The 57,296-nt window shown below is 63.9% G+C and carries 53 protein-coding genes, 1 tRNA gene and 1 pseudogene (2 of these 55 cut by a window edge); 19 read left to right on the forward strand and 36 right to left on the reverse strand.

Annotated features, from left to right (window positions below; translation table 11 throughout):
- Positions 1-773, reverse strand: the 5' end (the start) of a protein-coding gene (locus tag WBF69_RS10230) for a tetratricopeptide repeat protein (protein ID WP_424263780.1). Its footprint begins 1,003 nt before the window's first position; the window shows 773 of its 1,776 coding nt (coding positions 1-773); its start codon is at positions 771-773; its stop codon lies off the left edge, out of view.
- Positions 774-858: 85 nt separating this feature from the next.
- On the opposite strand from WBF69_RS10230, the gene mutM reads away from it, so the two are divergent.
- Positions 859-1,686, forward strand: coding sequence for a bifunctional DNA-formamidopyrimidine glycosylase/DNA-(apurinic or apyrimidinic site) lyase (gene mutM / locus WBF69_RS10235; RefSeq protein ID WP_424263782.1), 828 nt, complete (start codon positions 859-861; stop codon positions 1,684-1,686).
- 27 nt (positions 1,687-1,713) lie between these two features.
- Here the strand turns inward: mutM and WBF69_RS10240 are convergent, their stop codons facing one another.
- Both WBF69_RS10240 and WBF69_RS10245 read right to left on the reverse strand, forming a co-directional pair.
- A complete protein-coding gene (locus WBF69_RS10240; protein WP_424263784.1) occupies positions 1,714-2,058 on the reverse strand; it encodes a RidA family protein in 345 nt (114 codons plus the stop codon).
- A 100-nt stretch (positions 2,059-2,158) separates the two neighbouring features.
- Positions 2,159-3,571 carry an FAD-binding oxidoreductase gene (locus WBF69_RS10245; protein ID WP_424263786.1) on the reverse strand — a complete coding sequence of 471 codons (1,413 nt, stop codon included), beginning with the start codon at positions 3,569-3,571 and terminating at the stop codon, positions 2,159-2,161.
- Between the two features lie 137 nt (positions 3,572-3,708).
- Here WBF69_RS10245 and WBF69_RS10250 point away from each other — a divergent pair, with 137 nt between their 5' ends.
- On the forward strand, positions 3,709-5,094 hold the full coding sequence (locus tag WBF69_RS10250; RefSeq protein ID WP_424263787.1) for a phosphomannomutase/phosphoglucomutase: 1,386 nt from the start codon (positions 3,709-3,711) through the stop codon (positions 5,092-5,094).
- Positions 5,095-5,101: 7 nt separating this feature from the next.
- On the opposite strand, the gene WBF69_RS10255 is transcribed toward WBF69_RS10250, so the two are convergent.
- The 9 genes and pseudogenes from WBF69_RS10255 to gabD all read right to left on the reverse strand — a co-directional run bounded on the left by WBF69_RS10255 (position 5,102) and on the right by gabD (position 16,315).
- Positions 5,102-6,265, reverse strand: a complete 1,164-nt coding sequence (locus WBF69_RS10255) for a glycosyltransferase family 4 protein (RefSeq protein WP_424263947.1) — start codon at positions 6,263-6,265, stop codon at positions 5,102-5,104.
- Positions 6,266-6,499: 234 nt separating this feature from the next.
- Positions 6,500-7,558 (reverse strand): annotated as a pseudogene (locus tag WBF69_RS10260) (glycosyltransferase); the annotation flags it as partial.
- On the reverse strand, positions 7,555-8,727 hold the full coding sequence (locus WBF69_RS10265) for a glycosyltransferase family 4 protein (protein WP_424263789.1): 1,173 nt from the start codon (positions 8,725-8,727) through the stop codon (positions 7,555-7,557). The gene WBF69_RS10265 and the pseudogene WBF69_RS10260, both read right to left, overlap by 4 nt.
- The gene (locus tag WBF69_RS10270; protein ID WP_424263791.1) at positions 8,728-9,855 is read right to left on the reverse strand and encodes a glycosyltransferase family 4 protein; all 1,128 of its coding nucleotides are present in this window, start codon (positions 9,853-9,855) and stop codon (positions 8,728-8,730) included. It lies immediately after the preceding gene.
- Positions 9,852-11,213: a murein biosynthesis integral membrane protein MurJ gene (murJ, locus tag WBF69_RS10275; protein ID WP_424263949.1), complete on the reverse strand. Its 1,362-nt coding sequence runs from the start codon at positions 11,211-11,213 to the stop codon at positions 9,852-9,854. The genes WBF69_RS10270 and murJ overlap by 4 nt, the downstream gene beginning before the upstream one ends.
- Positions 11,213-12,238 carry an NAD-dependent epimerase/dehydratase family protein gene (locus WBF69_RS10280; protein ID WP_424263793.1) on the reverse strand — a complete coding sequence of 342 codons (1,026 nt, stop codon included), beginning with the start codon at positions 12,236-12,238 and terminating at the stop codon, positions 11,213-11,215. Before WBF69_RS10280 ends, murJ begins: the two co-directional genes overlap by 1 nt.
- Before the next feature lie 11 nt (positions 12,239-12,249).
- Positions 12,250-13,524: a Vi polysaccharide biosynthesis UDP-N-acetylglucosamine C-6 dehydrogenase TviB gene (tviB, locus tag WBF69_RS10285; RefSeq protein WP_424263795.1), complete on the reverse strand. Its 1,275-nt coding sequence runs from the start codon at positions 13,522-13,524 to the stop codon at positions 12,250-12,252.
- Positions 13,525-13,581: 57 nt separating this feature from the next.
- Positions 13,582-14,724, reverse strand: coding sequence for an MraY family glycosyltransferase (locus WBF69_RS10290; RefSeq protein WP_424263797.1), 1,143 nt, complete (start codon positions 14,722-14,724; stop codon positions 13,582-13,584).
- A 136-nt stretch (positions 14,725-14,860) separates the two neighbouring features.
- Entirely contained in the window at positions 14,861-16,315 is a 1,455-nt protein-coding gene (gabD, locus tag WBF69_RS10295) for an NADP-dependent succinate-semialdehyde dehydrogenase (protein WP_424263799.1), read from the reverse strand.
- 144 nt (positions 16,316-16,459) lie between these two features.
- Between gabD and WBF69_RS10300 the strand changes: the two genes are divergently transcribed.
- Positions 16,460-17,245 (forward strand): IclR family transcriptional regulator, encoded by a 786-nt coding sequence (locus WBF69_RS10300; RefSeq protein WP_424263801.1) that lies wholly within the window; start codon positions 16,460-16,462, stop codon positions 17,243-17,245.
- Between the two features lie 86 nt (positions 17,246-17,331).
- Positions 17,332-18,600: a sodium/glutamate symporter gene (gltS, locus tag WBF69_RS10305; RefSeq protein ID WP_424263803.1), complete on the forward strand. Its 1,269-nt coding sequence runs from the start codon at positions 17,332-17,334 to the stop codon at positions 18,598-18,600.
- A 301-nt stretch (positions 18,601-18,901) separates the two neighbouring features.
- Here the strand turns inward: gltS and coq7 are convergent, their stop codons facing one another.
- The 6 genes from coq7 to WBF69_RS10335 are packed head-to-tail and all read right to left on the reverse strand — an operon-like array spanning position 18,902 to position 23,775.
- Positions 18,902-19,579 carry a 2-polyprenyl-3-methyl-6-methoxy-1,4-benzoquinone monooxygenase gene (coq7, locus tag WBF69_RS10310; protein ID WP_424263805.1) on the reverse strand — a complete coding sequence of 226 codons (678 nt, stop codon included), beginning with the start codon at positions 19,577-19,579 and terminating at the stop codon, positions 18,902-18,904.
- Positions 19,580-19,588: 9 nt separating this feature from the next.
- Positions 19,589-20,239 (reverse strand): hypothetical protein, encoded by a 651-nt coding sequence (locus WBF69_RS10315; protein WP_424263807.1) that lies wholly within the window; start codon positions 20,237-20,239, stop codon positions 19,589-19,591.
- Positions 20,236-20,877 carry an SCO family protein gene (locus WBF69_RS10320; protein WP_424263809.1) on the reverse strand — a complete coding sequence of 214 codons (642 nt, stop codon included), beginning with the start codon at positions 20,875-20,877 and terminating at the stop codon, positions 20,236-20,238. The genes WBF69_RS10315 and WBF69_RS10320 overlap by 4 nt, the downstream gene beginning before the upstream one ends.
- Positions 20,878-20,888: 11 nt before the next feature.
- Complete coding sequence (locus WBF69_RS10325) at positions 20,889-21,473, reverse strand: c-type cytochrome (protein ID WP_424263811.1); 585 nt, start codon at positions 21,471-21,473, stop codon at positions 20,889-20,891.
- Positions 21,470-22,099, reverse strand: a complete 630-nt coding sequence (locus WBF69_RS10330; protein WP_424263813.1) for a cbb3-type cytochrome c oxidase subunit II — start codon at positions 22,097-22,099, stop codon at positions 21,470-21,472. Before WBF69_RS10330 ends, WBF69_RS10325 begins: the two co-directional genes overlap by 4 nt.
- Positions 22,100-22,101: 2 nt before the next feature.
- Positions 22,102-23,775, reverse strand: a complete 1,674-nt coding sequence (locus WBF69_RS10335) for a cbb3-type cytochrome c oxidase subunit I (RefSeq protein ID WP_424263815.1) — start codon at positions 23,773-23,775, stop codon at positions 22,102-22,104.
- Between the two features lie 205 nt (positions 23,776-23,980).
- Here WBF69_RS10335 and WBF69_RS10340 point away from each other — a divergent pair, with 205 nt between their 5' ends.
- Positions 23,981-24,403, forward strand: a complete 423-nt coding sequence (locus WBF69_RS10340; protein ID WP_424263817.1) for an OsmC family protein — start codon at positions 23,981-23,983, stop codon at positions 24,401-24,403.
- A gap of 73 nt (positions 24,404-24,476) precedes the next feature.
- Here the strand turns inward: WBF69_RS10340 and WBF69_RS10345 are convergent, their stop codons facing one another.
- The 4 genes from WBF69_RS10345 to WBF69_RS10360 are packed head-to-tail and all read right to left on the reverse strand — an operon-like array spanning position 24,477 to position 28,626.
- Positions 24,477-25,460: a thymidylate synthase gene (locus WBF69_RS10345; RefSeq protein ID WP_424263819.1), complete on the reverse strand. Its 984-nt coding sequence runs from the start codon at positions 25,458-25,460 to the stop codon at positions 24,477-24,479.
- Complete coding sequence (locus WBF69_RS10350; protein ID WP_424263821.1) at positions 25,457-26,296, reverse strand: HpcH/HpaI aldolase/citrate lyase family protein; 840 nt, start codon at positions 26,294-26,296, stop codon at positions 25,457-25,459. Before WBF69_RS10350 ends, WBF69_RS10345 begins: the two co-directional genes overlap by 4 nt.
- A gap of 39 nt (positions 26,297-26,335) precedes the next feature.
- On the reverse strand, positions 26,336-27,859 hold the full coding sequence (locus WBF69_RS10355; RefSeq protein WP_424263823.1) for a fumarate hydratase: 1,524 nt from the start codon (positions 27,857-27,859) through the stop codon (positions 26,336-26,338).
- The gene (locus WBF69_RS10360; protein ID WP_424263825.1) at positions 27,859-28,626 is read right to left on the reverse strand and encodes a crotonase/enoyl-CoA hydratase family protein; all 768 of its coding nucleotides are present in this window, start codon (positions 28,624-28,626) and stop codon (positions 27,859-27,861) included. The genes WBF69_RS10355 and WBF69_RS10360 overlap by 1 nt, the downstream gene beginning before the upstream one ends.
- Before the next feature lie 96 nt (positions 28,627-28,722).
- Between WBF69_RS10360 and glyQ the strand changes: the two genes are divergently transcribed.
- From glyQ to gloA, 6 genes are all read left to right on the forward strand, one after another.
- Entirely contained in the window at positions 28,723-29,616 is an 894-nt protein-coding gene (glyQ, locus tag WBF69_RS10365; RefSeq protein WP_424263827.1) for a glycine--tRNA ligase subunit alpha, read from the forward strand.
- A complete protein-coding gene (glyS, locus tag WBF69_RS10370) occupies positions 29,613-31,748 on the forward strand; it encodes a glycine--tRNA ligase subunit beta (protein ID WP_424263829.1) in 2,136 nt (711 codons plus the stop codon). Before glyQ ends, glyS begins: the two co-directional genes overlap by 4 nt.
- On the forward strand, positions 31,745-32,299 hold the full coding sequence (gene gmhB / locus WBF69_RS10375; RefSeq protein ID WP_424263830.1) for a D-glycero-beta-D-manno-heptose 1,7-bisphosphate 7-phosphatase: 555 nt from the start codon (positions 31,745-31,747) through the stop codon (positions 32,297-32,299). The genes glyS and gmhB overlap by 4 nt, the downstream gene beginning before the upstream one ends.
- On the forward strand, positions 32,296-33,024 hold the full coding sequence (locus WBF69_RS10380; RefSeq protein ID WP_424263832.1) for a lysophospholipid acyltransferase family protein: 729 nt from the start codon (positions 32,296-32,298) through the stop codon (positions 33,022-33,024). Before gmhB ends, WBF69_RS10380 begins: the two co-directional genes overlap by 4 nt.
- A complete protein-coding gene (locus tag WBF69_RS10385) occupies positions 33,011-33,907 on the forward strand; it encodes a M48 family metallopeptidase (RefSeq protein ID WP_424263834.1) in 897 nt (298 codons plus the stop codon). Before WBF69_RS10380 ends, WBF69_RS10385 begins: the two co-directional genes overlap by 14 nt.
- Before the next feature lie 115 nt (positions 33,908-34,022).
- Positions 34,023-34,418 carry a lactoylglutathione lyase gene (gene gloA, locus WBF69_RS10390; RefSeq protein ID WP_424263836.1) on the forward strand — a complete coding sequence of 132 codons (396 nt, stop codon included), beginning with the start codon at positions 34,023-34,025 and terminating at the stop codon, positions 34,416-34,418.
- Positions 34,419-34,422: 4 nt separating this feature from the next.
- On the opposite strand, the gene rsmA is transcribed toward gloA, so the two are convergent.
- The 3 genes from rsmA to WBF69_RS10405 are packed head-to-tail and all read right to left on the reverse strand — an operon-like array spanning position 34,423 to position 39,103.
- Positions 34,423-35,235 carry a 16S rRNA (adenine(1518)-N(6)/adenine(1519)-N(6))-dimethyltransferase RsmA gene (gene rsmA / locus WBF69_RS10395; RefSeq protein ID WP_424263838.1) on the reverse strand — a complete coding sequence of 271 codons (813 nt, stop codon included), beginning with the start codon at positions 35,233-35,235 and terminating at the stop codon, positions 34,423-34,425.
- A 5-nt stretch (positions 35,236-35,240) separates the two neighbouring features.
- Entirely contained in the window at positions 35,241-36,734 is a 1,494-nt protein-coding gene (locus WBF69_RS10400) for a peptidylprolyl isomerase (protein ID WP_424263951.1), read from the reverse strand.
- A complete protein-coding gene (locus WBF69_RS10405) occupies positions 36,734-39,103 on the reverse strand; it encodes an LPS-assembly protein LptD (RefSeq protein ID WP_424263840.1) in 2,370 nt (789 codons plus the stop codon). Before WBF69_RS10405 ends, WBF69_RS10400 begins: the two co-directional genes overlap by 1 nt.
- 132 nt (positions 39,104-39,235) lie before the next feature.
- On the opposite strand from WBF69_RS10405, the gene WBF69_RS10410 reads away from it, so the two are divergent.
- The 3 genes from WBF69_RS10410 to WBF69_RS10420 all read left to right on the forward strand — a co-directional run bounded on the left by WBF69_RS10410 (position 39,236) and on the right by WBF69_RS10420 (position 41,908).
- Positions 39,236-40,285, forward strand: coding sequence for an aminoglycoside phosphotransferase family protein (locus WBF69_RS10410; protein ID WP_424263842.1), 1,050 nt, complete (start codon positions 39,236-39,238; stop codon positions 40,283-40,285).
- A complete protein-coding gene (gene murU, locus WBF69_RS10415; protein ID WP_424263844.1) occupies positions 40,285-40,989 on the forward strand; it encodes an N-acetylmuramate alpha-1-phosphate uridylyltransferase MurU in 705 nt (234 codons plus the stop codon). Before WBF69_RS10410 ends, murU begins: the two co-directional genes overlap by 1 nt.
- 193 nt (positions 40,990-41,182) lie before the next feature.
- On the forward strand, positions 41,183-41,908 hold the full coding sequence (locus WBF69_RS10420) for a hypothetical protein (protein ID WP_424263846.1): 726 nt from the start codon (positions 41,183-41,185) through the stop codon (positions 41,906-41,908).
- A 64-nt stretch (positions 41,909-41,972) separates the two neighbouring features.
- Here WBF69_RS10420 and glnQ read toward each other — a convergent pair whose 3' ends face one another.
- From glnQ to WBF69_RS10465, 9 genes are all read right to left on the reverse strand, one after another.
- Positions 41,973-42,701 carry a glutamine ABC transporter ATP-binding protein GlnQ gene (glnQ, locus tag WBF69_RS10425; protein WP_424263847.1) on the reverse strand — a complete coding sequence of 243 codons (729 nt, stop codon included), beginning with the start codon at positions 42,699-42,701 and terminating at the stop codon, positions 41,973-41,975.
- Entirely contained in the window at positions 42,698-43,537 is an 840-nt protein-coding gene (locus WBF69_RS10430) for an ABC transporter permease subunit (RefSeq protein ID WP_424263849.1), read from the reverse strand. Before WBF69_RS10430 ends, glnQ begins: the two co-directional genes overlap by 4 nt.
- A 12-nt stretch (positions 43,538-43,549) precedes the next feature.
- Positions 43,550-44,296 carry a glutamine ABC transporter substrate-binding protein GlnH gene (gene glnH / locus WBF69_RS10435; protein ID WP_424263953.1) on the reverse strand — a complete coding sequence of 249 codons (747 nt, stop codon included), beginning with the start codon at positions 44,294-44,296 and terminating at the stop codon, positions 43,550-43,552.
- Positions 44,297-44,470: 174 nt separating this feature from the next.
- Positions 44,471-45,256 carry a MetQ/NlpA family ABC transporter substrate-binding protein gene (locus tag WBF69_RS10440; RefSeq protein ID WP_424263851.1) on the reverse strand — a complete coding sequence of 262 codons (786 nt, stop codon included), beginning with the start codon at positions 45,254-45,256 and terminating at the stop codon, positions 44,471-44,473.
- A gap of 18 nt (positions 45,257-45,274) precedes the next feature.
- Positions 45,275-45,931 (reverse strand): methionine ABC transporter permease, encoded by a 657-nt coding sequence (locus WBF69_RS10445; protein ID WP_424263853.1) that lies wholly within the window; start codon positions 45,929-45,931, stop codon positions 45,275-45,277.
- Positions 45,928-46,941 (reverse strand): methionine ABC transporter ATP-binding protein, encoded by a 1,014-nt coding sequence (locus tag WBF69_RS10450; RefSeq protein ID WP_424263855.1) that lies wholly within the window; start codon positions 46,939-46,941, stop codon positions 45,928-45,930. Before WBF69_RS10450 ends, WBF69_RS10445 begins: the two co-directional genes overlap by 4 nt.
- Positions 46,942-47,271: 330 nt before the next feature.
- Positions 47,272-48,810 carry a TerC family protein gene (locus WBF69_RS10455; protein WP_424263857.1) on the reverse strand — a complete coding sequence of 513 codons (1,539 nt, stop codon included), beginning with the start codon at positions 48,808-48,810 and terminating at the stop codon, positions 47,272-47,274.
- 100 nt (positions 48,811-48,910) lie between these two features.
- Positions 48,911-49,162: a hypothetical protein gene (locus WBF69_RS10460; RefSeq protein ID WP_424263859.1), complete on the reverse strand. Its 252-nt coding sequence runs from the start codon at positions 49,160-49,162 to the stop codon at positions 48,911-48,913.
- Positions 49,163-49,481: 319 nt separating this feature from the next.
- Positions 49,482-49,557, reverse strand: a tRNA-Lys gene (locus WBF69_RS10465).
- Between the two features lie 27 nt (positions 49,558-49,584).
- Between WBF69_RS10465 and WBF69_RS10470 the strand changes: the two genes are divergently transcribed.
- A complete protein-coding gene (locus WBF69_RS10470; protein ID WP_424263861.1) occupies positions 49,585-50,424 on the forward strand; it encodes a metallophosphoesterase in 840 nt (279 codons plus the stop codon).
- Here the strand turns inward: WBF69_RS10470 and WBF69_RS10475 are convergent.
- A complete protein-coding gene (locus WBF69_RS10475; RefSeq protein ID WP_424263863.1) occupies positions 50,410-52,668 on the reverse strand; it encodes a glycoside hydrolase family 31 protein in 2,259 nt (752 codons plus the stop codon). The two genes, WBF69_RS10470 and WBF69_RS10475, sit on opposite strands and share 15 nt — an antisense overlap.
- 91 nt (positions 52,669-52,759) lie before the next feature.
- The gene (gene mnmC / locus WBF69_RS10480) at positions 52,760-54,625 is read right to left on the reverse strand and encodes an FAD-dependent 5-carboxymethylaminomethyl-2-thiouridine(34) oxidoreductase MnmC (RefSeq protein WP_424263865.1); all 1,866 of its coding nucleotides are present in this window, start codon (positions 54,623-54,625) and stop codon (positions 52,760-52,762) included.
- 92 nt (positions 54,626-54,717) lie between these two features.
- On the opposite strand from mnmC, the gene WBF69_RS10485 reads away from it, so the two are divergent.
- The 4 genes from WBF69_RS10485 to mgtE all read left to right on the forward strand — a co-directional run.
- Positions 54,718-55,557, forward strand: coding sequence for an inositol monophosphatase family protein (locus WBF69_RS10485; protein ID WP_424263867.1), 840 nt, complete (start codon positions 54,718-54,720; stop codon positions 55,555-55,557).
- Positions 55,554-56,750: a M20 aminoacylase family protein gene (locus WBF69_RS10490; RefSeq protein WP_424263869.1), complete on the forward strand. Its 1,197-nt coding sequence runs from the start codon at positions 55,554-55,556 to the stop codon at positions 56,748-56,750. The genes WBF69_RS10485 and WBF69_RS10490 overlap by 4 nt, the downstream gene beginning before the upstream one ends.
- Before the next feature lie 132 nt (positions 56,751-56,882).
- The gene (locus WBF69_RS10495; protein WP_424263871.1) at positions 56,883-57,275 is read left to right on the forward strand and encodes an acyl-CoA thioesterase; all 393 of its coding nucleotides are present in this window, start codon (positions 56,883-56,885) and stop codon (positions 57,273-57,275) included.
- A gap of 12 nt (positions 57,276-57,287) precedes the next feature.
- A protein-coding gene (gene mgtE / locus WBF69_RS10500) for a magnesium transporter (protein WP_424263873.1) crosses the window boundary here: on the forward strand, positions 57,288-57,296 show its 5' end (the start). Its footprint extends 1,476 nt past the window's final position; only the first 9 of its 1,485 coding nucleotides appear in the window; its start codon is at positions 57,288-57,290; the stop codon falls past the right edge of the window.

A 57,296-nucleotide genomic window follows, 5' to 3' on the forward strand; every position in this document is an offset into this window, starting at 1 on the left:
AGCGCCCGCTGATCAGGATGCTTGTCCAGATAGGCATAGGTATCCCCGATGGCCTGGCGGGGGTCGACCCGCAGGCCATATTCCAGCACCCGCTGGGCGGCATCCGGGGAATCCGGGTCCAATATCTGGGCTTGATGCGCCTCATCCACCGCTCGTCGGGGTTCGCCGGCCTCCCATGCCGCATCGGCCAGCGCCAGATGAGCCAGGGCCGAGGTCTTGACGACTCCCGCCAGGGCCTTGTCCAGCACGTCCAGCGCCAGGCGTTTGTCGGTCATTTTGGACACGATGCCGACCGCCTGGACGATGGCCTGATCCTTGTCGTCGGCAGCGTCGATCCGGCGCGCCAGCGTACGGGCCAACCCATCGGTCTGACCGCTGGACGCAGACAGGGCCAGCGACGCTGCGACGGCTTCCGGGTTGCCCGGATCCAGCTGCGCCCATTCACGGGCTGACTGCAAGGCCAGCGCCAGATTGCGGCCCGTCATGGCCATCTGAAAAGCCCGCTGCCCCAGCCGGGGATCCAGCGTGTCGCGCGCCAGGCCAAGCAAGTCCTGAGCCGCATCGCCGTACTGCCCCTGCTGGGCGGACAACTCCGCAACCAGAATGCGATACAGTAGCTCGGGCGTCAGGGTGACCGCCGGCGGCTCGCCGGGGCGCAACCGGATGGTCTCAACGGAATCCGCCGGCGCCGGAGCCGGCGGCGCAGCCCAGGCAGTCTCGTGCGCGGCGACCAGCGTCAGCACCACGGGCAATACGAAGGCGGAGATTCTCATCGGCGGTAACCAAGGCCGCAACGCGAGAAACGCCCGCGTCTGGTGGCAAAATTGCTTCATCGAAAGAGGATGTTATCACCCTGCCATGCCTGAACTGCCAGAAGTCGAAACAACCCGTCGTGGAATTGCCACGATCATGCCAGGCCGCATCCTGCGGCAGCTTGTCGTGCACGAATCCCGCATGCGCTGGCCAATTCCCCCCGGCCTGCCGGCCCTGCTACGGGACGCGCCGGTGCTGGCCTGCGAGCGGCGCGGCAAATATCTGCTGATCCGTTTCGCACACGGCACCCAGATCGTGCACCTGGGCATGTCCGGGTCTCTGCGCCGGGTGGCCATGGACGAACCCTTGCGCAAGCATGATCATGTGGAATGGATATTCGACGACGCCCGCTTCCTGCTGCACGACCCGCGCCGCTTCGGCGCCGTGCTGTGGCATCCCGCAGACGCCGGGCCGCCAGAGGAACACCCGCTGCTGGCCAGTTTAGGCAGCGAGCCCTTCGGCCCTGACTTTTCCCCCGACAGCCTGTATGACGGCGTCCACGGGCGGCGCCAGGCCATCAAGCAACTGCTGCTGGGCGGGCGGATCGTGGTGGGGGTCGGCAATATCTATGCCTCGGAATCCCTGTACCTGGCGGGCATCGATCCACGCACGCCGGGCAGCCGCCTGTCGCGGCCACGTTGCGCCCGGCTGCACGCCGCCATTTTGCAGACGCTCAGCCAGGCGCTGGAATCGGGCGGCAGCACCCTGCGCGACTACGTCAACGCGCAAGGCACGCCCGGCGCTTATTTCACGCTGCACGCCGCCGTCTATGAACGCGACGGCCAGCCCTGCTCGCGCTGCGCCAGCCCTATCCGCCGCATCGTTCAGGGACAGCGGGCCACGTATTTCTGCCCGCAGTGCCAGAAACGCTGATTCCGTCGCGGCCAGACAGGCCGGACATCAATCCCGCGCAGCGACGATGATGACTTCGAATTTCAGGCCAGGGGCGGCCAGGCGGGCTTCGCCCGTGGCGCGGGCTGGCGGGTTGGCCGGATCGATCCAGGCTTCCCAGACCGGGTTCATGGCATCGAAATCGGCGATGTCGCGCAGCCAGATCGTCGCCTGCAGAATCTTGGACTTATGGCTGCCGGCCTTGGCCAGCAGTTCGTCGACTTTCGCCAGGGCCGAGCGCGCCTGGGACTGAACGTCGTCGCCCGTGCCGGTCTGGCCGGCCAGGTACACGGTATTGCCATGGACGACGGCGCCGCTCATGCGCTTGCCGGGTTCGATACGTTGAATCGTCATGAAAAACTCCAAGAGGATGAAAAACGGCGCCATGATACCCGACGCCCGCCATCGGGCCCGGGTATCCGGGGAACAGTTCCGATCCCCGGCGCCGCGTCGTTCAGATCAGAACTTTGCCGGGATTCATGATGCCCAGCGGGTCCAGCGCGGACTTGATGCGGTGCATCAGCGCCATCTCGACCGGGTCCTTGAACTGCGGCAGCGCGTCGCGCTTCAGCTGTCCCACGCCATGTTCTGCGCTGATGGAACCGCCCACGGCATGCACCCGCTGGTGCACCAGGGCATAGACGTCGTCCTGACGCGCCAGCAACTGGCCTTCGGCCCAGTCGGCGCCGCGCGCCACGTTGTAGTGCAGGTTGCCGTCGCCCAGATGGCCGAAAATCACGTTGCGGATGCCGGGAAAGGCCGCCTGCAGGGCGGCATTGGTGCCCTGCACGAATTCCGCCATGCGCGACACCGGGATCGACACGTCGTGCTTGATGCTCTTGCCGGATTCCTTTTCGGCCAACGGAATGCTTTCCCGCAGGTGCCACAGCGCATGGCTTTGCGCCATGGATTCCGCGATCACGGCATCCAGCACAATGCCGGCCTCGAGCGCTTCGCCGATCACGACCTCAAAGCGTTCACGGGCATGGGCTTCGGATTCGCTGTCGGACAGTTCCAGCAGCGCATACCAGGGCAATGCCGCCGACGGCCCCTCGAACGGCAGGCGCTGTTGCGGAAAGCAGCGCACGACGTCCTGCAGGCAATCGCCAGCCATCAATTCGAAACCCGTCAGGGAAGGACCCAATCCGTGGCGCGCCCGCCCCAGCATGGCGATAGCGGATTCTATCGAGTCCAGAGCCAGCAAAGCCGTGCAACGCGCCACCGGCAGCGGATGCAGCTTCAGCGTGGCCGCAGTGATCACTCCCAGCGTGCCCTCGCTGCCGATATAGAGGTCGCGCAGATCGTAGCCGGTGTTGTCCTTGCGCAGGCCGCGCAGGCCATGCCAGATGTCTCCCTGGGCGGTGACGACTTCCAGGCCCAGCGTCAGTTCGCGCATATTGCCGTAACGCAGGACCTGTGTGCCCCCGGCATTGGTCGCCAGATTGCCACCGATGGTGCAGCTGCCCTCGGCAGCCAGACTGAGCGGAAACAACCGGCCCGCCTCGCGAGCAACCTGCTGCACCGTCTGCAAGATGCAGCCAGCCTCGACGTCCATCGTATCGTTGTCCGTGTCGATGGCGCGCACCCGATTCAGGCGCTGCAGGGACAGCACCACGGCGCTGCCCGCATCATCCGGCGTGGCTCCGCCGCATAGCCCGGTATTGCCGCCCTGGGGAATCACCGGAATCCCGGCCTGCGCGCAATAGCGCACCACGGCGGCGACCTCGTCCGTGCTGCCGGGCCGCACCACGGCCAGGGCGCGCCCGCGATAACGCTCGCGCCAATCGACCTCGTAAGACCGGGCATCCTCACCGGTCAAGACATGCGGCTCGCCCACCACCGCCCGCAAAGCACCCAGATGATCCATGAACTGACAATCCCGTCTGCGCCAAGAGGCGTTCATTGTAATCGGCGATAATGGATGACGTCGGCATCCGGACGCACTCGGCCTGACCATTGCGATCCCCAGCCGCCCTCTTCCCTCATTACCATTCGAGAATCGCCGTGTCCGACGCTCTGCCCGCTTCCGTCTTCAAGGCCTATGACATCCGGGGCACGGTCCCGGATCAGCTGAACGACGTGTTCGCCTATACCCTAGGGCTGGCGCTGGCGGCGCAGGCCCGCCAGGAAGAAGTCCGCAGCCTGGTGGTCGGCCACGATGGCCGGATCAGCAGCCCCGGTCTGTCGTCGGCCCTGCAAGCCGGCCTGCATGCGGGCGGCATCGACACCGTGGATCTGGGCCTGGTGCATACGCCGCTGGTCTATTTCGCCGCGCACCTGACCGGCTGCGGATCAGGCGTGGCCATCACGGGCAGCCACAACCCGCCCGATTACAACGGCTTCAAACTGATGATGGGCGGTCGCACCCTGCACGGCGACGACATTCAGGCGCTGCATACCCGCATGACCGGCATCCAGCCGCCGCCCGATGCGACGCCGGGGCGGTCCACGCCGCAAAACCTGATCGACACCTATATACAGCGCATCACCGACCACGTGCGCCTGGCGCGGCCTTTGCACATCGCTATCGACTGCGGCAACGGCGTAGGCGCGGTGGCCGCCACCCGCCTGTTCCGCGCCCTGGGATGCACGGTGGACGAATTGTTCTGCACGGTGGACGGCCATTTCCCCAATCACCACCCGGACCCCGCCGACCCCAAAAATCTGCAGGATCTGATCGATCATCTGCAGCGCACCGGCTGCGACATCGGCCTGGCCTTCGACGGCGATGCCGACCGGCTGGGTGTCGTCACCCGATCGGGCCAGATCATCTGGCCCGACCGCCAGCTGATCCTGTTCGCCCGCGACATCTTGCAGCGCGTGCCCGGCGCCGACATCATCTTCGACGTGAAATGCAGCCGCCACTTGGGGCAAGCCATCCGCGACGCGGGCGGCGTCCCGCTGATGTCCCAGACCGGCCATTCCCTGATCAAGGCGCGCCTGGCGGCAACCGGCGCGCCGCTGGCCGGCGAAATGAGCGGCCACCTGTTCTTCAAGGAACGCTGGTACGGTTTTGACGATGGGCTGTACGCGGGCGCTCGCCTGCTGGAAATCCTGTCGCGCAGTGACGACCCCAGCCAGTTGCTGGAATCCCTGCCGCAGGGACTGTCCACCCCCGAACTGAAGCTGCCCATGGCCGAAGGCGAACCGCATGCCTTCGTGCAACGCCTGCAAACTGAAGGCCACTTCCCGACCGCCCTGGATCGCATCACCATCGACGGCATTCGCGCCGAATACGCCGACGGCTTTGGTCTGGCCAGGGCATCGAACACCACCCCGGTGGTGGTGCTGCGTTTCGAAGGCGATACGCCTGAAGCCCTGTCACGGATCCAGGCAGAATTCCGCACAGCGATCCATGCCCTGCTGCCGGAACGGGAATTGCCGTTCTAGGCCTGCATCAGGCGCTTCGCGCCGAACCACCCTGTCCCGACGGTAACAAGTCGGCGTACACCGCCAGATGCGCCTGCACAATGCCGGGCAGGCCGAAATCGCGCTCAGCCAGGGCGCGACCCGCCGCGCCCATGCGTTCCCGTAGATCCGCATCCGCCGCCAAGCGACCAACGGCATCGGCCAGCGCCGGCGCGTCCTTGACGGGAACCAGCAGGCCACTGACGTCTGGTTCGACGACGTCCCGGCATCCCGGAACGTCCGTCGTGACGACCGGGCGACCGCAGGCCGCCGCCTCGATCAGGGATTTGGGCAGGCCCTCGCGGTACGACGGCAGCGCTACCAGATGCGCCCGGGCATAGAAATCCGCCACATCGGCGCATTCCCCCACATAATCGACCACGCCTTCAGTCTGCCAGGCTTGCAATTCGGCGGCCTGGACCGATGCGGGATTTTCCAGATCCAGACTGCCCGCCAGGCGCCAGCGTACGGCCTCGCCGCGCGCCGCCGACAGGCGAGCGGCTTCGACGAACTCGAACACCCCCTTGTCGCGCAGCAGACGGCTGGCCATGGCGACCGTCACCGGACCATCAGGCCAGGGGGCCGGCGCGTAACGATCCAGATCCACCCCTGAGCCGCGCACCATCACAACCTGCTCGGGCCGCACCGCGCCGGCCTGCACCAGCACGTCACGGTCCGAGGGATTCTGGAAGAGCACCCGGCTATTGGCATGACCCAGCGCCAGACGGTACAGAATCAGGGCCAAGCGCTTCAGCATGCCACGCGCGCCCGCGCCCTGGATAAAGACATAGCCCAGGCCGGAAATGGCCGCCACATACGCAGGCACGCCGGCCAGACGACTGGCGATTCCCCCGTACAGCACGGATTTCAGCGTCACGGCATGCACCAGATCGGGCCGCACCCGGCGGAACAATCGCCAGATGGCCCAAAGGCTGCGCGCCTCGGTCCAGGGCCGCATGCTGGTGCGTGACAAGGGCAGACAGTGATGGATGAATCCCAGCGCTTCCAGTTCTGCGACCGCAGGCCCCCCCATGGAGGCCACATGCACCTCGTAGCCGGCATCCCGCGCCGCCACCGCGACCGGCAGGCGATGGGACACCAGAAAGGCCGGATTGGTGATGAAGAACAACAGGCGCGGACGCGCCGGCGGCACACGACCGGCGACGACCGCCGCCTCTACCGCACCACCTGCCTCGTGCAGCGCAGAGGCGGAATGTCCGGCCCCCGGCCCGCGCCCAAGCGGAGTCGGGAAGTCCGCCGCCAATCGGCGCCAGACCGTTTCATAGCGATCCGCCATCGTCTGCAAGCTGTAGCGGCGGGCCACGGATTCCCGGGCCTGCTCGCGGCGCTGCGGCCAGGATGGGCTGCCGACGGCGGCGATGGCCTGGTCGATGGCTCCTGCCAAGGCGGCTGCGTCCTGAGGCGCCGCCACCCAGCCATATTCGCCGACGATCTCGGCGGCATCGCCCACATCCGTGACGGCACAGGCCACGCCTGCCGCCATGGCTTCGGACACCACATTGGGAAAGCCCTCGGCCTTGCTGGACAGCACATGGATATCCAAGGCCGGCATCAGGGCGGGCACATCATCCCGTCGCCCCAGGAAGATCAGATGATCCAGCAGCCCATAGTGACGCGCCTGATCGATCAAGGCGGCATTGTCCCGCGACATGCCCAGACCGATCAGAACGCAGCGCAAGGCGGGGTGTTCCCGCACGCACAAGGCCAGGGCGGCCAATAGATTGGCATGGTCCTTCAGCGGATTCCAACGGGCGACGCAGCCCAGCAGGACCGCGTCTTGCGGCACCTGCCACTGCGCGCGCCAGGCCTGGCGCGCCGTTTCGTCGGGATGCCAGACGGACAGGTCATAGCCATTGGGAATCACCAGCACGCGATCGGCGCGATAGCCCCAGTCGCGATGTACCTGGGCGGCGCGCTGCGCGCACGCCACGATGACGCCCGGCACCCAGCCAGAGACCCTGGCGCAAAACCAGGCGGTCAGACGCGACGAGCGGCTGCTTTCAGCCAGGCTGACCCCCGAATTGCGCACCCCCCAGGACACCGCGCGGATCCCGGCCAGACGGGCCAGCACCCCGCCGATCAGATCGGCGTGATACATCCAGGTCTGGACGACGTCGGGCCGCCGGTCGCGCAGCAAACGATACAAGCGCCACAAACCGCGCAGCGAGCCTTTGGCCCCCTGCATGTCCAGGGAAATGACTTCGACCCCTGCTTCCCGCAGCGAGGCCCCCAACACGCCCTCGCCGCGCATGGACACCACGGTGTGGCGCACCTGCATGCCAGGGGTCGTCGCCAGACGCAACAGCACGGTTTCCGCGCCGCCATGCAGCAGGCCGGAAATAATGTGCATCACCCTCAGGGGCTCTTGCGCCGACGGTGCGGACGCCGGGCTGGTCTTCATTGCAGTGTCTTCCATGTTCCTCATCTTCCGGTGTCCTGCTCGCCCGCCTCACCGCTTGCAAGCGGTTCGGATTCGTCAGGCACACTGCAGTCCGCAGGGACTGCGCCGTATCCGGACTCATGCCAGGCCTGCACGACAGCATCCAGGCCATACCGGGCGCGCACCGAGGCAGCCGCTGTCCGTCCCCAGGTTTCCCGATCCGAGGGGGATGCCTGCATCAATCGCTGCAAAGCCTGAGCCAGCGCCGCCTCATCGCCCAAAGGCACCAGTGTCGCCACCTGTCCTGCCTGCGTCAATTCGGACGGCCCAGACGGGCAGTCCACCGCGACGCAAGGCAGGCCCAGGGCCATCGCTTCCAGCAAGGCGTTGGGAAAACCCTCGACCCGCGAATTCAGGACGAAGCCGTGGCCCGTCGCCAGATCCGTCCACGGCGTCTGACTGAAACCCGGCAGATGGATCCGGTCCGTCAGCCCCAGCGCCGCGACGCGCTGCAAACAGGCCGCTCGCTGGGCGCCATCGCCCCAGATCCACAGGTCCCAATCCGGGCAGCTATCGGCCAGGCCGGCGAAGACCTCGATCAAGCGGTCGAACTGCTTGACCGGATTAAAGCGCCCCAGCGCCATCAGGCGTCGCCGCCCCTCGGCTGGTTCCGCCAGGCGCGGCTCAGGCAGCCCATCGGGCAAGGGATTTGGAATCGCAACGATCCGGCTGACGCCGGGCGCCACCTGCTGCAAATGCGGGATGCTCTGCTGCGTCTGCACCACGACCCGATGCGCCCAGGGATAGGTCCAGCGGCGCAGCCAACGCAAGACCGGTTCCAGGTTCACGCTGTGCGCGGGGTCGGTGCGTTCGCTGACCACCACCGGCAGACCCAGCCCCCTGGTGGCCAGCAAGGCGGTGACATTCACGTTCGTCAAAAAGGACAGCACGCGATCCGGCTGCAGCTCGCGCGCCAGTTTCCGCAAGGCCAGGATCTTGGCAAGAGGTCGCAGCCAGGCGGGTCCACACAGCCGGTCCGCCAACCACAGCAGTTTCACGCCCGGATCCAGGTGCTGCAGGCAGCTTCCCCTGCCCGAATAGCAGCACACCAGCGTGACCTCGTCACCGCGCCGCGACCAGGCATTGGCCAGGGTCGCCGCGACCCGTTCCGCGCCGCCGCCATGCATCGAACTGACCAGGAACAGGATGCGCATTCAGCCGCCCTCCCGCCCTTGAAAGACCTGTTCCCACAGGGCCATGATGCGCGCCGTGCTGAAGCGGTCCCGCACATCCGTCGCCCGACCGGCATACTGCGCGCGCAGATCCGCATCCCGCATCAGCGCGCATAACTGCGCGGCCAGCGCCTGCGGATCCTGCACCGGGCGCACCAGCACGCCGTCGATGCCCTCGCGAATGATTTCACGCGGGCCGTTCTCGCAATCGAAGGCCACGCAAGGCAGGCCGCTGGCCATGGCTTCCAGCAGGGTGTTGGACAGGCCTTCGGCCTGGGAACTGAGCACGTACAGATCCGATGCCTGGTACCAGGCGGCCATATTGCCGACCCGGCCCGGCAAACTGACCCGATCCTGCAGGCCCAATTCGTCGCGCAAGGATTCCAGAGCAGCCCGTTCGGGGCCTTCGCCCAGAATGGTCAAATCCCAGTCATCGCACATCAGGGTCAAATCCGCAAAAGCCCGCAGCAGACAATCAAAACCTTTGACTGGATGCAGGCGGCCCACGGCCAGCAGCCGCCGCCGGCCCGGCACGCCGGGGGGCGGCAGTCTGGGCTCTTCATCGGCCAGCGGCCAGTGCACGGCGTTGGGAATCACCTGGGCGCGCACGCCGGGGATTTCTTCGTCCAGCCATTGCGCCGTCCCCCGCGTCAGGGCGATGACGGCGTCGGCGCGCGCATACGTCCAGCGGCGCAGGCGCTGCCAGGTGACCGGCAGGGGCAAGGTGGGCGGATGCGTGTGTTCCGTCGCGATCACCCGGCTGCCGACGCCCCAGGCCGCCAACACCCCCAGGACGGAGCCGCGCGTCATCATGCCCAGGACAACCTTGGGACGCTGTCGGCGCACCAGCCGTCGCAACGCCCAGAACCGCCGGACATTGCCCCAAAGCGCGCCCAGCGGGCCGGCGCTGTCGGCGGCCAGACCCAGCGCATGACGCTCGACCCCCGGCGGCATGGGATAGGCGTCCTGATCCGCTGCGGTCTGCGTCACAAGATCCACCCGGCAGCCACGCGACTGCCAGTAGGCCGCCATATCGACCGCCACCCGTTCTGCGCCTCCGCCGCGCAGGGAATGAATCACAATCATCAGATCCGTAGGGGTTTCCATCATCCGTTCACTTCCTGGCCAGGCCGCTGGTCCGGCGGCCTGCGCAAGGCCAGGACAAGATACGCCGCATACGACAGGGCATACATCAGACTGGTCGCCAACATGATGCCCTCGACCCCCATGCGGGGGGCCAGCACGGCATTCATGCCTGCCTTGATCAAAAAATTCAGCACGGCAATCGCCGCCATCCAACCATAGCGATTCTGACTGGCCAACAGCTGCACCAGAATCAGCACACCGAAAAAGAAGGGCAACTGCAGCAGGCCCCAGCGCAGCACCTGCGCCACCGCCACCGTATTCTGCGCGGTGAAAGCGCCGCGTTCGAACAGCAGCGACACAATCCAAGGCGCCAGCCACCAGCCCAACAACACCGCGACGGCCCCCAGCCCCAGCATGGCGCCCGACCATTTCAACGCCATCGCCCGCGCATGGGCGGCATCGCCCCGGCTCTGGACGTCGGCCAATACCGGCAAAGCCGCCCGACCGACCGATGCCGCGCCCAGACCGATCATCAGGGATAACAAACGAGCCGCATAGCCCAGGGTAGCATTGGCATTCTGGCCCAGCTGCGCCGCCGTGTACTGATCAATGGGGCCAACGAAACTCATGGCCAGCTGCCCCACCAGCATGATGCCGGCAGCCGCCGCCAGACTGGACCATTGCGGCGCCCGGCGGCTCAGCCGCAGTTGGGCCGGCACGCCATCGGCCCGCCGCGCCAGCCGCGCCTGCCAGAACGACTGCAGGGCATACCCCAGCACCGTCCCCCACAGCAGCGGCATCACCCCGGCGCCGGCAGGGGCGGCCAGCACCCAGATCAGAATCATCAGCGCCGGCACACTGTCCAACAGGGTATTGATGTGCCGCTCGTGCGCCCGCAGCCGCGCCGCGCTCAACCCCGTCCAGACGGTGAACAGCGCCGCGGGCGCGAATCCCAGAATCAGCAGGCGGCTCATGTCCTGCACCGTCGCAGACAGGCCCTGACCGGCCACTTGCAACACCACAGGCCAGACAAACACCAGCAACAAGGCGATCGCGACGCCCAGACCCAGCGTCCAGGCCAGCAATTCGCCCAGAAAACGACCATGCAAACGCGCCTCGCCCTGGCGGCTGCGCACCAGCGCCGGAATCAGCACGACCGAACAGGCCCCCACCAGGGTGACGGGCAGCCAATTCGCCAGGGTCAAGGTGAACTGATACGCGTCCACCACATCGCTGATGCCATAGCGGTAGGCGACGGCCATTTCCTTGAATGCCCCGACCGCCTTGCCCATCAGCAAGAAAAAAGCCACCCGGGAGGCCCCCAGGGCGATCCGTCGATGATCGGCGTGCAGGGTCGCCAGACGGCGCCTCAGGAAGGCAATCAACGCAAGAACTGGATGTACCAGGGCATTGCGATCTCCAGGCCACCCAGGATGTCGAACTGCGGTTCGTAACCCAGCAGAGTGCGCGCCTTGGCGACATCCGCCTGGGAATGACGCACGTCGCCGGCGCGGAAATCGCCATAACGCGGATCGCGCCCGTAGGTCACGCCGTTGCGCCCCAGAATATCGCGCAAGTAGGCGAACAGCTGGTTCAGGCTGGTGCGGGCATTGAAGGCCACGTTATAGACCTGGTTGACGCCCTCGCCCTGCGCTACCGACGCCAGCAGATTGGCCTGCACGACATTGTCGATGTAGCAGAAATCGCGGCTGGTCTCGCCGTCACCGTTGATGACGACATCCTGATCGCGGATCATGGCGGACACCCATTTCGGGATCACGGCGGCATAGGCGCCATCCGGGTCCTGACGTCGGCCGAAAACATTGAAATACCGCAGACCTACCGTCTGGAACTCGTAGGCACGGGCAAAGACGTCGGCATACAGTTCATTGACGAACTTCGTCACCGCGTAGGGGGACAGCGGCTTGCCGATACGGTCTTCGACCTTGGGCAGGCCGGGATGATCGCCATAGGTGGAGCTGGACGCCGCATAGACGAAGGACTGCACCTGCGCGTCGCGGGCCGCGACCAGCATATTGAGCTGGCCGCCGACGTTGACTGCATTGGTGGTCAGCGGGTCTTTCAGCGACCGGGGGACCGAACCCAGCGCGGCCTGGTGCAGCACGTGCTGCACACCGTCCACCGCCTTGCGGCAGGTGTCCAGGTCGCGGATGTCGCCTTCGATGAAGCGAAAGCGCGCCCACTGCCCTGCCGACACCTGGGACTGCACTTCGTCCAGATTGTGTTGATAGCCGGTAGAAAAGTTGTCCAGCCCGACCACGGTCTGATCCAGCTTCAGCAAGGCCTCCAGCAGGTTCGAACCGATGAAGCCGGCGCAGCCCGTGACCAGCCAGGTACGGGGATGCGCCTGAAGATCCGCCTGCAGAGTCTGGAAATGAGTACTCATCACATCACACCTTATAGACGCAGATCGGATTCGTCGGCGTTCAGCACGTATTTCAGGTCATACAGCACGTGTTCCGGTTTCCCCAGCGCCCGCAGCGCGGCAGCGCCCATGGCCGCGAACTGGTCATGGGCCACCGCCAGGATAATGCCGTCATAGGCGGCGGGCGTGGGTTTGGACACTGGCGTGATGCCATATTCATACTGTGCGGCGGCAGGGTCCACCCAGGGATCGTACACGTCCACATCGATGTTGTATTCGCCCAGTTCGCGCACGATGTCCACCACACGGGTGTTGCGCAGGTCCGGGCAGTTTTCCTTGAAGGTCAGCCCCATGACCAGCACGTGCGAACCCTGCACCTGAATGCGGCTCTTCGTCATGGCCTTGATCAGTTGCGACACCACATAGCCGCCCATGGAATCGTTCAGGCGGCGGCCCGCCAGGATGATTTCCGGGTGGTAGCCGATGGACTGCGCCTTATGCGTCAGGTAGTACGGATCCACGCCGATGCAGTGGCCGCCCACCAGGCCCGGGCGAAAGGGCAGGAAATTCCATTTGGTGCCCGCCGCCTGCAAGACATCCAGCGTATCGATACCCAGGCGATTGAAGATCAGGGCCAGTTCGTTGATCAGGGCGATGTTCACGTCGCGCTGGGTGTTCTCGATGACTTTGGCGGCTTCCGCGACCTTGATGGACGCGGCCTTGTGGGTGCCCGCCGTGATGATCTGGCGATAGATGGCGTCGACCAGCTCGGCGATCTCCGGCGTCGACCCCGAGGTCACCTTGCGGATGGTGGACACGCGATGCTGCTTGTCGCCCGGGTTGATGCGTTCCGGGCTGTAGCCAGCGTAAAAATCGACGTTGAACTTCAAGCCGGATGTCTGTTCCAGCACCGGCACGCAGACCTCTTCGGTCGCCCCCGGATACACGGTCGATTCGTAGATCACGATATCGCCGCGCTTCAGGATGCGGCCAATGGTTTCGCTGGCGCGTTCCAGCGGGGTCAGGTCAGGTTGTTTGTACTGGTCGATCGGCGTAGGCACCGTGACGATGTACACATTGGCCGAGGCCAGTTCCGCCGGGTCGCTGGAATAGCGCAGATGCCGGGCTTCGGCCAATTCCGGCCCCGAGACTTCCAGGGTGTGATCACGCCCGGCGCGCAGTTCATCGATGCGCTTGGCATTGATGTCAAACCCCAGCACGTCACGTTGCTTGCCGAATTCGACCGCCAACGGCAGACCCACATAACCCAGGCCAACAACGGCCAGACGGACGTCCTGAATGTTCATGAAATTCTCCCCGGCTTCTTTGCCGTATTGATCGAAACTAGTAATAAAAGAAGGGATTTAATCACGCCGTTCGCGCCGCCCTAAGGACGGCAGCAGCAGCCAGCGCGGGCGTCGCCAGGTCGCCAAGCGAATGTACAGCCAGATGTAAACACCGGCGAACACACCCATGCTGAAGCACAGGATCCAGGCGTTGTCCCACCACAGGGTGGCAGGCACCAGCCCGATCAAGGCCAACACCCATAGATAGGGCGATGTCATGGCGTTGCACAGGGCCGGCAGGGTATGACGGCGATCACGGCTGAAGGTCACCCGGACCAGGCGTCGGAACACTAATTGATGCAGATGCAGTGCGTCGGGCTGGTCCACCGGCACACCACGTTTGAACTTGCGCCGCCAGATGGAAAACAGCGTTTCGAAGACAGGATAGAACAGCACGGCCAGCGCATAGAAGGGCGACACCCCAGGATTACGCACCACCAGCTGCACCGCCAGTTCGGCCAGCATGAAGCCCAGGAAATACGCCCCGCCGTCACCCAGGAATACCCGCCCGAATGGAAAATTCCAGACCAGGAAACCCAGGGTGGCTGCGGCCAGCGCCGTGGCAATCAGGAAAATGGGGATGTCCTGCACCTGCAGGGCGACCAGCGCCAGCGACACCGCCATCAGGGTGGCGATCATGCCCGCCAGCCCGTTCATGCCGTCCACAATGTTCAAGGCATGGGTGCAGCCGCCGACCGCCACCATCGTGAACAGCAAGGAAACGATCGGCCAGTTGGACAGGATCGTGTCCGCCCAGGACAGGCCCACGCGCGACACACCGCCCAGCAGCCACCAGGCGATGCCCGCTGAAATGAAGGCCGCCAGCAAGCGTTTTCCGGAGCCGATTTCCTTGGTGATGTCTTCCAGCAAGCCCGCCACGAACACCGGCATCGCCGCGACGAACAGCGCCGGCCACAACCAGGTCAGGGTCATATTGCGCGGCCCCAGCACCAGGAGGCCGGCCAGACTGCCCGCCACCACGGCCAAACCGCCCACCCGAGGGGCGGCGCGCTTGTGCATGGCTTGGGGTTTGTGCAGATCGGTATCCCCGGTGTAGCGGCCATGCCAGCGTTCAGAGACGACGATCAACCCACCCACCAAGAAAGCCACGATCCCGATCAAAGGCCAGCTGAGCGAAGCGGACAAACTGGAGGCGTTCAAGGCAATCCCGAATAGACAAAACGAGATTATCGGCGATATTTGTAACCTGTGCGGTTGTGACAACGATACACATGCAACAAAAGCATCGGACGGGCCCGCCGCCGCCCGATGCTGCCCCGCCCTGGGTCATTTCGCGTCAGGCAATCGCCATGCACAGATACTTGACGACCAAATAATCATCCAGCCCGTAGTGCGAGCCTTCGCGGCCCAGACCGGACTGTTTGACGCCGCCGAACGGCACTGCCTCGTTGGAGATCAGACCACTGTTGACGCCCACCATGCCGTATTCCAGAGCCTCGGCGACACGCCACACCCGACCGATATCACGGCTGTAGAAATAGGCAGCCAGGCCGTATTCCGTATCGTTCGCCATGCGAATGACGTCCGCCTCGTCGGTGAAGCGGAATAGCGGCGCCAACGGGCCGAAGGTCTCTTCCCGGGCAAGTCTCATGGTAGGCAGCGCATCGGCCAGCACCGTAGGCTGAAAAAACGTCTGCCCCAGTTCGTGAGGCTGCCCGCCCGTCAGGATGCGCCCCCCGTGGGCCACGGCATCCGCGATGTGTTCCTTGACCTTGGCGACGGCATCGGCATCGATCAGCGGCCCTTGGGTGACGCCTTCTTCCGCCCCATTGCCCACCCGCAGCTTGCCGACCGCCTGCACCAGTTTCTGGCTGAATGCGTCATAAACGGAATCTTGTATATAGAAGCGGTTGGTGCATACGCAGGTCTGCCCGGCATTGCGGTATTTGCTGGCGACGGCGCCCTCGACCGCGGCATCCAGGTCAGCGTCGTCGAACACGATGAAAGGCGCATTGCCGCCCAGCTCCAGGGACAGTTTCTTGATCGAGGGGGCGCACTGTTTCATCAGCAGGCGACCGACTTCGGTCGAACCGGTAAAGGACACCTTGCGTACCAGATCGCTGGATGTCATCTCGCCACCGATGGCCACGGCATCGCCCGTCACAATGGAAAACACGCCCGCCGGCACCCCGGCCTCTTCGGCCAGCACGGCCAGCGCCAGTGCCGAAAAAGGCGTCTGCTCTGCCGGTTTGACGACCAGCGGGCAACCGGCGGCCAGCGCGGCGCCGGCCTTGCGGGTGATCATGGACGAGGGGAAATTCCAAGGCGTGATGGCGGCGCACACCCCGATCGGTTCCTTGGTGACGAGCACGCGGCGGTCTTTGGCGAATGTCGGAATCACATCCCCATAAGCGCGCTTGCCTTCTTCGGCGAACCATTCCAGAAAGGCGGCCCCATAGGCGATTTCGCCTTTGGCTTCCGCCAGGGGCTTGCCCTGTTCGGCGGTCATGATCAAAGCCAGATCCTGGGCATGGACGATCATCAGATCGAACCAGCGCCGCAAGATGAGCGCGCGTTCTTTGGCCGTCATGGCACGCCACTGCCCCCAAGCCGCCTGGGCGCCTTCGATGGCCCGGCGGGTTTCGGCCACGCCCATACAAGGCACCGACCCCAGGATCTCGCCCGTAGCGGGATTGCTGACGGAAATGGTCTCGGCGGAATCCGCATCGCACCAGCGACCATTGATATAGGCCTGCTGACGCAGCAGGTCAGGTTTTTGCAATGCCAACATGCTTGTACTCCGATTAAACGTTCTGTATACTGAACGATGTTTGTAATAATGAACGATTAGATCATAGCGGCCCGCCCCGCTGGACGTCAATCCGTCATGGCCTCTGCTTCGGCCACGACGCCCGCCTCAGCTCCTCGTATTTTCATGATCAGTGACAAAATCCCGGCGCCCGCTGTCGCCCGCGCCTCCGCCATTCTGGATCTGCTGGCTCGCACGGGCAGTCCCGTCACCCTGGCTCAGCTCGCCAAGACGCTGCAGCTGCCCAAAAGCAGCCTGCATGGCTTGTGCGCCACGCTGGAACAACTGAATCTGATCACCCGCCTGGATAGCGGCCAGATGACGTTGGGACCGCATGTGATGATGTGGGCCAATGCCTTCATGGCGCGACTGGACATTACCCAGGAATTCTTCGCATCCTGGGATGACATGCGGGTGCTGCCGGAAGAAACCATCACCCTGTCGGTGCGTGATGGCGCCGAAGTCGTCTATATCGCCTGCCGCAACGGCAAACACCCCCTGGGACTGAGCTTTCATGCGGGCATGCGCATGCCCGCGGTCTACACGGCCACGGGGCTGGCCATGCTCAGCACCCTGCCCGACTCCGGCATCCGCAAACTGTTCGACAGACCCGACTACGCCTGGCCCACGCCCTTTACCGCCAAAGGCGTGCGCGACACCAATGAGCTGATCGCCGAATTGCAAACCACCCGGCAACGCGGCTACTCGATGGACCACGAAGGAGTCCGCGAAGGCATGTACTGCTATGGCGCCCCTGTCTTTGACTCGCACCACCCCGAAGCGGTGGCGGGCGTGGCCGTCAGCATCCGCTCCCTGGAAGCCAATCCGGCGCTCGAAGAACACGCGGGGCAGGCCATCTGCAAGCTGGCCGGCCGGCTGTCCGAGCGCTTGGGGTCCTGGCGCGCCCGCTAGGGCGCAGCACAGCCCCAAGACCCCGTTAAAATCGACTCTGGCCTTGCTTTCCCATGAAAGCAGGCGCTGCTGTATTCGGAGTCTCCATGGAAATTACTCTCAATAGCCACTACACGCTGATCATCGCGGCTGTCGTGATGCTGGTCGGGCACTGGCTGATCTTTCGCATCAAATTCCTGGCCACCTTCAATATCCCCGAACCCGTGGCGGGCGGCCTGCTGGCTGCGCTCATCATTACCCTGCTCAATGCCACCATCGGCCTGAAGCTGACGCTCGACACCGATCTGCAAAATACCTTCATGCTGATGTTTTTCGCCTCCATCGGCCTGAGCGCGGACTTCACTCGCCTGAAAGAAGGCGGCAAACCGCTCGTCATCCTGCTCGTGCTGGTGTCCGTCTTTATCGTCATACAAGACATCATCGGTGTCGGTCTGGCCGCGCTGCTGGGCCTCAAACCGCTGATCGGCCTGATGGTCGGCTCGGTCACCCTCACCGGCGGCCACGGGACGGCAGGCGCCTGGGGGCCGGTGCTGGAAGCCAAATACGGCATCGCCGGCGCCACGACACTGGGTATCGCCACCGCGACCTTCGGCCTGGTGTTCGGCGGCCTGATCGGCGGCCCGGTCGCCCACCGCCTGATCCGCAGGCAGCGCCGCCAGCCGCTGCCCCCGGTTCAGGCGCGCAGCAACATCGACGCGATCTCGGGGCAGCCGCGCCACGCCCAGGCTGATCAGAACGCAGAAAAACAGCGCCTGACATTCGAGCTGCTCGACCAACCGCGCCTGATCACGTCTTACGCCGTGATCGAGACCCTGGCCATGTTTGCCGCCTGCCTGATCAGCGCCGATCTGCTCAGCGACTGGACGCGCGGTACGGCCATCGAGCTGCCGACCTTCATCTGGGCACTGGGCAGCGGCGTGGTGATCCGCAATGTGCTCACGCACGTTTTTCACTTTGAGATGTTCGACCGCGCCATCGACGTCTTCGGGAATACGTCGCTGTCGCTGTTTCTGGCGATTGCGCTGGTCAGCCTGCGCCTCTGGGAACTGTCCGACCTTGCCGGTCCGGTTGCCATCATCCTGACGGCGCAGATCGCCGTCATGATGGTCTATGCCGCTTACATCACGTACCGCTTCATGGGGTCGGATTACGACGCCGCCGTCATCGCCGCGGGCCACTGCGGCTTTGGTCTGGGCGCCACCCCCACGGCCATTGCCAATATGCAGGCCATCACCGACCGTTTTGGCCCTTCGTACAAGGCCTACCTGATCGTGCCGCTGGTCGGCGCCTTCTTCGTCGATCTGATCAACGCTACCGTCCTGCAGGTGTTCACGCAGATACCGTTTTTGCAATAAAAAAAAGCCCAAGATCCGAAGATCCTGGGCTAAATCCACCAAAGGAGGAGGGTGGAGGAGACAACCTGGGCATGTCGGGCTGCTAAGGTCATGAACCTGAGCCATCCATGATTAGGGGTTTTCCCGCCGCAATCACATCTCGACATCCGATAAGCAAAGTATATAGCCATCCCTTGTTGCGGTGCAAGATTAATTTTATGTCAATAGATAACGGCCATAGGTTTGTTGTTTTTTAATAACAACCAAGGGTAATCCTAGGTGCCGAACGCGCCAATATGCCACACGCATCGGCGCACCCACGCTAGATCCGGTACGCCGTCGTGGTCATGATGCGCGACATCACCCGCATCGCCCCCCGAATCGGGGCCGGCAAGGGGGCGGCGCCATGATTTTCCGCGGTGGTGCGGTGACCGATCTCGTCGTCCCGCATCTGCGTGACCACCTGACGCGAGCGATCATCTTGCACCGGCAAGGTGTCCAGATGCCCGTTCAGATGTTCTTCGACTTGGCGTTCGGTTTCGGCCATGAAGCCCAGGTTGTAAGGCACCCCGGCCCGGCTGGCCGCCAACCCCAGGCCAAACGCCCCGACATACCACAAGGGATTGAGCAGACTGGGACGGCTTTTCAATTCATCCAGGCGCCGGCGGCACCACGCCAGATGGTCGGTTTCCTCGGCGGCGGCTTGCAACAACACGGTGCGCACCGAGCCATCTCGGCACCCCAGCGCCTGGCCCCGGTACAGGGCCTGCGCGCAGATCTCGCCCACATGATTCACCCGCATCAGGCCCGCCGCGTGACGGGCCTCGTCGTCGGACAGCACGGGATCATCCGCCTTGGCCGGCCCTGCCGGATAGGCGCGATCATGGGCCACCGTGCCGTCCAGCACTTGCAAAGCCTGACCGATTTCCGACAACACGGCGTCCAGCGGACCGGCGCGCCGACGCCAGCGGGTGGATTCCAGGGAATGTGTCAGGGTCATGAGAGTCCTCTATCGATTCAAGAAGCGCCAGATCGGCTTCACCGCTACCAGCAACCAGCACGAGGGTAGCACGATCGCCAGAGCGATCAGTCCCCGGCCCGCCCAGTCCTGGTCGTCCTGCAGATAGGCATTGCACAAGCGGATGGGCATATCCAGATAGGCCATGCCGACAATGGCGCTCATCCAGCAGAAATTGCCCAGGAAGAAAAGCTTGATCACCACATTGGCCCGCCGCACGGATGCGCTCAACAGCCAGCCGCACAGAGGCAGCCCCAGATATTTGAAGACCGCCACCCGCCAATCCACCAGCGCATCGTCCAGCGCCTTGGGGATCATCCACCCCGCCCCCACCAGACTGACCAGCAACAATCCCGGGATGCCGTAAGCGTTATAGGTCCAGCGGATACTGCGCCCGGAGGTCGGTCGCCAGACCGGCGCGGCTTGCCCGGATGCCACGGACGTATCCTGAGGATGCGGCGCGGATGTCCGCCACGCGTGCCAGGCCCGCTCGGCAAACACCCCGCTCGCGACCAGCAAGGGAATCTGCACCACCATGTGCAGGCTCATCAGCGCGGTCAGGGCATCATGCCAGACCAGCGCCACCCCCAAGCAGATCATCGCCGCCGCCAGGCAGGCCGGAGCAATCCGCAGGCGGTTCATGGCGTTTCCTTAAGCGGCGCTGTATGTCCCGGCATCAGGGCCTTGGCTGCCTGCAGCGCCCAACCGGGATCATCCAGGTCCACAATGCGCACCAGACGCCCGTCCGGCGTCACGATGTGAAACGCCGCGTTATGCTCGAATTCTCCCAGCGGCGCCGGCACGACCAGGATGCCGAAGAGATCCAGCATGGCGGCACGCTGCGGCGCATCCGCCAGGGTCATGAATTGCCAGACGCTGGGATCGGCCCCCATGCGGACGGCATAGCGGGACAAATCCCCTGCCCGATCCCTGGGATCGAAACTGAGGCTGATCAGGCGTATCTGCTGCTGCAAACCCTCGGCCTTGATCGCCTGTTGCAGGCGCTCGGTCAACGACCCTTGGGCCAGGCACAGCGCGATGCAGCGCGTGTAAAAAAAATTGACGATGGCCACCCGGCCATCGTCTTGCAGGTTGTGTGTCAAGACTTCCAGACGACCGGCGCCGTCCAGCACCTGCGCCATCGGTATGTCGCGCGGCTGCGCGGCAATCGCCTGACGGCGGGCGGCTTCGGCCGTCAGGACCGTAAAGCCATCCGTCAGACTGTAGAGAACCCCGATACCCGCCGCCAGAGCAAGCGCCAGGGACAACACCCACCGCATGCGCTACCTACTTATTTCTTTCCCAACAGCAGACCCAGGTCTTCGTCGCCCTTCCAGGGCGTGGTCTGGTCCTTGGTGTCGGCGCGCACCTTGGCGACGAACTGGGCGTCCGTGGTGGATGCCGAATTGCCGAAGCTGGTGCGCACGTGATTGACGATGGCGGCGACTTCTTCGTCGGAGAACTTATCCTGGAAGTGCGGCATTTCGCCGTTGTATTTGACGCCCTCGACCGTCAACGGGCCATGAATGCCATGCAGCACGATGCGGACCATAATGCCAGGATCCGCATCGTCCACCCATTCGGATTTCGACAGAGGCGGGAACACGCCCGGCACCCCGGCGCCGCTGGCCTGGTGACAGGCCACGCAGTTGGCGGTATACAACTGCCCGCCATCGGCCTTGAGCGGCACGGCGAAATCCGCCGCTACCCGATCATCGCCCACGGAAGGCGGCATGGGCGAGTACGACTCGTACAGATGCCAGATAGCCCAGATAAACAGGACGCCGATGATGCCCAGAACGATCTTCGGAATCGGGCGGCTGCCCTCGCTGGGTTCCGGCTGCTCGCGGCGCTGTTGTGTGTATTTATTGCTCATTTCGCGGCTCCTTCAGCTGGCGGCTCCGGTAGCGTCGGCAACTGAGCATCGGGATTGATCGGATAGGTATGATTCAGACCGATCAGATAATCCACCAGATCCAGGGCATCGGGACCGGCCACGACCACCCGGCCATCCGAGGGCGCGTAGCTGGCCGGCAGATTGACGACCTTGTCGCCAGGTTCGGCCTTGTCCTTGAGTTTGAACAGGAAGGGGAAGGCCGGCATGGTGCTGCCCGGCACATAGGCCCTGGGTTCATACAGATGTCCCAGGTTCCAGTCTACGCTGGGCTGACGGGCGCCGATATTGAACAGGTCCGGGCCGGTACGCATGGTGCCCAGCAAATGCGGGGTGTCATAGTAATAATCGTTGGCCACGGAAGCACGTCCCCAGCCACGCTGGAAATCAGGCGCCATGGACTGGCTGCGCGGTTGCTGCGAATGGCAATACACGCAACCCATCGCGATATAGACCTGACGACCGCGCAACTGCTGCTCGGTGTAGGGCTTCAGGTCCGGAGGCGGCTGCAGATCCGACAGTTGGAGATAAGGCATCACAACCAGCGTTGCGGTCGCCAGGGCGAGCGTCACCATCGCCCCGCTGAGAAGTTTGTATTCGCTTTCCATGATCAGGCACCTGCAATCGCCTGAACTTCAGGCTGAGACTTACGTTTATGCAACAAGGCGGGACCCACGCGGCTCGTGCCATAGCGCAGCGCCATCAGCACGAAGTGCACGGCAAAGACCAAGTGGCCTAGCGTCATCAGCGTGCCGCCCAGCGAACGCCCTTCCAGGTAGGGAATCGTGACCAGCACGGAATCCATGAAGGGGCGCGCCGCATCCAACATGGCCAGGCCTTGCAGCCAGCCACCGATGGACAGCGTGATGAAATACACCGCAAAACCGACGACCACCAGCCAGAAGTGCACGATGATCAGTTTGGGATGCGGCCATTCCCAGGACATGACGCGCGGCATCACGAAATAGATGGCGCCGAACATGACGATGGAGAAAAAGGCATACAGACCCAGGTGAGCGTGCGCCACGGTGAAGTGCGTGAAGTGCGCCACACGGCTGATGCTGCGCAGGGCCTCGAAGGAACCCTGGAAGGAACTGAGCGTGTACATGACGGCGCCCAGCACGATGAAGCGCAGGGTGGGCGAGTAGTACATGGTCTTGAAGTTGCCGCGCATCGTCAAATGCTGGTTCACCGAGAAGGCCAGCACCGGGATGATCATCATCATCGACTGGACGATGGACAGCGACACCAGCCAGTGCGGCACCGGGCCACCCACCAAGTGGTGACCGCCGACTTGACCATAAAAGAAGGCCAGGGCCCAGAAACCGATCAAGGACAGGTTGTAGGACTGGATCGGGCGACCAATGATTTTCGGCAGGAAGTAGTACACCGACGCCAGGGCGATCGGCGTGTAATACAGGCCCAGCACGTTATGGCCGAACCACCAGTTCATGGTGGCCTGTTCGACGCCGAAGTGCACCGCCGGCAGCTTGCCGACCAGATACAACACCGGGAACCAGAACAGGGCGGCGCCCATGTACCAGATCGAGACGTACAGGTGATCGACCTTGCGGTTGCGCAGCGTGAACACCAGCGGCAGAGCGATCAACGAACCGCCGATCACGATCAGGATGCTGACCTGCCAGGGGATTTCCAGCCATTCCAGGCCATCGTTGATGCCCACGGCAATGGACCCCAGGCCGGCGATCAGACCGGCATTCCAGAGCATGCAGCCCAGCAGCGCGAAACGACCGCCATACAGACGGGTTTTCAACAGGCGCGGCAGCACCCAGGTAGCGATCCCGAACGCAGCCATCGGGCACCAGCCGTAGGCGACCATATTCAGGTGCAGGGTGCGCGTGCGGCCAAAGGTCAGCCAGGCGTATTCCGTCAGAAATTCAGGGTTGTGCAGCTTGATCGAGCTGATCAGGCCGAAGGTCGAGGCCAACACCAGCCAGACGATGGCACAGGACAGAAAGACGAACGTGACATAAGCCGTCGACTGGTCGGCTTCCATGCGTTCGGCCAATTCGGCCTTGAGCTTGTCTGCCAGGGACGGATCGATGACGGCCTTGCCGCCGTCGGTCACGGCCTGCTGCAGGCCGGCCCGCTGCTCAGGCGTAGCCGAAGGATCCTCGACGTGGCCGATTTCGCCGGTCGAAAAAATCACCCCAGCCGCAGCGGGGTTGTCGTCGAACATGTTTCGTCGCAGGGACCAGATAAAAATACCTAGTCCGGTCACGGACATGATAAAGGTCAGAAGTAATACGGTGACGGTATCCACAGCGCTTCCAGTGAAGGACAATTGACGCTCAAGCGGGGATAAAATCACTCGCTTGGCAAGCCAGGATTGTAGCGTTAGTTTGATCTATGATAAATCTACGGTCCGGAGCAAGACGGATAAACCCCCATTTTGTGCAAGGGTTTCCGCTCTACCACTCGGCGATCGCCCCAGCCCAACCAGGGAAAACACCTAAAGGATACGGACCATGGAATGCACCCTAGACTGGCAAGGCCCGGACGGCATGCTGTTCATTTCACGCACCGGCAGCGGCCATGTCTTGGCGATGGACGGCGCCCCTGACGGCGGCGGGCAGAATCTGGCCGCCCGTCCCATGGAAACCGTCCTGAGCGGCGCGGGCGGCTGCGCAGCCTACGACGTCGTGCTGATCCTGAAGCGCGGTCGCCATGCCATCACCGGCTGCCAGGTCAAGCTCAGCGCCGAACGCGCCCAGACAGAACCCAAGGTCTTCACCAAGATCCATTTCGCCTTCCGTGTCACCGGCAAGGATCTGCCGCTTGCCGCCGTGCAACGCGCAGTCGAGCTATCACACACGAAATATTGTTCCGCCGTCGCCATGCTGGAAAAAACGGCGGAGATCACCCATTCCATCGAAGTCGTCGCCGACTAGTGTGCTGTTCGACTAATCCGTACATTTAATTTTGGATGGATGCGGTGTCCTGACACAGGCCCCGCCCACTGCCCTACACCGCCATCGGTGCCGTCAACGGCGGGTGATGCTGGTAGCCTTCCAGCACGAAATCACTGGGTTCGACTTGTTCCAGCCACTGCGGCGCATAAACGCCGGTGTCGGCATAGGCCGGTATACGGTCCGACAAGCGCAGTTGCGGCGCCGGGTAAGGATCCCGGCGCAGCTGTTCGCGCAGCATGTCCACATGGGTCTCGTAGATATGTGCATCGCCGATGAAATACGTGAACCAGCGCGGCGTGTAGCCGGTCAAGCGGGCCACCAGATGCGTCAGGGCGGCGCCTTCGGTCAGATTGAAGGGCGTGCCCAGACCCACGTCATTGCTGCGAATATACAGACACAGGGATAGTTCGCGCGTGGCGGGGTTAGCCAGAAACTGATACAGCAGATGGCAGGGCGGCAAAGCCATTTCCTCGATCTGCGCCCAGTTCCAGCCATGAAACAGCATGCGGCGGCTACCGGGATCGCGCATCAGGGTGTCAAGACATTGCCGCAACTGATCGACTGCCTTGTAGAGCAACGCCTGGGAACCACCCCGTTCGCCCTGGACCACGCCGACCTGCCGATAGCCTAGCGCCAGGGCCGCAGCGATCTGTTCACTGCTGCGTGGCTGGTCCAGATCGATCAGTTTATATGCCGGCCACTGCCGCCACTGCACGCCATAGACCGGCCCCAGATCATCGGGACCGTCGCGCCAGGGGCTGTCCAGCCAGGCCTGATTTTCATTGGCGTTCTGATCCCACACACGGCAACCCAGGGCGCGAAAATCCGCGGCGCTGTCCACGGCGCGCAAAAACCCGACCAGCTCGCCGATGGCTGATTTGAAAGCCAAGCGCTTGGTCGTGACGGCGGGGAAACCTTGGCTGAGATCGAAGCGCAGGCACGCGCCCGGCAGACTGAGCGTGCGCACCCCCGTGCGATTGTCCTGCCAGGATCCCTGATCAAAGATCGACTGCACCAGATCCAGATATGCCTTCATGCCACGCGCGCCCGATACAGTTCACCGCGTTCCAGCACCCGCCGGGCGCGTTCGATCACCGACAGGTCGACCATGCGGCCATCCAGTCGAAACGTGTATTCGCCGGTGCCGTCCGCATGATCGACTACGCGCCGAGCCCAATCGAGCTCTTCAGGCAGTGGCTGATACACCTGGTGCGCCACCGGCACTTGCGAAGGATGGATGCAGAGCATGCCGCCAAAGCCCATGTCGCGAGCCAGCACGGCAGCCCGCGTCTGGCCCTCGGGATCGGAAAAATCGGCGTAAATCGTATCCAGGGGATCGGCCAGGCCGTGCATGCGGCTGGCCTGCAGGATCTGAAAACGCACCTGATCCAGGATGCGCTGAGCGCCTTCTGTGAGCGGTCGGGTGCCGAATTCGACCATCAGATCCAGAATACCGAAGGTCAAGCGCACGACGCCATTGGCCCCGGCGATATCGTCCAGCACCCGCAGGCCCTGGGCGGATTCGATAGCCGGGATCAACGGCTTCCCGGCGCCGGACACCCGGTAGACGTGTTCAGCCGCCTGGGCCTTGGGCAAGACGATGCCGGCCACCGCAGAGAGCTGTCGGCACATGGCCAAGTCATCGTCGAACCAGGGCGTCGTGCCGTCATTGATTCGCACCCACAGACGCTCTTGGGGATGGTCGGCGGCATAACGGACCAGCGCTTCCCGTGCGACGGGTTTATCGTCGGGCGCCACGGAATCCTCGAGGTCAACGATGACGGCATCCGCGCCGCTGGCGATGGCCTTGGGAAAGCGGTCCGGCCGGCTAGCCGGCACGAACAGCGCGCTGCGCATCAAAGTGTCATGCATGGCATTCCCCTATCTGTTTGACGAATGAAAGCAAACCGTTCAGGCCCCTGCGGCAACGACCCGCGCAGCGATCCGCTGCTGCCATTCCCGGGGCCCGGTCGTGTGCACGGAAACCCCCTGGGAATCCACCGCGACCGTCACCGGCATGTCCTGCACCTGAAATTCGTAGATGGCTTCCATGCCCAGGTCTTCGAAACCCACCACTCGGGCGGCCCGAATGGCCTTGGACACCAGGTAGGCGGACCCGCCCACGGCCATCAGATAGGCCGAGCCGTGCTTACGGATGGACTCGATCGCATCAGGGCCGCGCTCGGCCTTGCCGATCATGGCCAACAAACCGGTCTCTCCCAGCATCATATCGGTAAATTTATCCATGCGCGTGGACGTGGTGGGGCCGGCAGGGCCGACCACCTCGTCGCGCACCGGATCGACCGGCCCGACGTAATAGATCACCCGGTTCGCAAAATCGACCGGCAAGGATTCGCCCTTGGCCAACATGTCCTGGATGCGCTTATGAGCGGCATCGCGGCCCGTCAGGATATGGCCGGACAAGAGCAGGCGCTCGCCCGGCTTCCAGGACGCGACCTCTTCGCGGGTCAAAGCATCCAGATTGACCTGGCGGGATGCCTTGTAGTCGGGTTTCCAGTGAACCTCGGGCCATTCGGACAGCGCCGGCGGCTGCAAGGCTGCCGGGCCGCTGCCGTCCAGCATGAAATGCACGTGGCGGGTCGCGGCGCAGTTCGGAATCATGGCGACCGGCTTGGATGCCGCATGCGTCGGACAGGTCAGGATCTTCACGTCCAGCACCGTCGTCAGGCCACCCAGGCCCTGGGCGCCGATCCCCAGCGCATTGACCTTTTGATAGAGATCGATACGCAGTTCTTCGAGCTTGTTCTGCGGGCCGCGCTGCAGCAGTTCATACATGTCGATGTCCTGCATCAGCGACTGCTTGGCCATGAGCATGGCTTTTTCGGCGGTGCCGCCCACGCCAATGCCCAGCATGCCCGGCGGGCACCAGCCTGCGCCCATATGCGGCACGGTCTTCAGCACCCAGTCGATCAAAGAATCACTGGGATTGAGCATGGCGAACTTGGTCTTGTTTTCCGATCCGCCGCCCTTGGCCGCCACCTGCACGTCCACGGTGTCGCCGGGGACCAGTTCGACCTGCAGCACACAGGGCGTGTTGTCGCGGGTGTTGCGACGCGTGAACAAGGGGTCGTCGAGCACCGACGCCCGCAGCGGATTATCGGGATTGGTATACCCCCGGCGCACCCCTTCATCGCAGAGTTCCTGCAGGCTGCGGCGCGTATCGAAGCGCACGTCCATGCCGACCTTCATGAAGACGTTGACGATCCCGGTGTCCTGGCAAATGGGCCGGTGGCCTTCGGCGCACAGGCGCGAATTGGTCAGGATCTGCGCAATCGCATCGCGCGCGGCGGGGCTTTCCTCGGCTTCGTAGGCGCGGGCCAGATGCTGGATGTAGTCCAGCGGGTGATAGATGCTGATGAACTGAACGGCATCTTCGATGGATTGGATCAGATCGTGTTCGGTGATCGTGGTCATTATTTTCCCTTCCAGACCGGTGGTCGTTTTTCGGCGAACGCGGTTGCGCCTTCGCGCGCGTCCTCGGAGACAAAAATCGGGGCAATGCGCGGGCGCTGCAGATCGAACATGTCGTCGGGCCGCCAGTTGCGCGATTGCGAAATCACGGATTTTGCCGTGCGCACCGCCAACGGGCCATTGGCCGCGATGGTGTGCGCCAGGGCCAGGGCGGCGTCCAGGGCGGCGCCGGATTCCGTCAGGCGGTTCACCAGCCCAAGCTGGTGAAAACGTTCGGCGGAAAATATGTCGCCGGTCAGCACGGCTTCCATGGCGACATGATAGGGGATGCGCGAGGGCAGGCGCAGCATGCCTCCGGACCCCGGCACCAGCCCGCGCTTGACCTCGGGCAGGCCGAAGGTCGCATCGCGCGCCGCCACGATCAGGTCGCAGGCCAGGACCAGTTCGCAGCCACCGGCCAGGGCATAGCCCTCGACCGCGGCGATCAGGGGTTTTTCGGGCGGGCGTTCGCACAGGCCGCCAAAGCCGCGATCCCCCACATAGGGGCGCTGGCCGCTGGCGGCAAAGGCCTTCAGGTCCATGCCCGCGCAGAAATGGCCGCCCGCACCGGTCAGGATGCCCAGACGCAATTGCGGATCATCATCCAGCCGATCCAGCGCCACCGCCAGGGCTTGCGCCGTTTCCAGATCGACCGCATTTCGCGCCTGCGGTCGATTCAAGATCATGACCAGCACATCGCCTTGCCGCCGGACTTCCAGGCACTCGCTCATGTGTTCTCCGACAAAGTGGATAAAATGGCCGTTTCGGGTGCAGTCCGCACTGTACCCGAGTTTCGGATACGAACCTTGCGGGTCACCCGCCACGTCATGCTCACATTCCAACAACTGATTTTATCGCTCCAGCAATATTGGGACCGGCAGGGCTGTTCCCTGCTGCAACCCTACGACATGGAAGTCGGGGCCGGCACGTCCCACACCGCCACCTTTCTGCGCGCCATCGGCCCGGAACCCTGGCGCGCCGCGTACGTCCAGCCATCCCGCCGCCCCAAAGACGGGCGCTACGGCGACAACCCGAACCGGCTGCAGCACTATTACCAGTTCCAGGTGGTCCTGAAACCCGCGCCGCTGAACATCATCGACCTGTACCTGGGTTCGCTGCAGGCCGTGGGCATCGACCCGCAGCAGCACGATATCCGTTTCGTCGAGGACGACTGGGAGAACCCCACGCTGGGCGCCTGGGGCCTGGGTTGGGAAGTCTGGCTAAACGGCATGGAAGTCACCCAGTTCACTTATTTCCAGCAGGTAGGCGGCCTGGACTGCAACCCCACCATGGGCGAAATCACCTACGGGCTGGAACGCCTGGCCATGTACCTGCAAGGCGTGGAATCCGTCTATGACCTGGTCTGGACGCAAGCGCCCGACGGTCGCCGCGTCCTGTATCGCGACGTGTTCCACCAAAACGAGGTCGAGCAGTCCACCTACAATTTCGAATACGCTGCCACCCCCATGCTGTTCAACCACTTCAACGACTACGAGACCGAGGCCAAACGCCTGATCGACGTTCCCCTGGCCCTGCCCGCCTACGAAGCCACGCTGAAGGCCGCCCACACCTTCAACCTGCTCGATGCACGCGGCGCCATCAGCGTCACGGAACGGGCCGCCTACATTGGCCGCATCCGCAACCTGTCCCGGGCCGTGGCCCAGGCGTATTACGAATCTCGCGAACGGCTGGGCTTTCCCATGCTGGAGGCCCAGGCATGAACACCCGTCCCCTGATCATTGAACTGCTCACCGAAGAACTGCCGCCCAAAGCCCTGAACACGCTGGGCAATGCCTTTGCCGACAGCATCCAGAAAATCCTGCAGGGCCAGCACCTGCTGGCGCCGGCTTGCACGCGCACCGTCTACGCCACGCCGCGCCGCCTGGCCGCGCAGTTCAGCGCCGTCCTGGACCAGGCCCCTGACCAGCCCTACAGCGAAAAACTGATGCCGACCGCGATCGGCCTGGACGAGCAAGGCGCCGCCACCCCGGCCCTGTCCAAGAAACTGCAGGCCAAGAACCTGTCGCACCTGACGCCCGCCGATCTGGTCCGCCGCAACGACGGCAAACAAGACGTGCTCTATGCCGAGGGCACCGCCCCCGGCGCGGCGCTGGCCGATGGCCTGCAGCAGGCGTTGGACCACGCCGTCACCCACCTGCCGATCCCCAAGGTCATGCAGTACCAGCTGGCCGATGGGCGCACCAGCGTCAAATTCGTGCGGCCTGCCCACCACCTGCTGGCCCTGTGGGGCGATACCGTGGTGCCGGTGCACACCCTGGGCCTGCAGGCGGATCGCATCACACGGGGGCACCGCTTCCTGTGCCAAGACCCGCTGACGATCGCCACGGTCGACGACTGGGCGGCCTCGCTGGACCAGCCAGGCTACGTCATCCCCGGCTTTGCCGAACGGCGCGAACGCATCGCCCGCCAACTGGCGGAAGCATCCGCCGCCCTGGGGACCACCATTGGTTCGGATCCCGAGGTCGACGCCCTGCTGGACGAGGTCACAGCGCTGGTGGAATGGCCCACGGTCTATGTCGGCGCCTTCGAAGAAGACTTTCTGGCGGTGCCGCCGGAATGCCTGATCCTGACCATGCGGCTGAATCAGAAATATTTCCCGCTCTTCGACCCCGACACCGGGGCGCTGACCCATCGTTTCCTGATCGTCAGCAACATGCAGCCCCAGGACCCCAGCCACATCATCCAGGGCAATCAGCGCGTGGTGCGCCCCCGCCTGGCCGATGCGCAGTTTTTCTATCAAACCGATCTCAAGACCCCGCTGGCGGATCGCGTCGCCGACCTGGCCCACAGCGTCTACCACAACAAGCTCGGTTCCCAGCTGGAACGCACCGAACGGGTCCGTAAAATTGCGCGCTGGCTGGCGCCCCTGCTGGGCGGGCAGCCCCTGGTCGCGGCGCGCGCCGCCATGCTCGCCCATGCCGACCTGGGCACCCAGATGGTGGGGGAATTCCCCGAACTGCAGGGCATCATGGGCGCCTACTACGCTCAGCACGACGGCGAAGCCCCCGATGTCGTGCGCGCCTTGCGCGACCAGTACAAGATCCGCCTGGACGAACCCGTTCAGGCGGACACCCTGATCGCCGCCGTGCTGTTCATGGCGGAACGCGCCGAAGCCCTGATCGGCATCTGGGGCATCGGCCTGGCGCCGACGGGCGAACGCGACCCCTACGGGCTGCGCCGCGCCGCGCTGGGCCTGATCAGCGCTTACGAACAGCTCACGGCAGGCGGCTATTTGCAATCCAGCCAGGATTCTCCCGCCCGGCTGGCGGCGCTGCTGGAAGAAGCCGCCAACAACTTCGGTCCCGGCAAACTGGCGCGCGGCACGGTCGACGCCGTGCTGGAATTCATCTACGAACGTTACCGCAACCAGCTGGCCGCGACCTGCGACCGGGCCGCCATCGACGCAGTCCTGGCGCTGCGTCCGCCGGTGCACCAGGTGGCCGCCCGCGTGCGCGCCTGCATGGAATTCGCCGCCTTGCCGGAAGCCGAATCCCTGGCAGCCGCCAACAAACGGGTCAGCAACCTGCTGAAGAAAACCGACGGCGACCTGCCTGATTTCGACCCCAGCCTGTTGTCCGAACCTGCCGAACAACAGCTGGCCGCCATCATCGCGCAGTTGGCGCCCCAGGCGCAGGCCGCTTTGCAGGCGGGCGATTTCACCGCCAGCCTGGCCACCCTGGCCCAGGCCCGCGCCGCCGTCGACCGCTTCTTCACCGACGTCATGGTCATGGCGGAAGACCCGCGCATCCGCAGCAATCGGCTATCTCTGCTGCGATCCCTGCATGAACTGATGAACCAGGTCGCCGATCTGTCCAGGCTGGTCGTCCAGTGAAGCTCGTCATCCTGGACCGCGACGGCGTCATCAACGAAGACAGCGACGCCTTCATCAAATCGCCCGATGAATGGATTCCCATCCCCGGCAGCCTGGAAGCCATCGGCAGGCTCAGCCAGGCTGGTTGGCGGGTCGTCATCGCCAGCAACCAATCCGGCGTGGCGCGCGGTCTGTTTTCCATGGAATCCCTGGGCGCCATCCACACCCGGATGCGCCAGGCGGCGGCGGACGCGGGCGGACGCATCGACGCCATCTTCTTCTGCCCCCACGGCCCCGAAGACGGCTGCGCCTGCCGCAAACCTCTGCCCGGTATGCTGCACGACATCGCGCAACGACTGGACATCCACCTGAACGGCGTCCCTCTGGTGGGCGACAGTCTGCGCGACCTGCAGGCTGCTGCAGCCGTCGGCTGCGCACCCTGGCTGGTGCTGACGGGCAAAGGCCGCAAGACCTGGGATACGTCCGGCACCAGCGGTGAACTGCCCGCCGGCACCGAAGTCTGCGACAACCTCGCCGCTGTCGCCGATGCGCTGATCAAGGCACACCCATGATTTTCCTACGCTCTGCGTTTTACATGGTCTTTCTGACCGTCACGGTCATCCCCTATGCGCTGTGCTGTGTCCTGTGGGCACCGCTGCCGCTGACCTGGCGCTACCGGCTGACGCTGGGCTGGCCGCGCCTGGCTTTGTGGGGCGCCCGCTGGATACTGGGCATCCGCTATCAGGCCCAAGGGACCGAACACCTGCCCAACGGACCGGCCATCATCCTGTCCAAGCATCAATCCGCCTGGGAAACCCTGTACTTCGCCGTCAAACTGCCCCGCGACGTGGTGTTCGTATACAAAAAAGAGCTGCATCACGTGCCGTTCTTCGGCTGGAGCCTGGCGCTGCTCAGCATGATTCCCATCGATCGGGCCAAAGGCCGCGAATCCTTCGAACAAGTCGTGCGCATCGGCAGCCTGCGCTTACAGGAAGGCCGCTGGCCGGTACTGTTTCCCGAAGGCACGCGCGTCGCCCCCGGAGAAGTCGGGCGCTACAAACAAGGGGGCGCTTTGCTGGCATGCAAGACCGGCGTGCCGGTCATTCCGGTGGCCCATAATGCGGGGGAACGCTGGCCGCGCAACGCATTTTTGAAAACTCCCGGCCTGGTGACGGTGTCTTACGGACCGCCGCTGGACCCGACGCAGCACAATCCGGTGTCCCTGAACGCCGCAGTGCGCGACTGGATCGAGGCCGAAATGCGGGTTCTGAACCCCGAACGTTATGCTCAGCGCTGACTCACGTCAGCTCAGCCTGTTCGACTCGCTGACGCCCGAAGCCCGCATCGCCCCGCCGCGCCGTCCGGCGCCCAGCGAACTCCCTGGTGCCGAGCCACACAGCGCCCCGCCCGGACGCCCCCCGGCCATTCCCGATCTGCCCGGCTACCGGCATCACGCGCTGCATCTGCCGGATGGTCCCCTGGATTACGCGCTACGCCGTTCCCGCCGTCGCACCATTGGCCTGACCATCCGCGATGCCCGCTTGCTGATCCAGGCGCCATCCTGGGCCAGTCGCACCCAGATCGAGGAAGCCATCCATGAAAAATCCCGCTGGATCCGCGACAAGCTCAAGTCCAGCCAGGAACGCCTGGCCCTGCTGGCGCTACAAGATACGCAATGGCGCGCCGGCGGGCGCATCCCTTATCTGGGCGTGATGATCGAACTGCAATTGGACGGCGCGCGGGACGCCTGGTTCGACGGCGACAGCCGCCACCCGGCCACTGGCGACTGCCTGCACCTGCCGCTGCCGGCCGATTCAGAGGGGACCCGCATCCAGGAACGCGCCCAGGCATGGCTGCAAGCCCGCGCCACCGAAGATTTCGAACACCGGCTGCAGCGTGTGCTGGATCGTGCCGGGCAGCAGATCCACGGCTGGGGCCTATCCGGTGCGCAAGGCCGGTGGGGGTCCTGCACCAGCCAACGCCGTATTCTCTTGAACTGGCGGCTGATCCACCTGCCGGCGGCCTTGATCGATTATGTGGTGGCGCACGAAGTGGCGCATCTGAAAGAGATGAACCACAGCCCCGCCTTTTGGCGCGAGGTCGAAAGGCTGCACCCCGATTTCAAGCAGGCGCGAGATGCGCTGGCCCAGCATCACCCGGCCAGCCTGCCCCTGTTCTAATCGACCCCGACGTCCGCCGCAAAGTCATGCTGCAGGCGGAATGCGCCGTCTACGTGGTGCGCCAGGGTGCCCCAATATGCGTATCATAGGGACCTCACCCCGCTAAGGAATCACCATGCGACTACTACACACCATGCTGCGCGTCGGCAACCTGGACCGCTCCCTGATGTTCTATACCGACACCCTGGGCATGAAGCTGCTGCGCCGCAAGGACTACCCGGAAGGCCGCTTCACCCTGGCCTTTGTCGGCTACCAGGATGAAGCCGAGGGCGCCGTCATCGAACTGACCCATAACTGGGATACGGACACCTACGAGCTGGGCACCGGATACGGGCATATCGCCATCGAAGTCGAAGACGCCTACGACACCTGCGCCACCATCAAGGCGCGCGGCGGTTTGGTGGTGCGCGAAGCAGGCCCCATGAAACACGGAACGACGGTCATCGCCTTCGTCCAGGACCCCGACGGCTACAAAGTCGAACTGATTCAGCGTCACGACCGCGCTGACTGAGAGGTCAGGCGGTTCCGGCAGCCGCCAAGGCATCGGCCATATCCAGGAATTGCGTCACAGACAATTCCTGGGGCCGTACCGTATTGGCAATCCCCAACGCATCCCAATCCAGCCGGCCAGCCCAGTCGCCCAGGCTGCCGCGGATCATCTTGCGCCGATGCTCGAACACTCGCGCCACCAGACGATCGAACACCATCGGATCGACCGGCTTGCGCCAGGCGTCGGCAGCCAGCGGGCGCATGCGCACGATGGCGGACATGACCTTGGGCGGCGGGTCGAAGGCATCCGGCGGCACATCGAACAGATGCACCATCCGGTAGCGCGCCTGCAACATGACCGACAGCCGTCCGTACTGGCTGTCGCCAGGCCGCGCCACCATGCGGTCGATTACTTCCCGCTGCAGCATGAAATGCTGATCCTGCACCTGATCCGCCCACTGCATCAGATGAAACAGCAAGGGCGTGGAGATGTTGTAGGGCAGATTGCCGACGATGCGCAGACGGGGCGCTGCGGACACCGCGCCGGTGTCGGAGCCTGCCAGCTTTGAAAAATCCACCGTCAGGGCGTCAGCCTCGACGAGCTGCAGGCGATCAGCCCCCCATCGGGCGCGCAACCGCTGAGCCAGATCGCGATCCAGTTCCACGGCGACCAGCCGGGTCAGACGATCCAACAGCGGTGCAGTCAGGGCGGACAGCCCCGGACCGATTTCCACCATGCAGTCGTCCGCCTGCGGATCAATCGCCCGCACGATCGCATCCACGACCGACTCGTCGCTGAGGAAGTGCTGGCCGAAGCGTTTGCGTGCCTGATGAGCCATCGCGATTACTGGACGCCGCTGCGCGTATGTTCCAGCCGGTTGTCGATGTACGCCTGGCTGCGCAGCTGATCCAACCAGTCTTCATACGCGGGGCCGATGCGGCGTTCCATGAGTTCGCGGCGGGCCTGCATGCGGCGAAATTCCTGTTCCATGTTCTTGGTGCGGCGGTCCTCGACCTGAATCAGATGCCAGCCAAAAGGCGACTGGACCGGTTCGCTGACCTGACCGATTTGCAAGGCGTTCATGGCCTGTTCGAACGCGGGCACGGTCTCGCCGGGATTCAGCCACCCCAGATCGCCGCCCTGCGGCGCCGACGCATCCTGCGAATAGCGCTTTGCCAATTCGGCGAAGGATTCGCCATGCATGATGCGCTGGCGCAGGCTTTCCAGTGTGCTGCGGGCCTTGTCGTCATTGACGACTTTAGAGGTCTTGATGAGAATGTGCCGCGCATGGGTCTGCGTCACCATCATGGGGCCGGAAGCCGCCTGCTGAGGCGCTCGGGCGGCAGGGGTCGGCGCGGCGGCAGGCTGTGCCGCCCGCGCCGGGCGCTGGGCGTATCCCCGGCGCAGTACCTTCAGGATGTGAAAACCGCGACCGCTCTGGAGAACGCCGGTGACCCCGCCTGCCGGCACATCGGCCACGGCACGGGCAAACAGATCCGGCCAGTCCTTCAGGGGCCGGATACCCATGTCGCCGCCCTGCAGGGCTTGGGGACCATTCGATGACGAAGCTGCCAATCCGGCAAAATCAGCGCCGGACTTCAGTTTGCGCAAAATGGCTTCGGCCTGCTGGCGCTTTTCATCCACGACGCTGTTGGCCGCGTAATCCGGCACCTCGATCAGGATCTGCGCCAGTTCGACCAGCTCCGGACCCGTGGGCGCCGCCGCAGGAGGTTCGGCTTGCGCGGGCGCCTGCTGCTGCGACGGCGACGGCATGGGATGAGCACCCTGCGTCTGCAAGAAGGCATCGATATCGCTGTCGCTGATGCTGATGCGGTCCTCGACAGAGCGCTGGCGCAGCATGTCGTCCCGCATCTGCGAGCGCAATTCGCTGCGGTACTGATCCCAGCTCATGCCTTCTGCCAGAATTTCTTTTTTCAATTGGTCGACGGTCAGGCGATTACGCTGCGCCACGCTCTGAATGGCACGATCGACCTGGGCATCGGACACCCGGATACCCAGCCGATCGGCTTCCTGGTCCTGCAAAGCCCCATTGATCATCTGCTGCAGCACCTGGCGCTTGAAGACGGCGTCTTCCGGCACCGGGATCCGCTGTTGCTGCATCTGACGGCGCACCTGGGCCTGCTTATCGGCCAGTTGCCCCAGCGTAATGACCTGTTTGTCGACGATGGCGGCGATGCCGTCGACGAATTGTTCCGCCGGCGGCGCCGCCACGGCGGGGGCGGTCTTGCCGGCTGCCTGCGCCAGCGGCGCCAGGACACTACCGCCCAGCAGCAGGGTCAGGGAAAGCGCAGCGACGGGATGACGCAAGCCAGACATCATTCGTACCTCTCGAAAACAGTTTTTTCAGGGATGGGAGGAGTCACGGACTGATACCCCGTAATTCGTTCGGACAGCATGGACATGGGATCGGTGCCAAGCGCACCCAAACCCGTGAGTTCCAACTGCAGGAAAAGCGCAGTATTAGTTTTTTCCGCCGACACGGCATAACGCTGCAGCACGGCGCGCGCAGCCCAGCCGCCATCGCCCCGGTATTCCAACCCGACAATGGACTGGGTATTGCGCTTTTCAACCAGGGAATAATCATAACGGCCCACCCCGAACCAGCGCCGGGCCAGGGGCCACTGGGTGCTGAAGCTGATCTGCTCGCGCGACAATTGTTCTGCGTCGGCTGGCAGGATCTGATAGGGGTCGGTGTACAGATTGGGGTCGCGTTCGTAGCGATAGGACAGCGACATGGTCGCCAGGCGTTTGGGCGTCCAGCGCACGCCGGCGCTGAGCCGGTTGCGCTTCTGGGTCTCATGATCGAACTGACCATCAAAAAACAGCGAAAAGCGGTCGGTCAGCGCCGCCTTGGCCCCCACCAGATAATCGGATTCCGTCGCCTTGCGCGGCGTCTGGCTGGGAAGGGTGACTTGTTGATCATCGAAATAAAAGCGCTGCGCAGCCGACAGCGACAAGCGCTCGAATCCGGTGTCGGCATCCAGCCAGCGGGTGGTCAGCCCCGCCGTCAACTGATTGGCATTGGCGATCCGGTCCCAGCCGCCGCTGAAGATGTTTTCATCAAAGGCCTGCTGATAACTGAACGATGCCATGCCCGTGTCGAATACCGGCAGCCCGGATTGATCCCGGTACGGCACATACAGGTAATACAGGCGCGGCTCCAGCGTCTGGATCGCAGCATTGCCAAACCAGGATGAATCGCGTTCCAGCGTCAGGCCGGCATCCACCGAAGCGATGGGCAGCACTCGCGTCTGGACGCTGGGCCGTCCCCGCAATTCAGGCGGCAAGCCCTGGATCTCGCCATAGAACCAGTCGGTGTTGTACTGGCTCATGTGCACACCGACTTTCGGGGTCAGGTACGCGCCGGGCAAGACGAATGGCCTGGCGATCGAGGTATACGAGGTCATGCGCGTGCCGTTGGGCATCAGTCGCTTGCCGGATTCCTCGGGGAAGGCATCCCCACGGTAGATAGGGGCCACAAAACGGGTGGCGTAGTTATCCGACACCACATCAAAACCGTTCCAGTTGTAGTGCTGAGCGCGGAAATAAAGTTCCGGCAGCTTGTCGTAAGGCGGGGCCAGGAACGAACCGGTGCTGTCCTGCAGCGTCTGATAGCGGTAGAACTGCAGAGAACCGCTGAAATGCGACCCACCCGACCATGTCAGCAAGGCTTGGCTGGGCATGTAGGTAATGGCGGCGTCCGTCAGGCCAAACGAGGAAAAATCCCGGAAATAGTCGTCGTCCGATACTTTGCGGGCATCCAGGTAGGCCTGCAGACCGTACCCCAGTTCCTGGGTATGCTGCACCGAATACATCCAGCGTTTATCGCCGGTCTGGCGGTCGCGCATGATATAGGTGCCAAACAACTCGGAATGCGACGATTCGCCCAGGTGGCGGAATTCCGTGCCCAGCAACAGACCGCGTTTGCTCATGTAGCGCGGAAACAGGGTGGCGTCGTAGTTGGGCGCCAGATTCAAGTAATACGGGGTCGTCAGTTCCAGCCCCGCGTTGGACGAGGTGCCGTAGGTCGGGGTCAGAAATCCGCTCTTGCGGTCCCGCCCCAGCGGAAATGTCAGGTAGGGCGAATACAGAATGGGAACGCCCTTGAAGCGCAACACGCCGTTGCGGGCCGCGCCTTCGTTTTCATCCAGATACAGATCGACGCGGCTGGCGTCGATATACCAGGCGGGATCGGGCCCCGACCAGCCCGTATAGCGCACATCAGTCAGACGCATGTGCTGGCGGCTGAGGATCTCGGCTTGCTCGGCCTGGCCTTTTCCTGCGGACGCCCCCAACCAGAACCGGGGCGCTTCGACGCTGCCTTGGCTGGTGCGTGTGTTGAATCGTAGATGCGGTCCCCGCACGATGCTGCCGTCGCGCATCAGCAGGCCATTGCCACGGACGTCCGTATCGCCCGTCTTCTGGTCGTATTCGATGCGGTCGCCCTTTATCACACCATCCAGGCGGCGAACCTGCGCATTGCCCCGCAGGATGACTCGTTCCTGGGCATCGCGCGTGATGTCATCCCCGATCAGGAAGGATGGCAGCTCGTCGTCCTTTGGGACGGGGTGCAGACGCAAGCCGTCCGCCATGCGCAATTCGCCAACCGGAACCGGGGGGTCCGCAGCCAATGCCGGGGCCGACAAGACGGCGCTCAGGAGGATGATGCGGCTGATCCAATGCACGAAGACCGGGTCCTCTAGGGTGAAATGAGAAAATGGCCGACCAACAGCACCATAGCGATCAGCGACCCAGTATTATAGAGAAGCCACGCCATCCGCGTGTGATCCGCTGTTTTCATTGTCACGACCCCCTACATGACCGATACCCGCACCCTGGACGCCCGCCTGACGGCGCTGCGCCGCTGGCTGGACGCCCATGCCGCCCCTCTGGGCCTGCAACCCGATACGCTGGCCCCTGTCTCGGGGGATGCCAGCTTTCGCCGCTACTTTCGCCTGCAGGCGGCCCACGACACGCTGATCGTGATGGATGCGCCGCCGCCTCACGAAGACTGCGGACCGTTTGTGACGATCGCCCGGCGGCTGGCGGCGAGCGGCCTGCACGTGCCCGCCATCCTGGCCCAGGATCAGGAACAGGGGTTCCTGCTGCTCAGCGATCTGGGCAGGCAGACCTTCCATGAAGCCATCCAGGCGGGTCTGTGCCAGGACGACGCCGCCTGGCAACAACATATGCGCGGGGTGCTGCGGGCGCTGGTCCGCCTGCAGCAATGCCCGACCGACGGATTGCCGGCCTACGACCAGGCCCGCCTGCAGCAAGAACTCTCCCTGTTTCCCCAGTGGTATCTGCAGACGCATCTGGGCCACACGCCCGATGCCGGCACCCAGGCCATGCTGGACAAGACCTTCGATTTGCTGGCCCGCGAAACCGCCGCCCAGCCTCAGGTGTTCGTCCACCGCGACTTCCATTCCCCCAATCTGATGATCGGGCCCGGCGCCCCGGACTTCACCCCCGGCATCATCGACTTCCAGGACGCACTGCACGGGCCGATCAGCTATGACCTCGCCTCTCTGGTCATGGATGCCCGCACCACCTGGGACGAGCCGCAACAACTGGACTGGGCCATCCGCTACTGGGAATACGCCAGGGCCGCCGGCCTGCCGGTGCCGGCTGACTTCGCCCAGTTCCATCAGCAGTACGAATGGATGAGCCTGCAGCGCAATCTGCGCATTCTGGGGGTCTTCGCCCGCCTGTCCCACCGCGACGGCAAGCATCACTATCTGGATCACATGCCCAGGGTGCGCGCCTACGTGCGCCAGGTGGCCGGGCGCTACACCGTGTTCCATCCTTTGCTGCGCCTGCTGGATCAGGTCGAACAAGTGCCGCTGCAAAACGGCTATTCCTTCTGATGCGCGCCATGATCCTGGCGGCGGGGCGCGGCGAACGCATGCGCCCGCTGACCGACACCTGCCCCAAACCGCTGCTGCCCGTCGGCGGGCAGGCGCTGATCGTATGGCATCTGCAGCGCCTGGCGCGCGCCGGCATCCTGGACATCGTGATCAACCATGCCTGGCTGGGCGCGCAGATCGAAGCCGCGCTCGGCGACGGCAGCGCCTGGGGCGTGCGCCTGCGCTATTCCGCCGAACCCTCCGCCCTGGAAACCGCCGGCGGGATCGCCCGCGCCCTGCCGTTTTTCCGGGACCGGCCCTTTCTGGTCATCAATGGCGACGTCTGGTGCGACTGGGACCCCGCCCAGGCCCATCGCTGGGCGGCGCACTGGCCTGCGCAGACGCTGGCCCACCTGCTGCTGATCGACAATCCCCCCCACCACCCTGCCGGCGATTTTCACCTGCAGGCCGATGGCCAGGTCGCACTGCCGACCGACGGCGCCGCTGCCCTGACCTTCGCCGGCATCGGCCTGTATCGCCCTGCACTGTTCGCCGCCACGCCCGCCGACCGCCCCACCCCTCTGGCGCCGCTACTGCGCCAGGCCATGAACCAGGGTGCCGTGCAGGGGTCGCGCCACACGGGTCGCTGGGTCGATGTCGGCACGCCCGAGCGGCTGCAGGCGCTGGACCAGGCCCTGAGACAAAACGCAGCAGCCGACCGATAAACATCGGCTGCTAAAATGAGAACAGAGTCAGCCGGGCCGGCGATCACGCCGATCACCCCGACTCGGGCGCCTTCTATCCAGTTCTGGCAATTCGCAACCGTCTGTAGATCGCTGAGCGATGACGGCAGCAAACCGTTTATCCTAACGGACTTTGGCGCCCTGCCCCACGCCTCGCCGCTTCAGGAATTTCGTCATGTCTTTCGGCTCCAACCGCCCCACCTTCAAACCTACTCCCTATGGCTACACCCGCCGCAGCCGCCGTGGCATTCCGCGCTGGTTGCTGCTGCTGATTACCGGCATCGTGCTGGGCGCCGGCGGTGTCCTGTTCCTGCAGCGCAGCTACGGCCCGCAGCGCCTGACTGTCGAGCAATCCGAACAACTGCGCATGGATCTGAACACGGCCAATCTGGAAAACCAGCGCATCAACACCGAATCCAAGACCTTGCGCCAGAATCTGGAGCAAACACAAGCCGCGCAAAAGCAGCAAGACAGCCAGATCGAACTGCTGCGCAAGCATGCTGCCGACATGGAAGCCGGCGTCGCCGGCCTGATCGCCGCGATTCCGCCCGATCCCCGCGGCACGTCACCCGGCATTCGCAGCGCCGACATGGTCCTGGGCAGCGAGGGCCTGAGCTACCAGGTCCTGCTGATCCAAGATCTGAAAGAAGGCAACACCCAGGTCCCCAACATGCGGGGCGAAGTCAAACTGATCGGTTCCGGCACCTACCCCAACGGCAACACCGCTTATGTGGACCTGGGTTCGCAGCCCCTGAACATGGGGCGCTACACCGTGATCAGCGGCCAAACCGAGCTGCCCAAGGCCTACCGGCTGCATCAGGTCACCGTCCAGATCATGGGCGAGGACTCGGACAAGGTCATTGCCACACGCACTTTCAGGGTCACGGCGGCGAAGAAATAAGCAGGGCCGCATTCATGCGGCCCTGACCCTGCAACGGGGGCGAACGCCCCCGGGCTGTGCGCGATTACGAGACGTGCTGCAGGAAATCCTTCAGCCGCTGGCTGGGCGGGTCATTGAGCAGCGTTTCAGGGACGCCGTCCTCGGCGATTTTGCCCTGATCCATGAAAATCAAGCGGCTGCCGACTTTGCGGGCGAATTCCATTTCATGCGTGACCACGATCATGGTCATGCCTTCCTCGGCTACATCCTGCATGACCCGCAGCACCTCGTGGCGCAATTCGGGGTCCAGCGCCGAGGTCGGTTCGTCAAACAGCATCAGCAAAGGCTTGATGGCCAGCGCGCGGGCGATGGCCACGCGCTGCTGCTGGCCGCCCGACAGCTGGCCGGGATAATGGTCGGCGCGCTCGGACAGGCCGACCTTGTCCAGCAACGCCCGCGCCTGTTCCCTGGCCTGCGCTTTGGGGGCGCCCCGGGTATGCAGCGGGCCGAACATCACGTTTTCCAGGGCGGTCAGCTGCGGAAACAGATTGAACTGCTGAAACACCATGCCCGCCTCGCGGCGCAATTCACGCACCTGCGACGCCGTGCCCCGCACACTGAGGCCATTGACCATGATGTCGCCGCCCTGGATGGTTTCCAGCACGTTGATGCAGCGCAGAAAGGTGGATTTCCCCGACCCGGACGGCCCGACCACCACCACGACTTCGCCTGGTTCGATGGACAGGTCGATGCCGTCGAGCACGACGTTGTCACCAAAGCGTTTGGTGACGTTCTTGAATTCCACGATGCTCATACGATGCGGGTCCTGTGTTCAATGAACTTGAGCGCCAGCGCGATGAAGCCGGTCATGATCAGGTAGATCACCGCCACCGCCCCCCAGATTTCAACCGCCCGGAAATTGCCCGCAATGATTTCCTGCCCCTGACGGGTCAGTTCGGCGACCCCGATCACGATGAACAAAGAGGAATCCTTGAGGCTGATGATGCATTGATTACCCATGGTGGGAATCATGCGCCGCAAGGCCACGGGACCGATGATGCGGGTCAGGATTTTGTAGAAGGGCAGGCCCATGGCCTGGCCGGCTTCTTGTAGACCCTTGGGCACCGACTGCAGGCCGCCGCGCACGATTTCAGCGATATAGGCCCCCGAATTGATCATCAGAGTGACCGTTGCTGCCGTAAAGCCATCGATGCGCAGATTGACCATCAGCGGCAAGGCGAAGTAGATGAACATCACCTGCACCACGATCGGGGTGCCGCGCATCAGCAGAATATAGATCTGGGACACGACGGACAATGCGATGGGCACCCAGGCCAGAAACCGCCAGACCAGCACAGCCAGCACCAGCAGCCGCGCCACCCACCAGACGGCATCGGGCACCCCGGCCAGCGGACCGGCGACCAGCCAGGACGCCAATTGCGACAGCCCATACAGCACTGCCAGCGCCACGACGCTCCAGCCCAGCGAACGCCGCGAAACCGGCACCGGCACATAGGTGACGATCACCCCGGACAAGCCGCCGATGAGCGCCCCCCCGACCAGCCCGATCACGGTGATCTGGACGGTCATCCAGGCGCCGGCCATCAGGTCGGGCCAGGCCGCCCAGATGGCGGACCATTCGAATGTCACGACAGATCCCGATTAGTCTGGTTTCTTGCCGAACCAGGTTTCATACAGCTTGTCGTAGGTGCCGTTGGCTTTCAGGTCGGCCAGGGCCTTGTTGACGACCGGGACCAGCTTGCTGTCCTTCGGAAAGGCGATGCCATAGAAATCGCCGCTTTTCAGGGAACCGACGACCTTGACCTTGCCCTGACCGGCGGTCTTGGCGTAGTACTGGACGTTGGGCGTATCGTGCACCACGGCGTCCACGCGACCGGTCGCCAGTTCCAGGAAGGCGTTGTCGATGTTCGGGAAAAGCTTCAGTTTGGCCGACGGCACGTTGGCTTTCATGTAGTCCACCGTGGCGGTGCCGATCTTGACGGCCACGGTCTTGTTTTCCAGATCTTTTGCGGTCTTGATGGCGCTGTCCTGGGCCACCAGAATCGCCAGACCGGATTCATAGTAGGGATCTGAAAAATCGATGACCTTGGCGCGATCCGGGCGGATGGTGATGCCGGCCAGCGCCACGTCGATGTTGCGCGTCTGCAGGCCCGGAATGATGCCGTTGAAGTCCATGGGTTGCAGGCGGTATTTCAGATTGGCCTGCTTGGCGATGGCTTCCCACAACTGCACGTCAAACCCGGTGTATTTGCCGTCCTGCTTGAATTCGAATGGCACGAAGGCGGTATCGGTCGCAACGACGAGTTCCTTGTCAGCCGCCTGAGCGGTCGGCAAGGCGAGAGTAAAGGCCAACCCCAGCAGGGCGGCTTTCAGGGATTTGGGCAACATCATTCTAGGTCTCCTTGTGGGATGGTTCCAGGGCGGCCCTCAGGCCGCGCCAGACTTTTATCTTAACTGAAAGGCCCGGCGGTCCTGCCCAAAAACTGGCAAAAACCCCGGGCCTCTTGGCCATTCTGGGGAAATCCCCTAGCGCGCCGGGGAATTCCAAAATGCTCAGGACGATTAGAACGCCGGGACGATCGCGCCCTTGTATTGGGTCAGGATGTAGTCGCGCACCTTGTCGGAATGCAGGGCGGCGATCAGCTTGCGCACCGCCGGATCATCGGTACGATCGGCGCGGGTCACGACCAGGTTGGCGTAGGGGGAATCCTTGTCTTCGATGAACAGCGCGTCCTTGATCGGATTCAGGCCGGCTTCCAGCGCATAGTTGGTGTTGATCAGCGCCAGATCCACGTCGGGCAGCACGCGCGGCAGGGTGGCGGCTTCCAGTTCACGGAACTTCAGATTTTTGGGATTTTCCGACACATCACGCGCCGTCGCCAGAATGTTGGCGGGGTCCTTCAGCTTGATCAGCCCCTGTTTTTGCAGCAACAGCAAGGCGCGCGCGCCGTTGGACGGATCGTTGGGGATAGCGACCTGGGCGCCGTCCTTCAAGTCCTTGATGTCCTTGATTTTTTGCGAATAAGCGCCGAAGGGCTCGACGTGCACGGCGCCGACCGACACCAGTTCCGTCTTGTGTTCCTTGTTGAAGGAGCTGAGATACGGCTGATGCTGGAAGAAGTTGACGTCGATCTGCTTGTCGGCGACTTGCAGATTGGGCTGCACGTAATCGGTGAAGACCTTGATGTCCAGATCCACGCCTTCCTTGGCCAGATCCGCTTTGACGAATTCCAGCAGCTCGGCATGGGGAACGGGGGTGGCGGCCACCGACAGCTTTTCAGCATGAGCGGGGACGGCGAAAGCCAGCGGCAAAGCCAGCGCCAGCGCCGGCACGAACTTCTTGAACATGAGTAGAACCTCCTGTGACTACTTCCGATTCAGCCGGGCCACCCATCGGTCGCCCAGCACTTGAAATACCTGCACCATGATGACCAGCACCACGACGGTCACGGCCATCACATCGCCCTGGTAACGCTGATAGCCGTAGCGCACGGCCAGATCGCCCAGACCGCCGCCGCCGATCACGCCCGACATGGCCGAATAACCCACCAGCGTGATGGCGGTGACGACGACCGCAGCCAGGATGCCGGTGGTGGCTTCCGGCAGCAATGCCCACAACACGGTCTGGCGCGACGTCGCCCCCATCGACCGGCATGCCTCGCTGACACCGGGGTCAAGTTCGCGCAGCACGTTTTCGACCAGCCGCGCAAAAAAAGGCGCGGCGCTAGCCACCAGCGGCGGGATCGATCCCTGCACGCCCAGCGCGGTACCGACCAGCAGGCGCGACATGGGAATCATCACGATCAGCAAAATCAGAAACGGCACGGATCGCAAGACGTTGACGATGAAGGCCGTGCTTTGATAGATGCCCCGATGGCTCATCATCTGCCCAGGGCTGGTCAGAAACAGCAGCACCCCCACCGGCAGACCGATCAAGATCGTGAACAGCAGGGAAAAGCCGGTCATCAGCAGGGTGTCGATCGTGGCTTCGCCGATCAACCACCAGTCCACATTGGCCATCATGTCCGCAATACCTCGTAGTGCACACCGGCCTGATCCAGCGCGGCTCCCAGGCTATCCAGATCCGCCTCCGCCCCCTGGGCGGCCACAATCAGCTGCCCGTAGGGGGTGTCCTTGATGCGTCCGACCGAGCCCTGCAAGATGCTGAGATCCAGATTCAAATTTCGGCTCAGGTGGCTCAGCAAAGGAGTCGATGTGGCATCCCCCCGGAAGCTCAGTCGCAGCAGGCGCCCCGCCAGGCCTTCCGCCATGGCTCTCCAACCCTCGCCGCCATCCAGCCCGCTCTCGGATAACAGCGACCGTGTGGCAGCATGCTCTGGATGCAGAAAGACTTCCAGCACCTGGCCGGATTCGACGATGCGTCCGGCCTCGATCACCGCCACCCGGTCGCAAACCGCACGGATCACATCCATGCTGTGGGTGATCAACACGATGGTCAGCCCCAGGCGCTGATTGATGTCCCCCAGCAAGCGCAAAATGGATTGCGTGGTTTCCGGGTCCAGCGCGGATGTCGCCTCGTCGCATAGCAGCAGGCGCGGCTTGCTGGCCAATGCGCGGGCAATCCCTACCCGCTGCTGCTGCCCGCCCGATAGCTGGCCGGGGTATTTGTGCGCATGATCAGACAAGCCGACCAGCTTCAGCACCTCGCGGGCGCGCTCGGTGCAAGCCGCGCGCGACATGCCCGACAAACGCAGCGGAAAGCGGACGTTGTCGATGACGGTGCGGGCTCGCAGCAGATTGAAATGCTGGAACACCATGCCGACGCTACGCCGGTATTCGCGCAACTGTGCCGGGGAATACGCGGTGATGTCGTGTCCATCCACGCGCACCACGCCTTCGGTGGGCCGCTCCAGCAGATTCAACATGCGAATGAGCGTGCTTTTCCCGGCGCCAGAACGGCCAATAATCCCGAAGACTTCGCCTTCGCGGATATTCAGATTGACATCGGCCAGCGCATGCACGGAGCGGCCAGCCGATTCAAAGGTTTTACGGATGTTCTCGAGATCGATCAAGATACGAAACTGCTTTCAAAAAATAGCATCCTGGATCAACAGGATGGGGGGTTGTGAGCAAACCCGAATCGGGAATTTACCATGCTGATTCACAGAGTTAACCGCATAGCATATAACAAAAAATCATAACCACTGTCCGGTATTCGCGGTCGTCATCCAGAACCGCATGCGCAAATTGTCCAGATCGCTGGACAGATCCACCGGAGCAGGCGCCTCTGCCGGAAAACGGCGTCCAGGACTTTTCCTTGAAATAACCCTATGTTCCGTACAGGAGCCGGGCGGTTCGTGCGCCTTGCCCAGCTTCTATTGAAGCCTCAACCATTGCCTCCGCTACACGAGGCGCGTCACTTCCAGCAAGGAGATGCGCCGGCTGGTCGTTTCCAGCACCTCGAAACGCAGACCGTGCAGCTCGGCCACATCGCCCGCCTGCGGCAGGGCGCCGAACCGTTCCAGCAACAGACCGGCGATGGATGCATAGTCATGCCCACCCTCTGACAGCGCGTCGACCCCCAGCGCTTGGGACAGGTGATATAGATCGGCGCCTCCGTCCACCCGCCAGCGGTCGGGACCCAATGCCTGGATGCTGGTTTGTTCGTCTTCGTCCGGAAATTCCCCGGCAATGGCCTCCAGGATGTCGATCGGCGTCAGCAGGCCCTCGATCGTGCCGTATTCGTCGGCGACCAGCACCAGCTGTCCGCCAGCCCGCCTGAGCGTCTCCAGCGCATCCAGCACGCCCGTGGCGCCCGGCAGGATCACGGGTTCGCGCAGGATGGAGGGATCAGCCAGGCCCCTGCCATCCATCATGCAGGCCATCAGATCCTTGGCGCGCACAACACCGGCGATCGTGTCCAGATCGCCGCGGCATGCGGGGAAAAAATTATGCGGCACATCCTGCAGCTGCTGCAGGATCGCAGCGGGCGTCTCATCCAGATCAATCCAGGAAATCTGAGTGCGCGGCGTCATGATGGACCGTACCGTGCGCGATCCCAAGGTCAGCACGCTGCTGACCATGCCGCGTTCCTCGGCGCCAAAGGCGGCTTCGTCCACGGGATGCGCTTCTTCCGACGCGACATCCTGCCCCCCTGCCCGTTTCTTGTGCCCCATCAGCCGCAGCACCGCGCCCGCCGTGCGTTCGCGCAGCGGCAGATGGGCCTCTCTTTTCACCAGGCTGCGGCGGGCGATCTGATTGAAGCCTTCGATCAGGATGGAAAAGCCAATGGCGGCATACAGATAGCCCTTGGGGATCTTGAACCCCAAGCCTTCGGCGCTCAGGCTGAACCCGATCATCAACAGAAAGCTCAGGCACAGCACAACAACGGTGGGGTGCGCATTGACAAACCGGGTCAAGGGCTTGGATGCCCACATCATCATGACCATGGAAATCACCACGGCCGCCATCATGACAGGCAGATCGTCCACCATGCCGACAGCGGTAATGACCGCATCCAGGGAAAACACGGCATCCAGCACCACGATCTGCATCACCACGACGCCAAAACTGGCAAACGCCTGGCGCTGGTCGGACAGATGCGCGGTGCCATCCAGCCGCTCATGCAACTCCGTCGTCGCCTTGATCAGCAGGAAAATCCCGCCCAGCAGCAGGATCAGATCCCGGCCCGACAACACCAGCCCGCCGATGGTCAGCAGGGGGTTGGTCAGCGTGACCAGCCATGACACGACCGTGAGCAGCCCAAGGCGCATGATCAACGCCAGAGACAGGCCGATCAGGCGGGCCCTGTCGCGCTGATGCGGCGGCAACTTGTCCGCCAGAATCGCAATAAAAATCAGGTTGTCGATGCCCAGAACGATTTCCAGCACCACCAAGGTCAACAAACCCGCCCAGATCGTCGGGTCCCAAAGCCATTCCATAGTCATCAGTCCATACAGTCGGAGATCGCGCGCCCCACCTCGCTGGCGCGGCCAGGCGGGCAAGACGGCATAAAGACGCTGTGCTTAAGAGCCGTACGGATCAGATCCATGGCGGCGTGGCGACGGGAAGCTGGGCAGACCGGAAAGCGATGGGACCGACAGGCCGCCAAGGCGTCGCGCCCAGGCTCAGGCTGCAGGGTGCGGCCAAGCAATGGACCGACTCGGGGTCGCCCGCATCCGCGTAAGCAGGCTGTTGAGCGCCGGAATAATCCGCTGCCCCTGATGGCGCCTCGTTCTCACCCAGCGTCACGAGACAGTCGGATGCCGAGAGCGGAGCCTGAGAGAAAGCCATGCATCCATTCGGCGCAGACTGGGCCAGGATCTGGATCGGCAGAAGAATCAGCAGGAACGTGACGAGAACTCGTCGCATGCGGGCAAAGAGGGATGAGGACCCACTAAGTATAGCGTGCCGTCATGGTGCCATACAGAATCGTCACAGGCAGGCGCACGAGGATGGAAACGTGCCGGGACGACATCCCGTCATGCGCACAAACACGGATTCACAGGCCGGCGTTTGGGTCGCAGAATGCACGAAAGAGAGGGCGGTCGAATGGGTTCCGACGGCAAAAACAACAATGCCCAGGCATGAGCTGGGCATTGCAGAAAAAGATTGGTGGGTCGTGCGCGGTTCGAACGCGCGACCAACGGATTAAAAGTCCGGTGCTCTACCGACTGAGCTAACGACCCAACCTAAGCATTAAATTTTGACATCTTATGAAAATTTCGTCAAGCCACCCCCCTGAAAACTCGCACGCTGAGTCAGACTGCAATGGTCTGACCAGCGTGCGGCTGCACGTCATCTCCGACCTGCACCTGAGCATGCAGGGCCTGACCCTGCCTGCCTTCCAGGCCGACGTCACGATCCTGGCGGGGGACATCGCCCGCCCGCACGCTGCGATGCAATGGGCCGCGCAGGTCCCCAGGCCTGTGCTGTACGTGCCGGGCAACCACGAATTCTATGGGGGCGACATCCCTGGCGTGCGCGCTCAGCTGGCGCAGGAAGCGGCGCAGCATGGGGTCGAACTGTTGGATCAACGCGCCGTCGTCATCGACGGGGTCCGATTCCTGGGCACAACGCTCTGGACGGATTTTGAACTGTTTGGCACCGACCAGCGCGGCAAGGCCATGGAACAGACCGGGCAATTCATGCGGGATTTCCAGGTCATCCACAATGGCGACGGGTCGCGCTTCACGCCTCAGGATGCGGCGGCGCTGTTTCGCGAACAATACGATTGGCTGGACACCGCGCTGGACGAGCCATTCGACGGCCCCACGGTGGTGATCACCCACCACGCACCCAGCCTGCGCAGCGTCCATCCCCGTTTCGAGGATTCTCTGATCAGTGCGGGTTTTGTCTCGGATTGCACCGGGCTGATGGGCCGCGCCTGTCTATGGATTCACGGCCACACGCACGACAGCTTTGATTACACCGTGCGCGGCACGCGGGTGCTGTGCAACCCCAGGGGCTACAGCCGCGACGGCGTCAACGAGAATCCGGCCTTCAAGCCGGCATTCTGCGTCGACGTGTCGATCACGGATTCATCGTGCCCGTGAAATGCGGACTTCCGCCCCGCGCCGTTTGACCTCCAGGCCCTCGGACGGCAATATCTTCAAACCCTCCAGCCCCTTGATGTAACTGGAACCCTGCATCTGCATGACGCGGATCTTGTTGCGCATGACGACCGGGTTGTGTTCGGGCATGCCGAACATCCAGACTTCCTCGAGAATGCGGGCGGAATTGATTTCCCCCGTATGCTGGGCGACTGGCCCCAGGCACAGCATGTGCCCTTCGCGGCCAAACACCGGCAGGGAATCCAGACCCGCATTCACGGTCCAGCGGGTGCCGCCCTCGTAGCGCCAGCCGGTGCTCAGATCCCACCAGGCATCGCCCTTGGGCAGATAAATTTCCGTCTGGCCGCCAGACTGCATGACAGGCGCCACCAGCAGCGCCGGACCCAGCAGATACTGGGTGTCCCAGACATGGGCATCCGGATCGGCGGGATAGGCCTGAGCCATGGATCGCTGCACCGGCAAACCGGTGCGCACCGCATCATCGATGATGCCGGCCACATAGGGCAACAGGCGATAGCGCCATTCCAGCCAATGCCGGATCAAGGCGCGCGTCTCGGCATCGAAGGCGTCCGGCATCAGATCGGGCAAGCCCTGAAAACTGAAGTTGGCGGAAAACACCCCCATCGCCAGCCACCGCAGATAGAGTTCCGGCGACATGGCGGCAACAGGCCGCGCCGCGCAGCCCAGGCCATGCGTCTGGACCGCTACGCCGCTGTTGCCAACGGACAGGGCGGCTTTCAGCGTTCGGGCATAGCCGTCCCAACTATTGTCTACGTCCGGCCCCTGCTGCCAGGCGAAACGCTGCACCCCTGGAAACAGGTCACGGCTGAGCATCACGCCTTCTTGGGGCGTGCGCGGCCCGGCGACGGCATCGAACAAGGCCTGACGCGCCAGATGCGGGTAGGCGGTGCGCAGCACAGCGCCTGTTTCACCGCCTCGGGCTTCGATATCCGCAGGGAAATCGAACTGGGCCTGGCACACCGGGGCTTCCAGGCCGTCTTCCAGCGCCTGCTGATAGCGCTCGGCCCACAAGCGCCGGGCGTCCTTATGCGTCAGATCCAGCAAACCGAAAGGCTGACCGCCCGATGCCGGCGTGCCGGGACATACCCAGACCTCGCCATCGGCATCGCACAACAGCCAACCGCGGTCTTCCCATTCCTCGAACAAGGCCGTGCCCTGCAATACACCGGGAATCACGCTGCCCGCCAGATGCACATCCAGGGATTCGGCAGCCGCAAACACCGTGCGCCAATCCGGGACGCGATCCGACCATTCGAATACCGGTTTGTCGGATTGAAACCCGATGATCGCGGGTTCGGCCAAGCGCAAGGCATCCAGCGCCAAGCCCTGCGCCCGCAGACTGCGGACCTGCTGCAGACTTTGTTCGATCGTCTGCCCGGCAGCCTGATCCAGCCAGACGCCCATAGGCCAGAGGTTCGGCTGACCGGCACGCCCGGTCAGCGCCGTATATTGATTGAGGATTTCGGACGGTTCCCCCACGAACAGGAACAGGTCCAGGCCCGCGCCGCCGACCTGCACCCGGTAGCGTCCGGGCGCCTGCATGTCGTGCTCGACCCGGTCCAGAGTATTGGCGAACGCCCCCCAACCGGCGGGACTCCAGGCCAAAGGCAGGCAGCGGTCCGCCGGCGCATCGGACACCAGACGGCTGCCGCGCCGATCTTGATCCCCCTGGGTTTCACCCAGGCCGAACAAGCCTTCGGTCTCGGCCAGGGTCCATTCGATCGTCCAGACGGATTCCCCTTGGTCATCGACGACGGGGCGGGATGGGATCCGCGCGCGCGCGACGTGCTGACCATGCCGCCGCAACTGGATGACGGGTTCGGCCCCGCTGAGGTCCAGGCAGACATCCCCTTGCGTCAGGCGCCAAACCCCCGGTTCGGGCGATTGGCAGTCAAGTTCCCCGACTGCCTCGTGGCGGGCCAGCAGCATGTCGGCCTGACGTTGCAGGCGTGCGGTGGGTTTGCCCGGCTCTAGCCAGGTGCGCGGGCCGCAGCGCAGGCGAAAGACGCCCGGCGCGTGCGCCTCGATGCGTAAACACCATTCATCAGAATGGTAGGCCCATTCGACGCAGGACGACGTCGTGGTGACCGGGCCAGTCTCGAACAGTTGGTCCGCCAATTCGATGGTGGGCGACACAGCGTGATCCTCTGGGCGTTCGCCCACATGAGTCTTGTAAAAGATATTATTCTGACGGATTTGCGTCATAAAATAAAATCCGATCGTCTTTTTGGCCTGAAAACGACCGATTTCCCCTGGATTTCGGGTGCTTTCATCGGTTTGGCGCGACCTGGACGCTTCAGCGCAGCCGGATCCGGTGTTGCAGTTCGCGTTCGATCGGCCAGGGTTCCTGATCCAGCCGCGCCGCAATCAGATCCCCGGCCAGTGCCGACCAGCTCAGGCCGCGCGATCCGTACGCGCACGCCAACCACAACCCCGGCCATGTCGACACGGCATCGATGATGGGCAAATGATCCCGCGTCGCTGCCCGCCACCCGGCCCAGCCTTGCGGGGCTTCGCGCCCCAGCCACGGCACGGCGCCATCCGGCAGCCAGGCGCCGATCCGGTTCAAAATATCGCGATGACCGAGCTGTTCAACCGCACTATCGGTCGCGCCTGCCCGATACGTGCTGCCCGCCACCGCCCAGCCATGACGAGGCGGCAGGCAGTAGCCTCGGCCAGATAGGATACACGACGGCACTCGACGCTCGGATGACAGCGCCGGATACAGGCTGACCTGCCCCGCCAGAGACCGCAGGCCGGCGAGCACCGGATAAGCAGACAGCGGCGCCACCCCCTGCAGCAAGGCGGCAGCATGCCGGGCATTCGCCAGCACCAATTGATCGGCCTGCGCCAGCTGCGCGCCCTGATCATCCAGCAGTCGCCACCCACGCTCGGCGGCAGGCTGCACACGCGCCACGCGCACGGGATTGCGTGTCAGGCCGGGATGGGATAGCAGAGCGGCAAGCAGCTCGCCAGGACACACCTGCACCGCCTGGGGAAACCACAGACCTCCACGGGCCATCGGCACACCGGCCTGGCGGCTGGCCGCGTCAGCATCCAGCCAGCGCACCCAAGCATCCGGGAACTGCAAGCGCGCCAAGGCCTGACGCTGCACGTCGGCTTCTTCGTCCGTCTGCGCGCAGACCAGCGCGCCGCAGACATCCGGCTGTGCACCCCCATCCAGCGCCCGCCACCGCGCCCAAGCGCGTTCCAGACCGGCACGACTCAGGCGGGAACGGGTGTCATCATCGGGACTCAGGGCCGGCACCAGAGCCGCGGCGCTGCGGCGCCGCATGGCGGGATCGACATCCAGCGCGCAGGACGGATCCCAGACCTGGACATCATGGCCGCGCAGGGCCAGGGCATAGGCCACGCCGGCCCCGGCCAGACCCGCCCCCACAACCGCCACGGTCTGGCGCCGCCAATGCTGCAGCGGCGCCCCCAGATTCGGGCGCAACACCGCGACCGTCATCTCGCGCTTGCCGGCCAGGCCAGGCGCCTTGCGGACCAGGAATCCGGCGTCACTCAAATCGCGTCTCACCTGGCCGGCGGAGCACCAGGTCGCCGCCGTGGCGCCCGACCGGGCCAGCCGCCGCAGCTGCCTGAACACCGTGGGCGACCACATGACGGGGTTCTGACGCGGGGCGAAGCCATCCAGGAAAAAGGCATCGACCACCGCTTGCGCCTGGATCGTCATGCGCTGGATATCCCCGAACAGCAGGGTCAGGCTCAGGCGACCACCCGCCATATCCAGGCGGTGCACGCCCGGGGTCAAGGCCGGCCAGTGGACGGCCAATTCATCCGCCAGTGGGCGCAATGCATCCGGCAGGCGCGCCCAGGCGCGCCGCAGATCTTGCAGATGAAAGGGATGCGCCTCGAACGCCAGATAATGCAGGCGGGCGCTGCGCTGCGGGTCATCGCGCCAGCACTGCCAGGCCGTCAGGAAATTCTGCCCCAGCCCAAAACCGGTCTCGCAGATGGTGAAGGCATCGCGCCCCTGCCAGCGTTGCGGCAGGCCATTACCCTGCAGGAACACGTGACGCGCCTGCGCCACCGGCCCTGCGGCACCGTAATACACATCACCATAGCGCTCGCTGCGAGGAATGCCGTTCGCATCCTCGCGCCATCGGGCGGGGATCAGTTGCTGATAGGAATCGGACATGCAGGGACACTCTTTGGATGCTCACGTACAATGACAGACATGCCGCGCAGGCCGGCTGGCGGTCGCGCGCGCAGCACAGGAACGATACTGACATGTTGACACCGCATCTCCTGTCGGCCGACTATCTGGACGCAGCCGTCACGGCAGCCCACACAGCGGCAGCCATTTTACAAACCCACGCCCTGCGGCGCTCCGATCTGGTCATCGACACCAAACAGCGCAACGACCTGGTGTCGCAGGCCGACCGCGAAGCCGAACAGGCCATCATCGCCATCCTGCAAGAACGCACCCCGGACATCGGCATCATCGCCGAGGAATCCGGCGGACAGCCGGGCAGCCAGGCGACCTGGTGCATCGACCCGCTGGACGGCACGACCAATTTTCTAAGCGGCATTCCGCATTATGCCGTCTCGATCGCCCTGATCGGCCACGCCGGCTGCCGCCCCGACGGCCAGACCGTGCTGCCGCAAGACACGCCGCTGATTGGCGTGGTCTACGACCCGAACCGCCAGGAATTGTTCACGGCGCTGCACGGTATCGGCTCCTGGCTCAACGGCCAGCGCATCCAGTGCTCGCAGACCGCCTCGCTGGACCAGGCCGTGCTGGCCACCGGCTTCCCGTTCCGGGACTTTTCATTCGAACCGCAATACATGCCCGGCTTTCTGGACGCCATGCACCAGACGCGCGGCGTGCGCCGGCTGGGGGCTGCCGCACTGGATCTGGCCTGGACGGCCTGCGGGCGCTACGATGGTTATTGGGAAATGGGTCTGGCGCCCTGGGACGTGGCGGCAGGCACCGTGCTGGTCCGCGCCGCCGGCGGCGTCTGCGAAGACCTGCGCCGCCAGGAACCCTGGCCCCAGGGCGGCTATGTCATCGCCACCAATCCCCATCTTGCCCTGCCCCTGGACGCACTGATCACTCCACATCTATGAAACAAGCGATCCTTGACACTCTGGGCGACTGGCTGCCCGATATGACCGACATCCGGCGAGGCATCCACGCCTGGCCGGAACTGGCCTTCCAGGAAGTCCGCACCGCCGACACCGTCGCCGCCCTGCTGGAATCCTGGGGCATCGAGACGCATCGAGGGCTGGGACAAACCGGCGTGGTGGGACGCATCACCGGCACACAAGCAGGCCGTTCCATCGGCCTACGGGCCGACATGGACGCGCTGCCCATGCCCGAGGCCAACACCTTCGCCCACGCCAGCCGCAACCCCGGCGTCATGCATGCCTGCGGCCATGACGGCCACACAACCATGCTGCTGGCGGCAGGCCGCTATCTGGCGCAACACCGGGATTTCCCAGGAACCGTCAACCTGATCTTCCAGCCCGCCGAAGAAGGCGGGGGCGGCGCCCGCCACATGATCGAAGACGGCCTGTTCGATCGGTTTCCCATGGACGCCGTCTTCGGCATGCACAACTGGCCGGGATTGCCGGTCGGCACGTTCGGCCTGACCGAAGGCCCGATCATGGCCTCCAGCAACCGTTTCGACATCACCCTGACGGGGCGCGGCGCCCACGGCGCCATGCCCCATCTGGGCGTGGACCCGGTCGTGGCCGCTGCGCAGCTGACGCTGGCTTTCCAGACCATCCTGACACGCGACCAAGACCCCCTGGACGCCGGCGTCATCAGCGTCACCCAGATCCACGCGGGGTCGGCTGACAACGTCATTCCCGACCAGGCCGTGCTGCGCGGCACGGTGCGCACCCTGTCCACTGCTGTGCTGGATGTGATCGAATCCCGCATGCGCGATATCTCGCAGCACCTGGCCCAGGCCTTGCGCTGCACCGCCGATTTCAATTTCAGCCGCGAATACCCCGCCACCGTCAACCATCCGGCGCAAACCGCGCTCAGCACACAGGTCCTCAGCGACCTGGTGGGCGCAGATAATGTCCGCACCGCCGTGCGCCCGTCCATGGGCGCCGAAGACTTCGCCTTCATGCTGCAGGCCCGTCCAGGCTGCTACATCTGGATCGGCAACGGCGACGGCGACCACCGCAGCGCCGGCCACGGACTGGGCCCCTGCACCCTGCATAATGGCAGCTACGACTTCAACGACGAACTGATCCCGCTGGGCGCAGCCTACTGGGTGATGCTGACGCACCGCTATCTGGCGGCATAAGCCACGTCCAGCGCGATACCTGCGCGCAGGACGCCAGGGCGGCCCATCCGCCAGACCTGCCGCAGACGCATGCCGTAAAATACGCGCGGTACCAGGCCGCACACCCGCGCCGCCCCATCCGCCGAGGACGCCATGTCAACCACCCTGCCCCTGAATCACCCCCCCGCCGTGCTGCGTGTAATGCCCATGCCGGCTGATGCCAACATCCACGGTGATGTCTTCGGCGGCTGGATCATGTCTCAGGTCGACATCGCCGGCTCCATCCCTGCCACCCGCCGGGCGGCAGGGCGTGTCGCCACCGTGGCGGTGAATGCCTTCACCTTCAAGCAACCCGTTTTCGTCGGCGACCTGCTCAGCTTTTACGCGACGATCACGCATACAGGCCGCACCTCGGTCACGGTGTCGGTCGAGGTCTACGCCGAACGCCAGCGTCTGGAAGCCGAAGTCGTCAAAGTCACCGAGGCCACCCTGACCTACGTGGCGACCGACGAAAACCGCCGCAGCCGGCCTCTACCCCCCATCTGAGGCCCCGGATTCATGGTTGAT

The organism is Castellaniella sp., assembly GCF_049673105.1.
Classification (GTDB): Bacteria; Pseudomonadota; Gammaproteobacteria; order Burkholderiales; family Burkholderiaceae_B; genus Castellaniella.

Excerpts from the sequence above, each read along its gene's own strand:
- WBF69_RS10410 (WP_424263842.1), top strand. The coding sequence starts at position 39,236 with ATGACCGATACCCGCACCCTGGACGCCCGCCTGACGGCGCTGCGCCGC.
- gloA (WP_424263836.1), top strand. The coding sequence starts at position 34,023 with ATGCGACTACTACACACCATGCTGCGCGTCGGCAACCTGGACCGCTCC.
- WBF69_RS10495 (WP_424263871.1), top strand. The coding sequence starts at position 56,883 with ATGTCAACCACCCTGCCCCTGAATCACCCCCCCGCCGTGCTGCGTGTA.
- WBF69_RS10355 (WP_424263823.1), bottom strand. The coding sequence starts at position 27,859 with ATGACCACGATCACCGAACACGATCTGATCCAATCCATCGAAGATGCC.
- WBF69_RS10330 (WP_424263813.1), bottom strand. The coding sequence starts at position 22,099 with ATGGAAAGCGAATACAAACTTCTCAGCGGGGCGATGGTGACGCTCGCC.
- mutM (WP_424263782.1), top strand. The coding sequence starts at position 859 with ATGCCTGAACTGCCAGAAGTCGAAACAACCCGTCGTGGAATTGCCACG.
- tviB (WP_424263795.1), bottom strand. The coding sequence starts at position 13,524 with ATGAACATTCAGGACGTCCGTCTGGCCGTTGTTGGCCTGGGTTATGTG.
- WBF69_RS10300 (WP_424263801.1), top strand. The coding sequence starts at position 16,460 with ATGATCAGTGACAAAATCCCGGCGCCCGCTGTCGCCCGCGCCTCCGCC.
- WBF69_RS10490 (WP_424263869.1), top strand. The coding sequence starts at position 55,554 with ATGAAACAAGCGATCCTTGACACTCTGGGCGACTGGCTGCCCGATATG.
- WBF69_RS10445 (WP_424263853.1), bottom strand. The coding sequence starts at position 45,931 with ATGATGGCCAATGTGGACTGGTGGTTGATCGGCGAAGCCACGATCGAC.
- WBF69_RS10420 (WP_424263846.1), top strand. The coding sequence starts at position 41,183 with ATGTCTTTCGGCTCCAACCGCCCCACCTTCAAACCTACTCCCTATGGC.
- WBF69_RS10320 (WP_424263809.1), bottom strand. The coding sequence starts at position 20,877 with ATGCGGTGGGTGTTGTCCCTGGCGCTTGCTCTGGCGGCGGGTATCGGG.
- WBF69_RS10360 (WP_424263825.1), bottom strand. The coding sequence starts at position 28,626 with ATGAGCGAGTGCCTGGAAGTCCGGCGGCAAGGCGATGTGCTGGTCATG.
- WBF69_RS10315 (WP_424263807.1), bottom strand. The coding sequence starts at position 20,239 with ATGAACCGCCTGCGGATTGCTCCGGCCTGCCTGGCGGCGGCGATGATC.
- rsmA (WP_424263838.1), bottom strand. The coding sequence starts at position 35,235 with ATGGCTCATCAGGCACGCAAACGCTTCGGCCAGCACTTCCTCAGCGAC.
- WBF69_RS10385 (WP_424263834.1), top strand. The coding sequence starts at position 33,011 with ATGCTCAGCGCTGACTCACGTCAGCTCAGCCTGTTCGACTCGCTGACG.
- WBF69_RS10245 (WP_424263786.1), bottom strand. The coding sequence starts at position 3,571 with ATGGATCATCTGGGTGCTTTGCGGGCGGTGGTGGGCGAGCCGCATGTC.
- WBF69_RS10455 (WP_424263857.1), bottom strand. The coding sequence starts at position 48,810 with ATGGAATGGCTTTGGGACCCGACGATCTGGGCGGGTTTGTTGACCTTG.
- WBF69_RS10460 (WP_424263859.1), bottom strand. The coding sequence starts at position 49,162 with ATGGCTTTCTCTCAGGCTCCGCTCTCGGCATCCGACTGTCTCGTGACG.
- WBF69_RS10380 (WP_424263832.1), top strand. The coding sequence starts at position 32,296 with ATGATTTTCCTACGCTCTGCGTTTTACATGGTCTTTCTGACCGTCACG.
- WBF69_RS10340 (WP_424263817.1), top strand. The coding sequence starts at position 23,981 with ATGGAATGCACCCTAGACTGGCAAGGCCCGGACGGCATGCTGTTCATT.
- murU (WP_424263844.1), top strand. The coding sequence starts at position 40,285 with ATGCGCGCCATGATCCTGGCGGCGGGGCGCGGCGAACGCATGCGCCCG.
- WBF69_RS10280 (WP_424263793.1), bottom strand. The coding sequence starts at position 12,238 with ATGAGTACTCATTTCCAGACTCTGCAGGCGGATCTTCAGGCGCATCCC.
- gltS (WP_424263803.1), top strand. The coding sequence starts at position 17,332 with ATGGAAATTACTCTCAATAGCCACTACACGCTGATCATCGCGGCTGTC.
- WBF69_RS10485 (WP_424263867.1), top strand. The coding sequence starts at position 54,718 with ATGTTGACACCGCATCTCCTGTCGGCCGACTATCTGGACGCAGCCGTC.
- WBF69_RS10270 (WP_424263791.1), bottom strand. The coding sequence starts at position 9,855 with ATGATGGAAACCCCTACGGATCTGATGATTGTGATTCATTCCCTGCGC.
- WBF69_RS10440 (WP_424263851.1), bottom strand. The coding sequence starts at position 45,256 with ATGTTCAAGAAGTTCGTGCCGGCGCTGGCGCTGGCTTTGCCGCTGGCT.
- coq7 (WP_424263805.1), bottom strand. The coding sequence starts at position 19,579 with ATGACCCTGACACATTCCCTGGAATCCACCCGCTGGCGTCGGCGCGCC.
- WBF69_RS10350 (WP_424263821.1), bottom strand. The coding sequence starts at position 26,296 with ATGCATGACACTTTGATGCGCAGCGCGCTGTTCGTGCCGGCTAGCCGG.
- WBF69_RS10345 (WP_424263819.1), bottom strand. The coding sequence starts at position 25,460 with ATGAAGGCATATCTGGATCTGGTGCAGTCGATCTTTGATCAGGGATCC.
- gabD (WP_424263799.1), bottom strand. The coding sequence starts at position 16,315 with ATGTTGGCATTGCAAAAACCTGACCTGCTGCGTCAGCAGGCCTATATC.
- glnH (WP_424263953.1), bottom strand. The coding sequence starts at position 44,296 with ATGTTGCCCAAATCCCTGAAAGCCGCCCTGCTGGGGTTGGCCTTTACT.
- glyS (WP_424263829.1), top strand. The coding sequence starts at position 29,613 with ATGAACACCCGTCCCCTGATCATTGAACTGCTCACCGAAGAACTGCCG.
- mnmC (WP_424263865.1), bottom strand. The coding sequence starts at position 54,625 with ATGTCCGATTCCTATCAGCAACTGATCCCCGCCCGATGGCGCGAGGAT.
- glnQ (WP_424263847.1), bottom strand. The coding sequence starts at position 42,701 with ATGAGCATCGTGGAATTCAAGAACGTCACCAAACGCTTTGGTGACAAC.
- WBF69_RS10400 (WP_424263951.1), bottom strand. The coding sequence starts at position 36,734 with ATGTCTGGCTTGCGTCATCCCGTCGCTGCGCTTTCCCTGACCCTGCTG.
- WBF69_RS10470 (WP_424263861.1), top strand. The coding sequence starts at position 49,585 with ATGAAAATTTCGTCAAGCCACCCCCCTGAAAACTCGCACGCTGAGTCA.
- glyQ (WP_424263827.1), top strand. The coding sequence starts at position 28,723 with ATGCTCACATTCCAACAACTGATTTTATCGCTCCAGCAATATTGGGAC.
- WBF69_RS10240 (WP_424263784.1), bottom strand. The coding sequence starts at position 2,058 with ATGACGATTCAACGTATCGAACCCGGCAAGCGCATGAGCGGCGCCGTC.
- WBF69_RS10475 (WP_424263863.1), bottom strand. The coding sequence starts at position 52,668 with ATGACGCAAATCCGTCAGAATAATATCTTTTACAAGACTCATGTGGGC.
- WBF69_RS10325 (WP_424263811.1), bottom strand. The coding sequence starts at position 21,473 with ATGAGCAATAAATACACACAACAGCGCCGCGAGCAGCCGGAACCCAGC.
- WBF69_RS10265 (WP_424263789.1), bottom strand. The coding sequence starts at position 8,727 with ATGCGCATCCTGTTCCTGGTCAGTTCGATGCATGGCGGCGGCGCGGAA.